This window comes from Actinoplanes sp. NBRC 103695 (assembly GCF_030269485.1).
In the GTDB taxonomy this organism is placed as follows: Bacteria; Actinomycetota; Actinomycetes; order Mycobacteriales; family Micromonosporaceae; genus Actinoplanes.
Map to the genome: position 1 here is coordinate 1 of NZ_BSTL01000018.1, position 57,671 is coordinate 57,671.

The 57,671-nt window shown below is 67.5% G+C and carries 51 protein-coding genes (1 of these 51 running past the window's edge); 22 read left to right on the forward strand and 29 right to left on the reverse strand.

Annotation, left to right across the window (positions count from 1 at the left end):
* Window positions 1–7 precede the first annotated feature (7 nt).
* From QSK31_RS29925 to QSK31_RS29935, 3 genes are read right to left on the reverse strand one after another with little or no spacing between them, the layout of a single operon-like run.
* Window positions 8–1,222, reverse strand: a complete 1,215-nt coding sequence (locus QSK31_RS29925; protein ID WP_285687839.1) for a pPIWI_RE_Z domain-containing protein — start codon at window positions 1,220–1,222, stop codon at window positions 8–10.
* Entirely contained in the window at window positions 1,215–2,417 is a 1,203-nt protein-coding gene (locus tag QSK31_RS29930; protein ID WP_285687840.1) for a pPIWI_RE_Y domain-containing protein, read from the reverse strand. The genes QSK31_RS29925 and QSK31_RS29930 overlap by 8 nt, the downstream gene beginning before the upstream one ends.
* Window positions 2,417–4,141: a PD-(D/E)XK nuclease family protein gene (locus QSK31_RS29935; protein WP_285687841.1), complete on the reverse strand. Its 1,725-nt coding sequence runs from the start codon at window positions 4,139–4,141 to the stop codon at window positions 2,417–2,419. Before QSK31_RS29935 ends, QSK31_RS29930 begins: the two co-directional genes overlap by 1 nt.
* 246 nt (window positions 4,142–4,387) lie before the next feature.
* Here QSK31_RS29935 and QSK31_RS29940 point away from each other — a divergent pair, with 246 nt between their 5' ends.
* Entirely contained in the window at window positions 4,388–5,857 is a 1,470-nt protein-coding gene (locus QSK31_RS29940) for a serine/threonine-protein kinase (protein ID WP_285687842.1), read from the forward strand.
* Between the two features lie 42 nt (window positions 5,858–5,899).
* Here QSK31_RS29940 and QSK31_RS29945 read toward each other — a convergent pair whose 3' ends face one another.
* The 3 genes from QSK31_RS29945 to QSK31_RS29955 all read right to left on the reverse strand — a co-directional run bounded on the left by QSK31_RS29945 (window position 5,900) and on the right by QSK31_RS29955 (window position 10,811).
* On the reverse strand, window positions 5,900–7,987 hold the full coding sequence (locus QSK31_RS29945; protein ID WP_285687843.1) for an N-6 DNA methylase: 2,088 nt from the start codon (window positions 7,985–7,987) through the stop codon (window positions 5,900–5,902).
* Window positions 7,988–8,895: 908 nt separating this feature from the next.
* The gene (locus tag QSK31_RS29950; protein ID WP_285687845.1) at window positions 8,896–9,453 is read right to left on the reverse strand and encodes a zinc finger domain-containing protein; all 558 of its coding nucleotides are present in this window, start codon (window positions 9,451–9,453) and stop codon (window positions 8,896–8,898) included.
* Window positions 9,454–9,494: 41 nt separating this feature from the next.
* Complete coding sequence (locus QSK31_RS29955; RefSeq protein ID WP_285687846.1) at window positions 9,495–10,811, reverse strand: hypothetical protein; 1,317 nt, start codon at window positions 10,809–10,811, stop codon at window positions 9,495–9,497.
* A gap of 488 nt (window positions 10,812–11,299) precedes the next feature.
* On the opposite strand from QSK31_RS29955, the gene QSK31_RS29960 reads away from it, so the two are divergent.
* The 4 genes from QSK31_RS29960 (at window position 11,300) to QSK31_RS29975 (ending at window position 17,866) form a co-directional block, all read left to right on the forward strand.
* Entirely contained in the window at window positions 11,300–13,909 is a 2,610-nt protein-coding gene (locus QSK31_RS29960; RefSeq protein WP_285687848.1) for a type I restriction endonuclease subunit R, read from the forward strand.
* Window positions 13,906–15,318: a restriction endonuclease subunit S gene (locus QSK31_RS29965; RefSeq protein ID WP_285687849.1), complete on the forward strand. Its 1,413-nt coding sequence runs from the start codon at window positions 13,906–13,908 to the stop codon at window positions 15,316–15,318. Before QSK31_RS29960 ends, QSK31_RS29965 begins: the two co-directional genes overlap by 4 nt.
* On the forward strand, window positions 15,311–16,804 hold the full coding sequence (locus QSK31_RS29970; protein ID WP_285687851.1) for a class I SAM-dependent DNA methyltransferase: 1,494 nt from the start codon (window positions 15,311–15,313) through the stop codon (window positions 16,802–16,804). The genes QSK31_RS29965 and QSK31_RS29970 overlap by 8 nt, the downstream gene beginning before the upstream one ends.
* 201 nt (window positions 16,805–17,005) lie before the next feature.
* Complete coding sequence (locus tag QSK31_RS29975; RefSeq protein ID WP_285687852.1) at window positions 17,006–17,866, forward strand: SAM-dependent methyltransferase; 861 nt, start codon at window positions 17,006–17,008, stop codon at window positions 17,864–17,866.
* Here QSK31_RS29975 and QSK31_RS29980 read toward each other — a convergent pair.
* From QSK31_RS29980 to QSK31_RS30070, 19 genes are all read right to left on the reverse strand, one after another.
* Entirely contained in the window at window positions 17,855–18,160 is a 306-nt protein-coding gene (locus tag QSK31_RS29980; protein WP_285687853.1) for a YciI family protein, read from the reverse strand. The two genes, QSK31_RS29975 and QSK31_RS29980, sit on opposite strands and share 12 nt — an antisense overlap.
* Before the next feature lie 65 nt (window positions 18,161–18,225).
* A complete protein-coding gene (locus QSK31_RS29985) occupies window positions 18,226–19,002 on the reverse strand; it encodes a pentapeptide repeat-containing protein (RefSeq protein ID WP_285687854.1) in 777 nt (258 codons plus the stop codon).
* Complete coding sequence (locus QSK31_RS29990; protein ID WP_285687855.1) at window positions 19,002–22,565, reverse strand: nSTAND1 domain-containing NTPase; 3,564 nt, start codon at window positions 22,563–22,565, stop codon at window positions 19,002–19,004. The genes QSK31_RS29985 and QSK31_RS29990 overlap by 1 nt, the downstream gene beginning before the upstream one ends.
* A gap of 135 nt (window positions 22,566–22,700) precedes the next feature.
* A complete protein-coding gene (locus QSK31_RS29995) occupies window positions 22,701–24,263 on the reverse strand; it encodes a carbamoyltransferase C-terminal domain-containing protein (RefSeq protein ID WP_285687856.1) in 1,563 nt (520 codons plus the stop codon).
* A 52-nt stretch (window positions 24,264–24,315) separates the two neighbouring features.
* A complete protein-coding gene (locus tag QSK31_RS30000; protein ID WP_285687857.1) occupies window positions 24,316–24,948 on the reverse strand; it encodes a GNAT family N-acetyltransferase in 633 nt (210 codons plus the stop codon).
* A 204-nt stretch (window positions 24,949–25,152) separates the two neighbouring features.
* Window positions 25,153–26,301 carry a hypothetical protein gene (locus QSK31_RS30005; protein WP_285687858.1) on the reverse strand — a complete coding sequence of 383 codons (1,149 nt, stop codon included), beginning with the start codon at window positions 26,299–26,301 and terminating at the stop codon, window positions 25,153–25,155.
* Between the two features lie 2 nt (window positions 26,302–26,303).
* Window positions 26,304–27,269: a thiopeptide-type bacteriocin biosynthesis protein gene (locus tag QSK31_RS30010; protein WP_285687859.1), complete on the reverse strand. Its 966-nt coding sequence runs from the start codon at window positions 27,267–27,269 to the stop codon at window positions 26,304–26,306.
* The gene (locus QSK31_RS30015; protein WP_285687860.1) at window positions 27,251–28,414 is read right to left on the reverse strand and encodes a lanthionine synthetase C family protein; all 1,164 of its coding nucleotides are present in this window, start codon (window positions 28,412–28,414) and stop codon (window positions 27,251–27,253) included. The genes QSK31_RS30010 and QSK31_RS30015 overlap by 19 nt, the downstream gene beginning before the upstream one ends.
* Entirely contained in the window at window positions 28,411–31,479 is a 3,069-nt protein-coding gene (locus QSK31_RS30020) for a lantibiotic dehydratase (RefSeq protein WP_285687861.1), read from the reverse strand. The genes QSK31_RS30015 and QSK31_RS30020 overlap by 4 nt, the downstream gene beginning before the upstream one ends.
* An 84-nt stretch (window positions 31,480–31,563) precedes the next feature.
* Entirely contained in the window at window positions 31,564–31,761 is a 198-nt protein-coding gene (locus QSK31_RS30025; RefSeq protein WP_285687862.1) for an FxLD family lanthipeptide, read from the reverse strand.
* Window positions 31,762–31,834: 73 nt separating this feature from the next.
* Window positions 31,835–33,121 (reverse strand): methyltransferase, FxLD system, encoded by a 1,287-nt coding sequence (fxlM, locus tag QSK31_RS30030; RefSeq protein WP_285687863.1) that lies wholly within the window; start codon window positions 33,119–33,121, stop codon window positions 31,835–31,837.
* Between the two features lie 114 nt (window positions 33,122–33,235).
* Window positions 33,236–33,571, reverse strand: coding sequence for a hypothetical protein (locus QSK31_RS30035; protein ID WP_285687864.1), 336 nt, complete (start codon window positions 33,569–33,571; stop codon window positions 33,236–33,238).
* Window positions 33,568–34,524, reverse strand: coding sequence for a hypothetical protein (locus QSK31_RS30040; RefSeq protein ID WP_285687865.1), 957 nt, complete (start codon window positions 34,522–34,524; stop codon window positions 33,568–33,570). The genes QSK31_RS30035 and QSK31_RS30040 overlap by 4 nt, the downstream gene beginning before the upstream one ends.
* Window positions 34,521–35,390: an SAM-dependent methyltransferase gene (locus QSK31_RS30045; protein WP_285687866.1), complete on the reverse strand. Its 870-nt coding sequence runs from the start codon at window positions 35,388–35,390 to the stop codon at window positions 34,521–34,523. The genes QSK31_RS30040 and QSK31_RS30045 overlap by 4 nt, the downstream gene beginning before the upstream one ends.
* Window positions 35,391–35,652: 262 nt before the next feature.
* Window positions 35,653–36,531 carry a hypothetical protein gene (locus QSK31_RS30050; protein WP_285687867.1) on the reverse strand — a complete coding sequence of 293 codons (879 nt, stop codon included), beginning with the start codon at window positions 36,529–36,531 and terminating at the stop codon, window positions 35,653–35,655.
* An 83-nt stretch (window positions 36,532–36,614) separates the two neighbouring features.
* On the reverse strand, window positions 36,615–37,361 hold the full coding sequence (locus QSK31_RS30055; RefSeq protein ID WP_285687868.1) for a GOLPH3/VPS74 family protein: 747 nt from the start codon (window positions 37,359–37,361) through the stop codon (window positions 36,615–36,617).
* 32 nt (window positions 37,362–37,393) lie between these two features.
* Window positions 37,394–38,407, reverse strand: a complete 1,014-nt coding sequence (locus tag QSK31_RS30060; protein ID WP_285687869.1) for an acetamidase/formamidase family protein — start codon at window positions 38,405–38,407, stop codon at window positions 37,394–37,396.
* 3 nt (window positions 38,408–38,410) lie between these two features.
* Window positions 38,411–39,841 (reverse strand): APC family permease, encoded by a 1,431-nt coding sequence (locus QSK31_RS30065; protein ID WP_285687870.1) that lies wholly within the window; start codon window positions 39,839–39,841, stop codon window positions 38,411–38,413.
* Window positions 39,842–40,009: 168 nt separating this feature from the next.
* Window positions 40,010–40,300: a hypothetical protein gene (locus QSK31_RS30070; RefSeq protein WP_285687871.1), complete on the reverse strand. Its 291-nt coding sequence runs from the start codon at window positions 40,298–40,300 to the stop codon at window positions 40,010–40,012.
* 824 nt (window positions 40,301–41,124) lie between these two features.
* On the opposite strand from QSK31_RS30070, the gene QSK31_RS30075 reads away from it, so the two are divergent.
* From QSK31_RS30075 to QSK31_RS30095, 5 genes are all read left to right on the forward strand, one after another.
* The gene (locus QSK31_RS30075; protein WP_285687872.1) at window positions 41,125–42,006 is read left to right on the forward strand and encodes a helix-turn-helix domain-containing protein; all 882 of its coding nucleotides are present in this window, start codon (window positions 41,125–41,127) and stop codon (window positions 42,004–42,006) included.
* On the forward strand, window positions 42,003–42,203 hold the full coding sequence (locus QSK31_RS30080; RefSeq protein ID WP_285687873.1) for a DUF397 domain-containing protein: 201 nt from the start codon (window positions 42,003–42,005) through the stop codon (window positions 42,201–42,203). Before QSK31_RS30075 ends, QSK31_RS30080 begins: the two co-directional genes overlap by 4 nt.
* Window positions 42,204–42,481: 278 nt before the next feature.
* Complete coding sequence (locus QSK31_RS30085) at window positions 42,482–43,669, forward strand: NsdA family TPR-like regulatory protein (protein WP_285687874.1); 1,188 nt, start codon at window positions 42,482–42,484, stop codon at window positions 43,667–43,669.
* Window positions 43,669–44,583 carry a bifunctional diaminohydroxyphosphoribosylaminopyrimidine deaminase/5-amino-6-(5-phosphoribosylamino)uracil reductase RibD gene (gene ribD, locus QSK31_RS30090; RefSeq protein WP_285687875.1) on the forward strand — a complete coding sequence of 305 codons (915 nt, stop codon included), beginning with the start codon at window positions 43,669–43,671 and terminating at the stop codon, window positions 44,581–44,583. Before QSK31_RS30085 ends, ribD begins: the two co-directional genes overlap by 1 nt.
* An 11-nt stretch (window positions 44,584–44,594) precedes the next feature.
* The gene (locus QSK31_RS30095) at window positions 44,595–45,926 is read left to right on the forward strand and encodes an NsdA family TPR-like regulatory protein (protein ID WP_285687876.1); all 1,332 of its coding nucleotides are present in this window, start codon (window positions 44,595–44,597) and stop codon (window positions 45,924–45,926) included.
* A 16-nt stretch (window positions 45,927–45,942) separates the two neighbouring features.
* Here QSK31_RS30095 and QSK31_RS30100 read toward each other — a convergent pair whose 3' ends face one another.
* The 4 genes from QSK31_RS30100 to QSK31_RS30115 form a co-directional block, all read right to left on the reverse strand.
* Window positions 45,943–46,659 (reverse strand): HAD family hydrolase, encoded by a 717-nt coding sequence (locus tag QSK31_RS30100; RefSeq protein ID WP_352244510.1) that lies wholly within the window; start codon window positions 46,657–46,659, stop codon window positions 45,943–45,945.
* Between the two features lie 78 nt (window positions 46,660–46,737).
* Window positions 46,738–47,400, reverse strand: a complete 663-nt coding sequence (locus QSK31_RS30105; protein ID WP_285687878.1) for a prepilin peptidase — start codon at window positions 47,398–47,400, stop codon at window positions 46,738–46,740.
* 12 nt (window positions 47,401–47,412) lie between these two features.
* Window positions 47,413–47,730 (reverse strand): winged helix-turn-helix transcriptional regulator, encoded by a 318-nt coding sequence (locus QSK31_RS30110; RefSeq protein WP_352244513.1) that lies wholly within the window; start codon window positions 47,728–47,730, stop codon window positions 47,413–47,415.
* 184 nt (window positions 47,731–47,914) lie between these two features.
* Window positions 47,915–48,253 (reverse strand): hypothetical protein, encoded by a 339-nt coding sequence (locus QSK31_RS30115; RefSeq protein ID WP_285687880.1) that lies wholly within the window; start codon window positions 48,251–48,253, stop codon window positions 47,915–47,917.
* A 345-nt stretch (window positions 48,254–48,598) separates the two neighbouring features.
* On the opposite strand from QSK31_RS30115, the gene QSK31_RS30120 reads away from it, so the two are divergent.
* The 12 genes from QSK31_RS30120 to QSK31_RS30175 form a co-directional block, all read left to right on the forward strand.
* Window positions 48,599–49,126: a hypothetical protein gene (locus tag QSK31_RS30120; RefSeq protein ID WP_285687882.1), complete on the forward strand. Its 528-nt coding sequence runs from the start codon at window positions 48,599–48,601 to the stop codon at window positions 49,124–49,126.
* Entirely contained in the window at window positions 49,120–50,031 is a 912-nt protein-coding gene (locus QSK31_RS30125; RefSeq protein WP_285687884.1) for a hypothetical protein, read from the forward strand. The genes QSK31_RS30120 and QSK31_RS30125 overlap by 7 nt, the downstream gene beginning before the upstream one ends.
* A gap of 155 nt (window positions 50,032–50,186) precedes the next feature.
* The gene (locus tag QSK31_RS30130; RefSeq protein WP_285687886.1) at window positions 50,187–50,795 is read left to right on the forward strand and encodes an SAF domain-containing protein; all 609 of its coding nucleotides are present in this window, start codon (window positions 50,187–50,189) and stop codon (window positions 50,793–50,795) included.
* Window position 50,796: 1 nt separating this feature from the next.
* Window positions 50,797–51,609 (forward strand): hypothetical protein, encoded by an 813-nt coding sequence (locus tag QSK31_RS30135; protein WP_285687888.1) that lies wholly within the window; start codon window positions 50,797–50,799, stop codon window positions 51,607–51,609.
* Window positions 51,606–52,994, forward strand: a complete 1,389-nt coding sequence (locus QSK31_RS30140) for a TadA family conjugal transfer-associated ATPase (RefSeq protein WP_285687889.1) — start codon at window positions 51,606–51,608, stop codon at window positions 52,992–52,994. The genes QSK31_RS30135 and QSK31_RS30140 overlap by 4 nt, the downstream gene beginning before the upstream one ends.
* Window positions 52,985–53,890, forward strand: a complete 906-nt coding sequence (locus tag QSK31_RS30145; protein WP_285687890.1) for a type II secretion system F family protein — start codon at window positions 52,985–52,987, stop codon at window positions 53,888–53,890. Before QSK31_RS30140 ends, QSK31_RS30145 begins: the two co-directional genes overlap by 10 nt.
* Window positions 53,887–54,786, forward strand: coding sequence for a type II secretion system F family protein (locus tag QSK31_RS30150; RefSeq protein WP_285687891.1), 900 nt, complete (start codon window positions 53,887–53,889; stop codon window positions 54,784–54,786). Before QSK31_RS30145 ends, QSK31_RS30150 begins: the two co-directional genes overlap by 4 nt.
* Before the next feature lie 75 nt (window positions 54,787–54,861).
* On the forward strand, window positions 54,862–55,053 hold the full coding sequence (locus tag QSK31_RS30155; RefSeq protein ID WP_285687893.1) for a hypothetical protein: 192 nt from the start codon (window positions 54,862–54,864) through the stop codon (window positions 55,051–55,053).
* A gap of 5 nt (window positions 55,054–55,058) precedes the next feature.
* Window positions 55,059–55,547, forward strand: a complete 489-nt coding sequence (locus QSK31_RS30160) for a TadE family protein (protein WP_502873029.1) — start codon at window positions 55,059–55,061, stop codon at window positions 55,545–55,547.
* On the forward strand, window positions 55,544–56,071 hold the full coding sequence (locus tag QSK31_RS30165; RefSeq protein ID WP_285687896.1) for a TadE/TadG family type IV pilus assembly protein: 528 nt from the start codon (window positions 55,544–55,546) through the stop codon (window positions 56,069–56,071). The genes QSK31_RS30160 and QSK31_RS30165 overlap by 4 nt, the downstream gene beginning before the upstream one ends.
* Window positions 56,072–56,254: 183 nt before the next feature.
* On the forward strand, window positions 56,255–56,644 hold the full coding sequence (locus QSK31_RS30170; RefSeq protein WP_285688059.1) for a pilus assembly protein TadG-related protein: 390 nt from the start codon (window positions 56,255–56,257) through the stop codon (window positions 56,642–56,644).
* Between the two features lie 28 nt (window positions 56,645–56,672).
* Window positions 56,673–57,671, forward strand: the 5' portion of a protein-coding gene (locus QSK31_RS30175; RefSeq protein ID WP_285687898.1) for a BTAD domain-containing putative transcriptional regulator. It continues 1,863 nt past the right edge of the window; 999 of the gene's 2,862 nt are visible here — the first part of the coding sequence; the start codon lies at window positions 56,673–56,675; its stop codon lies beyond the right edge, outside the window.

Here is a 57,671-nt window from a genome sequence, read left to right on the forward strand (position 1 = left end):
AACTCGGCTACCTGAGCCCGGACGAATACGAGACCGCCTGGCACACCCAGACCGAGCCAGATAACCTCACCCCTGCCCCGACCGGAAGCAGGTAACCACCGCTCCGTCGAAACGGGGGGAACTCATAGCGAAGCGGTTCGGTGGCCTCCATCCCACGCAACGCGTCGACGACGCAGACGGTGCTGAGGTCGTCGAAGCCCGAATCATTGTGAGCGAGCAGGGAATCATGGCCCCGGGCGGCCAGCCGCCGGTGCAGGCGTGCCGCGTGCCGTTCGCGAGTTGTTCCACCCAGGATCGGCACCGCGGTCAAGCCGAGGTAGCGGAAGAGGCTGGTCAGGGCGAGCTGCTCGGCAACATCGCCAACGATCAATGTGCTGCGCAGCCCTCTGCGCGCGCCCCATACGGCAATCAGGGTCATGATGGTGCTCTTGCCAGCACCGACCATGCCGACCATGTGTAGCAGCCGATCCAGGCGAAGGACAGTTGCGGCCTGGAATGACCGGCCGTCGGGCGACAGCGTGTCCAATCGCAGGTCGCCCAACCGCTTAGCCCAGGAACCCGGCCGGAGGTCGAGATCCCGCTCGACCTGATCCATCCATTGCGCGGTGTCAGCGAGTTCTTCCAGTGGTACGTCCAGTGGGATCCCGGCGGTACTGGGTACCGCCGTGAGGTCGTGGCCGAGTGCCGGCTCCAAGCAGAGCTCTTGGGGAATCGTGACCGCGGCCGGCCGGCGTCGCTCGACGAAGCGGCTCGGTCCCGCCCCAGCCAGGGGCAGCGCCCGCCGATCAAAGTCCGGCAGTGCCGACAGTGCCTGGTCAAAAAGCGCATACCGGTCACCCGCGATCGTGGGTTCCACTCTGCGAGCGGGTCCATCTTCAGCAGCGATTCGGTAGCCACGCAGCCGCTCAGGTAGCAGGTTGTACGTTTCCAGGCTTTGGAGCCAGGTCCGGCGGCGCCGCAATTTCCACAGCAGGTGACGCGCTGCGTTGAGCATCACCTGCTCGTCGGCGGTCGCGGCGATTCCCGCGGCGGCGGCGAAGGGATAGCCACCGAGCAGCGTGTAAACACCGCTGGCGCTGGCTGACGGGTCCAGGCGTTCGAGTAGCCGCAGGCCCAGCTCTACCTGGCAAAGTAGGGCCGGTTTCACGTCGGCGTATTCGATGGGCCATGCCTTCGCAAGGTTCTTGGCCAAGGGCTGGTACCAGTCACTGCTATTACGCATGAGGGCCTCCCTTCCCGCCGTGGGCCGCGACCAGGTGGACGTCGGTGTTGCCGCGCAGCCGTGTCCGGGCGAGGTCCACGAGGTGCCGGTCTGTCAGAAGCGGCAGATCCTGCGCTGCGGGGGCAAGGTTGCGGTAGTACGTGGCGAGGTAGTCGCCGTGGGCGTCCACCTGCTCTTGCGGGACGACCCAGCACGACTCGTCGTACGGCGGCTGCGCGGGTACAGCCTTCGCCGCCTTGGCGAGGAGCCCGGGGTGTTTCCAGTCTTTGACGTCGACAGCCCAAACGAGTCCATCAGGGAACGTGATTCGCACGTCGTATGCATCGAATCCAGGCCACATGGCAACGTCGAGCCGCTTTGCGCCCGCCCGCAATGCGGTCAGCCGCCCTTCTAGATCGACCTCGGCCCGACCAGGGCCGGTCACGAACTGACGTAAGGGCCTCACGAGCTGATAGACGACGTCCGCATCGGTCTCCTCCGTGAGCGCCCGACCCGTTGGCGCAGGTCCCCGTCGACGGCATGCGTCGCGCTCGCACCACCAGTCCCCGCCGGGAAGGGGAAGGAGCAGGGTCAGGCAGCGTCCGCATGTGGTGTAAATGCCGTCGCGTCGATGGCTGACTGGAGCGGGTTCGTAGCACCGTTCGAGCAGCTCAGTCACCGGGTCGAGGTAAAGGTCGGTGCTGATCTCGAACTTCTCCGCGCTGCTCAGCACCGGTTTGTCGACTAGCAGGCGGCGGAAGGCGGTGTAGGACTCCGGTGAGGAAGCTTGCTGGCAGAGACGCATCGCCGAACGGACGACGTCTCGGTCGAACTGTGCGGCGGCGCTGTCACGGGAATGAATCCACCACTCGTGGCACAGCTGTGTGGGTACGAGCGCCACGGGATCGACGAGTAGGTCGTCGGGTCCGAAGGCGTCGGGCGGCAGGTCCAGCGGCCAGTCCTCCAACGGCCGTGTATGGCACCAGGCGAGCAGGTCCGGCACGCTGCGAGGCATTTCGTCAATGCGGCGCAAGAGGCAGGACAGGACCAGCCGGTCCACGGCCCGTTGAGCCTCGGCCGGATACGGCAACGTGAAGGCGTCCAATCCCCTAATGTCGGCCAGCCGGATCACTGCGCTGGCGATGGTATGCAGCAGCAGAACATCGGAATAAACGGCCCAGTCGGAGAACCGGGTCGCAGTGGCGGTTGGAGGCATCAGCGATCCTCTGGCTTGGCAGCGGTAGCGGTCAGGTGCGCTTGGCCTGGGCTGCACCATGCAAGGACTTCACAGTCCGCACAGGGCCTTCCCGGGGTGGGTTCGAACGAACCGTCCTGCAACCATGGGCGCAGTAGATCTTCAAGGACGTCATGCGCCTCCCGGACGACGCGTGGCTGAGAAGGGTCCAACTCCTCCAGGGTCACGTCGTCGGCGTTCAGCAGTTCCAGTTCAACCCGTGACCGCGTCACGTCTCCGCCCAGCACGCCGGCGTGGAGTATCAACACGGCAAGAGCGAGCTGTGGATACTGCCGAAGCAACGGTTGGCCTTCGTACAGCCGCCCGGTGGAAGTCTTGGTCTCGCGCCAGGTCCAGCCACCAGCCCGGGTATGTAGCAGATCCGGGGTCGCGATCCACACCAGGTTCGCGACCGGCTCAAAGAAGCTGACCCGATGCTGGACAAGAACCTGTTCATGATCACCTAGCCCGGCGAGCGGGCATACCGCCTCGTGGTGCGCCAACATCTTCGCGCCCTGGTCAGCTTCGTCGTCAGACAATGAGAAGGTTCCGGTCATCCACGCAGACCGGTCGATAGTCTGCAACGCCGTTCGGCATCCGCCGGCTGGGCGGTCGCGGTGTCGGTCATTGAGCCATGCGTCCACGGCGCGGCCACGGCGGATTGCGCCGTTCTCCAGTCGAGGTGCTTTCAGCTTGAGTTGCCGGGCAAGGTGGTACTGGGCAGGGCATGCGTCGTAGGTACGAAGATCGGAGACCGAGACGCTTCGCCGCGCTCGGGGCTGCGTGCTTGATGCGACGGACAGTAGGTTCGGCGTGCGCGGTAGCGCATCGCAGCCTGAAAGCGCCTTGCACCGGACGCAACTTGAGCCCGGTCGGGCGTTGCGATCCCCGACCGCCCGCGAGAGTACGACCTTGGCGTCCGCGGCGAAGTGTTGATCGACCTCATGACGATCCCAATCCACGAGCGTCGTTGTGGTGCCGTCGCCACAGCCCACGTCGATGACACGCACCCGCGACGGAACCACCTGGTCGCGTTCCTCGGTTCTGAAGGTTGCGACCTGGTAGGGGTGGCGTCCGCCACCTATGCAGGGCTCGCCATACGCGGCCACGTATGCGGCCGTCGCTTTCTCCGACGCGGGGCGGTCAGGCTTCGCCGCGCCGAAAGACAGTAGCCACAGATCCCGGGCACTTCCATCGGGGGCGACGTAGCCCCGGCCCCACGCAGTTGTTTCGTAGGCGAGAACGCCGCGAAAGTCCGGCTTGCTCAGCGTCCGTCGCGCAACCCACGCGTACCTGACTGGATGTGTGGGTAGCAGACCTGCGACTTGACGCCGATATTGGTCGGCTGCCCTGGCAGCGAGGTACTGGGATATGGCGGCGGCCGTCCATTCCAGCAGGCCGGGGTGCGCGGGAGGGCGGTTCCATAGGCCGAAGGTGCCCCGTGTGCTGTGGAGCTGTTCGATTACCTTCGATGTCGCCCTGCCGTCGTGTTCGATCCGGTCGAGGGCATCCATGAGCGGCTTCAAGGTAAAGCCCTGCAGCGGCGCTGCGACATACGGCGGGTATGGATCTTCGTCCAGCAGTGGTCGTGCGTTGGTGCTGCGCGCCAGAGGGCAGTCTTCGGGGTTGTCACGTGCCGCAGCGAGATTGATACGAATCAGGCTGATATCGCCTGCGGTGCCGTTGGGTCTAGACCAGGTGGACATCACGTTCCGTCGGGGGCTCGCAAGGAGTGCGTCTAGGACAGCCGGGCGAGGTAACCGTACCGTCTTCACGTGACTACTCAAGCACACCAACCCTGAGTTGTAAACTGAGTCAACGCACCATCACCCACAGCGTGAGTTCACGTCGTCGCCTGCGGTATGCTGCCCCTGACGACCGACCGGGTTGGCCCGTACCAGCCGCAAAGGACGGACATGAGGGCAGGCGACTTACTAGCCAACCGGTATCGGTTGACGAAGATGCTCGGCAAGGGTGGCATGGCCGAGGTCTGGCAATCTCACGACCAACAATCGGATCGCCAGGTCGCGATAAAGTTCCTGCGCTCAGACCAGTTCGCAACCTCCGACACGGACGACAGTGAGCGTCATCAGGAACTTAGGATCCTGCGGCAGCGCTTCCGCAGGGAAGGCGCACTCATGGAGCGTCTTCAGCACCCTGGGATCCCGCAGTTGTTTGATCGTGGGACACACGGCGCCGACCCGTACATCGTGATGCGCCTGGTCGAGGGCGTCTCCCTACACGACTTTCTGGAACGGCACACCACAACGGTCGGCGTGACCGCCTCCATCGCCGTGCAGATCACCGATGCGCTCGCCTGCGCCCATGCCTTGCCGGTCGTCCACCGTGATCTAAAGCCCCACAACGTGCTCATCGCTCGGGACGGGACCGTTGTCCTCATCGATTTCGGAATCGCGAAGCCGCTGAATCCTGACGCCACTGGCTACACCCGCCAGGGTTCCACGGTGGGCAGCCGTGGCTACCAAGCGCCAGAACAGATCCTCGAACGCCAGGTGACGCCGGCGACCGACCTCTACGCACTTGGCTGCGTTCTGTATCGCATGCTCGCGGGTCGGCCCCCCTTCGTCGGCGACGGGCTGCCAGCCCAACACATCTCGGACACACCCCCGCCCCCATCTGCCTTCTCGCCTAACGTCCCGCCTGAACTCGACGAGCTCACCCAGCGGCTGCTGGCCAAAAATCCGGAAGATCGCCCAGCTACCGCGTCTGAAGTACATGCGGTCATTGGCCGGTACCTTCCGAAGCCTGGCCAGCCGGAGCCGTCCCCACGCTTCGAGCCGGATCCTACGGCCGTCTTCCGCATCCCGAGAGGTCACCAACAGACTGCTGTGCCGACTGCACCGAGCCGCGCTGCTGCAGGGTCAAACCGCAGACGCGAACCATGGTTGCGTCGACGTGAGGTCGAAGCCTTCCTCACAGAATTTCGGACCCAGCTTCGAGCCGGTGACGTCGAACCCGACCTGCCTCGGACGATCAGCATGCTCGACGCGGCTCGGCGGCAATGGGGTCCAACCGACTCACTAGCGCTATCCCTCCGCATGGCTGCCGCGGACGGCTACCGTATTGCTGGAGACTGCCAAGAAGCGGCGATTCTCTACCAGGAAATCTACGACATGGGCGCCGCTAGCGATGGTCAATCGCATGGTGCCGACATGCTGGAGGCACGACTGGGGCTTGCTGAATGCCGGATCCCCTTCGGAGATCTCGCGCCGGCAGTGCACGCATTGGCCGAGACGATCGACGTGCTTGCGCAACTAGTGCCGCATCGCGCACGGCCGCTGGCGGTGCGGTGCCGGGAGGTCGGGCTCGAACTGGAAGAACTCAAGTGCCACGAGGCCAGGGCGATGCTTGATCGTCTGGATGACTGGGAGGCCAGCGAGCGGCCTTCGACGCCTGTCTGAGCTGCCACTCGCCAAACGGCCGGATACCTAACGAACGCGGCGTCAGCTCGAGGAAAGTCCTCCTGCCGCGAGTCGATCACCCAGTGTGTGAAGCAGGCCCTCGCCGACGTTGCGAATCGCCGCTAGCGACGTCTCAAGTTGTACTACCGCCCGGAAAGCACGACCGTAATGTCGTTGCCGTGCCAGAGGCATCTGGAGCACTTGGAGCTTGCGTACGTCGATCTTGGCCGAGGTGGAAGTGTGGGTGCTCGCCAGTCGGAGGTTGTCCGGCGCCCGCAAGCAGCCCGCCAGGAACCAAGGGTCCAGGAGCGCAGGGTCGGCACGCAACGCATAGATCTGCGGGCCCAGCACCAGTGGCTCCCCCGCATGCACCCATGCGCGAAATGCGCGTTCGACGCCGACGACGATCACCATGCCGGGTTCGACCATCGTGAGCGTGCCGCCGTCGGCCTGGTAGGCGACGACATCCGCGGCACTAAGCCACGCTCGCGCACGGCCGCTGATCATTAGATCAGGCACTCTGAGGACCGATACCGCGTCGGCCGGCACGTGGTCTCCATCGCGCAGGTAGGCTGGCAACGCCTGGCCTGACCGCAGTGTCAAAGCTTCGGCACGGCCCAGGTCGCCGACGGTAATTCTCGCAACGTCGCGATCATCAGCGGACAAATCAAGCGCGGACAGCGTTCGCGAAAGCTCGCCCAGCTCCTTGACCAGCCCACCGAACCGACTCCACGATTCGTGCAGTTCAGCTGGCACATGACTCGCGTTAGTCACGTGACGAGCCGGCGTGAGGTCTACGTGGTCGTCGAGAAGCTTTACCACGGGTATCGCGGCAGACCCCTCTGGTAGATCCGGCATCTCGTCGCTACGGCCGTCATGCCCTGGCGGGGCGCCCCATGGATAGGCGTTAATCGCACCAAGGACGTGCCTGTGGAGGCGGGGCCAGTCGATCCCTGCCGCTCCTCTTCCGGGCACCGAGGCAGCTCCACTATCCAGGAGAAGCAGTCGGCGAGGACCATCGTCAATGCCGGGAGACTGCAAAATCCACAAATGCAAGGAGATGCTGTGTGGTTGGGCGCTGCCCGCTGGGAGCGCGATGATTCCTCGCAGCGCTCCGGACCGGAGCAGCGCGCCTCGGATTCGGCGGCCTGCTCGGCGGGACGCCACGGCTGGTGGTAGCAAAAGCACGGCCACCCCGCCCGGCCGCAGCCGCGCAAGCACGTGCTCGACCCAGGCGAGTTCCGATTCCGTCCGCGGCGGAAGGCCGTATGTCCAGCGTGGATCCGTCGCCAGCTCTTCGTGCCCCCAGTCACGCTCATTGAAGGGCGGATTGCATACGACTAGGTCGGCGCGTACGTCACTATGCGGGTCCTTCCGGAGCGAGTCACCGATACGGATATCGACCGCCATTCCGACTTCATTGGCGTCGCTGACGGTGCCATTTATAAATCCAAGACGGACGGCCGCCAGCGAAGCGGGAACAGGATCGCGTTCGACGCCGAGCAGTGTCGGGCCGGACGCGGATCGGTCATTCCTGGTCATGCTCTGAGCTGCAGCGAGAAGCAGGCTTCCGGTTCCGCATGCCGGGTCGAATATTATCGCGTCCTGCCCTTCAATTCCCCGATCCAGCGCCGCCTGCCCGATGTCTATCATGAGACTGGCAAGTTGTGGTGGGGTTACGCTGACTTGGCGCACATATGTGTCCATCCAGCGCGTAAACAGAAAATCGAACGTTTTCTGTCCACCTTCGTGGGCCGCGACATCCGCCGCACGATTAACGAGTGTTCCTGCGTCACCGGTCAGGTCACATGCAGCACCGAGTGCCCGAATCTGCTTTTCCTGGACACGCCCACCGACCGCAGCGATCACATACCCGCTCAGAGCCCGATCACCCATTGCCTCAATCTGAGGCCATAGCCGTTCCAGACGCCCGACATCTTGCAGTTTGCCGTGTTGCCGAAGCCATGCCTCAACGTCGGCAAGCGAGAACTGCGGGCTCGCGTCCGAGCCGCCGACTGGAGTCGGAAAAGTACCGTGTCGGCGCCGCCAATTGCTCACGGCGGCACGACCAACGCCCGCTATCCTCGCGATCTCCGCCAGGGTAATTGAACTATCGGCGGATCGCGGCATTGAGTCCTCCCCGAGAACGAGACCAGCGGGCTGGACTCCCAGAGCGCCGCAGGTGATCCACCGCGGCCACCAAGTACAGATCCAACTAGGATCCGATGTTGACTAAGTTTACACGAACACGGAACGGCGGAGACGATCACCACGCCTGGCCAGCACGCCCCTCGCCGCCATTCCACCAGTCGAACACACGTTCGATCACGACGCCAGTGTCAGGTAGCCCGCACGACGAGCTAGCACCGGCGATTTGGCGGGGCGAACGTCCCGCCGTTTCTCGCGGAGTAGCCGTTTGGCCTGCGGGGCAACGGGGCGACCGTCAGGCGATTGGCTGGCCCTGCGTAGTCACGCCAGACCCGAGCGCGGACACCCGGCGACGCCCACGGCTGGCTAAACTGGTCGGCACGTTCCGCCAGTGTCGTCGAGGTGACCATCTCGACGGTTGAGGCGTCTGAGTCACATCTGCCGGAGCTGCCGGCCGTGTTCACGGGGCGCCGCCGTCGTATGCGGGTTCGGCTACTCGAGAGTAGTCGCCGATCCGGACCGGGCTCGCGTCCACGGTCCTTGGGGGAATTCAGCGCGTCGCCGGGCACGCTGAGGGCGCCCGTGTCCGGGCGGCCGGGCTGGCCGCCGCCGAGATCGACCCCTCGCTCGATTCGCACGGCTGGTCGACAGCCTTGGTCGCCCTGGGCGCCGCGCGGCGGCCCGCCACGATCCGCCGGCTCCGACCGATCGCGGCAGCTTTGTCGCTGACCGCCGTCGTCACCGGCGGACTCATCGGATCGCCAACTAACCAGGACCCGCGGCGCCTGATCAGCGAGGCCGTTTTATGGCCAGAAGTCCGCGCTGCGGGCGACAACGGCATAACGACCAGCCGCGTTTGCTTCTCGACGCGGCGACAACGCCAGGCTGGGTTACCAGTATCGATCCGAATGATCTTGCCAGCGTGCGGTGTGAACGGCGGTGCTCAGCCGTCCCACGACGGTGCGGCATTTCTGCCCGACTGGTGCGTGGCAGCGAGGGCAGGGCTGATCTGACCACGTCCAGATCGGCAATGCTGCGGTGGGGTCGGCAAGCTGGTGATGGTGGGCCAGGTGGCGGGTCAGGGCGGCGCGTTGTTCGTCCAGGTCGTGGGACGATTCGGCGTGCTCCAGCCAGGTGGACGAGGCGCCTGGGTCGACGGCTTGACCTGGCGTCGCCGGGCAGTAGGTGCACACAGCGACGTAGAGCGACCCGGCCCAGCAGCCGATATGCGGCTCGGATGCGCCGGTTCGCGGCGGCTCGGTGCCGTCCTCGGCAAGGACGGGATAGCTTGGTAGAGGGTCAGCCTCGATGGGAATCACGGGGCCGGCGACCGCTTCGGCGATGCGTTCTATCGCTTCGGCGATCCGCTTGAGGTACTCCTCATCCCGGACGCGACTCCTCGGCCCTTGATCGGTTGGGTAGGCGCCGGACCGCGCTGCGTAGGTCACCGGACCAGGGTAGGCTGCTGCGCCGTCGGCGCAGCGTGCCGTTACGTTCTGGCTCTTACCGATGTCCCTTCGGCGATGGCGACCGTGATCAGTTCGTCTGCGTCGAACAGTGGCTCCAGCCAGCTTCGGATCTCATCGCTTGTGGTGCCGCACGAGCCGATCCAGCCGTCCCGAAAGAGCTGCGTGAAGTCGGTGTTGTTCAAATGCCGTTGAGTTGGCCACCGCTCGTCGTCCCACGTGATGCGCAGATTGTCGCCACCCATGGTCATATCGGCCGTGGATTCGTGCATGAGGCCGACGAGGTCCAGCGGAAGATAGAGGCCCTTCATCAGTTCCGTTGACTGGCCGTCGTAGTCACTGGGCCGGACGATCTTGAGGTAGTGCGGCTGGGTGCTGAGCCGGTATTGCCCGACGGTGCCGGGTTGTTTCCCTACTTCGAGCGCGCGCATGCTGCGAAGTTGCGCCGCCAGTTGGGGATCGCCGCGGTAGGTCCATCCGCCGTCAGGGTCCTGCTTCATGCGCTTGTACTGCACGAGGATCCCGCAGTGTCGGTCGGCGTGGTAGTAGATGAGGTCGCTGCCTCTCGTGGTTTCCAGGTCGCGCTTGTTCGTGTTCAGGACGGTGAGCCGGCCGCCGCCGTGAAGGGGGATCAGCATGCCCCGGGCGTTCCTGCGTGCGCGCTGCCCCAGAATGCCGTCGAAGCGTTCCATGTCGCGCTCGATGAGCGTGTCCTCATCGTTGTAGCCGAGCCGCACCGTCTCCATCAGGGTGCGTCGCGTGTCCAGCTCGTCCGGCGGAGTCATCAGCGCGCGGCCTGGCTGACCAAGGCGACGACCGAGACCGGATATCTCGGCGATAAGCCCGAGGGTGTCCTTCTCCTCGGCGAGCAAGGTTCGCCGCGCCTCGGTGATCTGCCTGGTCCCCGTAGGGTAGCCGCTCGCTTGTTCGATCAGGTCGGCTGCGTCGCTGGTCAGATCGCTCAATACCCGGACGACGGCGGTGGAGCTTCCCTCGGGCAGAGCGCTTTTCGCGGTGCGCGCCGAGGCCACGTGCGGCTTGATCTGTGGCGACACCCGATCCAGCACAGCTTCGAGCTGAACGGGACGCCTGAGCAAGGAGATGCCGGAGACCTCGTACCGTCGGGCGAAGCTGGTTACCCGTACGCTGCGGCGAAACGATCCGATCGCGATCGCTTCAACGGACGTGGCCTCCGATGAGGACCGCGCGCAGATGACCGCCACGGCGTACTTCGGCAGGTCATTGCCGATTGGGGCGCTGTCGGTGTAGCTGTCGCGTACGAGCTTGTCGTTGAAGGCGATGCGGTCTCTCGGCTGATGATCGATGAAGATCGCCGTCATTCGGCAACTCCGTTCCCCCGCCCAACCGGCCTACAAGAACCAGCGACGATGTAGACCGATCGAGAGTAATGCATCTGCGCCCTGCGCAGCCTTGAGACGCACTCGGTCTTGTGGTGCAGTGGCTCGTCGTCCTGGGCAGCCGCACTCGAACGGAGTGCTCGCCACGCGGACGACGGTCGAGGCTTCAACCTTGTCGAAGCCCACGAAGTTCATCTACGACATCCGCGTCGCCGACGGCGGCGAACGAGCGCCGTTCGGGCGTCGATCGGTTGTTGATCTCGTCAGAGTCACTCTGCGGATACCGTCGGTGGATCAACTGCACTACCTTAGTTTCCGTGGCGGGAACTGGGGATGAGATTCGGCTGCAAGCGGAGCAGCGGGCTCGGGTACGAATCGACAAGCAACTGCGGGATGCTGGTTGGGAGGTTCAGGACCGGGCCGAGCTGAATTTGTTCGCGGCATCCGGTATCGCGGTTCGCGAGTCGATCATGGCGAAGGGGCACGGCCGCGTCGACTACCTCCTGTACGTCGACCGGCGGGTAGTCGGGGTCATCGAGGCCAAGCCGGAGGGAACTCCGTTGTCGGGGGTCGAGTGGCAGTCGGCCATGTATGCCGACGGACTGCCGCCCGCCGTACGGCTGAAGGCATTGACCCGGGATGGGCGGCTGCCATTCGTGTTCGAGGCCAGCGGCTCGGAAACCCATTTCACCAACGGGTACGACCCGCAGCCAAGGGCTCGTCGGATCTTCGCGTTCCCGCAAGCCGCCACGCTGGCCCGGACCATCCGCGACGCCGCAGCCGACACCGAGCGGCCGACGTGGCGCGCGAAGGTGCGGCATCTGCCCCGGCTCGACACCACTTTGCTGCGGCCGGCGCAGATCACCGCGGTCCAAGGGGTGGAACGGTCGCTGGCTGAGCAGCGGTTCGACCGGTCACTGATCCAAATGGCAACGGGGGCGGGCAAGACCCACACCGCGGTCACCGAGTCGTTCCGGCTGCTCAAGTATGGCGGGTTCAACCGAGTGTTGTTCCTGGTCGACCGTAACAACCTGGCTGATCAGACGATCGCGGAGTTCCAGAACTATCGCACACCCGGCGACGGGCGCCGCTTCACCGAGCTGTACAACGTCGACAAGCTGACCAGCGCCGGGATGCTGGGCAGTTCCAGCGTCGTGATCTCGACGATCCAGCGGGTCTACAAGGTGTTGTCTGGCGACGCCGCCCCCGAGGGCGACGATCCAGGCTTGGACGATTACGTGCCTGATGCCCCGGTCAGCGTCACTTACAACTCGGGGATGCCGCCGGAGACCTTCGACTTGGTGATCGTCGACGAGGCGCATCGGTCGATCTACGGGGTGTGGCGAGGGGTGCTGGAGTATTTCGACGCGCACATCGTCGGGCTGACCGCCACGCCGGGAAAGCAGACTTTCGGGTTCTTCCGGCAGAACCTGGTGTCGGAGTACACCTACCCGCAGTCGGTGGCCGACAACGTCAACGTCGACTTCGACCTGTACCGGATCAAGACCCAAATCAGTGGCCTGGGCTCGACCATCGAGGCCGGCACGGTGGTGCCCAAGGTCGACCGCCGCACCCGGGTGCAACGCCTGGAGACCTTGGACGAGGACCTGGAATACACCGCCAAGCAGCTCGACCGGGCGGTCACCTCCACCTCGCAGATCCGGCTGGTGTTGGAGACCTTCCGCGAGAAGGTGTTCACCGAGATCTTCCCCGGCCGGTCCACGGTGCCCAAGACGCTGATCTTCTGCAAGGACGACGCCCACGCCGAGGAGGTCGTCACCACCGTCCGTGAGGTCTTCGGCAGGGGCAACGACTTCGCCGCGAAGATCACCTACAACGCCCGCGACCCGAAAGGCCAGCTTCAAGCCTTCCGTACGTCGGCCGCGCTGCGGATCGCGGTCACGGTCGACATGATCGCCACCGGGACTGACGTCAAGCCCCTCGAATGCGTGTTCTTTATGCGTGACGTGCGGTCGGCGTCGTACTTCGAACAGATGAAAGGACGCGGCGCCCGCACCATCGCCGCCACCGATTTCCAGGCGGTCACCCCCGACGCGACCGAGAAGACCCGGTTCGTCATCGTCGATGCAGTCGGTGTTACCGAGCACCAGTTCGTCGATCCACCCCTGAACCGCGAGAGGAGCGCCTCTCTTAAGCAGCTGCTCGACAAGGCCGCGGCACTGACCCTCACGGAGGCCGAGACCGCCACCCTTGCCTCCCGACTTGCCGCCCTGGAACTGCAACTAACCCCGGACGAGCGCACGGAGCTCGACCAGGTCGCCGGCGGCTCGCTGAAGAACATCGTGCGCACCATGGTCGACGCGGTCGACCCGGACACCCAGGCCCGCGCCATCCAGGATGTCGCCGACCCGGAAGCGGTTGTACAGGATCTCCTGGACCGGGCGGTGGAGCCGATCGCCGCCAACCCGCAGCTCCGCCAGCGCATCCTGGAACTGCGACGCGCCCACGACCGTGTCATCGACGAGGTCAGCGTGGATGTCCTCGAAGACGCCTACGGCGTGGTCGACACCTCCCGGGCACGCTCGATCGTCGAGTCCTGGCGCGACTACCTGGACGAGAACCGGGACGAGATCACCGCGATCCAGTTACTCACCGAAGCTCGCGACCGGCGGGTCGCCTTCGCCGACATCAAGGAACTCGCCGAGCGCATCCAACGCCCGCCCCGCAATTGGAGCGTTGCCCTAGTCTGGGCCGCCTACGAAGCCCTCGAGCAAGACCTGGTCCGGCACAGCGACCGGCACACCCTGACCGACCTGGTGTCGTTGATCCGCTACACGGTGGGGCAGGATGACGAACTCGTTCCCTACGGCGATAAGGTGCGGGAACGTTACGCTGGCTGGCTCCGCCAACAGGAACAGGCCGGGGCGAGGTTCACCGAGACGGAGAGGTGGTGGCTGGACCGCATGGTGGAAGTAATCGCCGTGTCGGCAGGCATTAGCCCAGACGACCTGGACAACGCTCCTTTCATCGACCGCGGCGGCATCGACGGTGCCGTCCGCGATCTCGGTCCCCGTGCCGCACACCTGATCGACCAACTCAACACGGAGTTGACCGCGTGATTCAGCCTTCCAATTGGAAGCCTTTAGTGTTGGGCGATGTCCTGGATCGCATCGAGGCTGGAAAGTCATTTGCGGCAGAGCCTCGTCCAGCCACGGATGAAGAGTGGGGAATAATCAAGGTCAGCGCAATGACCTACGGAGTTTTCCGTGAGGTCGAGAATAAAGCAGTTCCCCGAGGGATCGAATTCACATCGTCTGCAGAGATTCGGCCAGGCGACCTCCTGCTAAGCCGCGCCAATACCCACAATTATGTCGGCGCATCGGTTCTCGTTGGTAAATGCCGCCCGCGGCTCCTGCTGAGCGACAAGAGTCTGCGGCTTCATCCGGCGAGTAACGTGGATCGCCGCTGGTTGTGGTATGCCTTGAATACGCCAAAGTCCCGGCAATATCTTAGCAATGCATCTTCCGGCGTAAAGTCAGGAATGCGCAATATTTCGCAAAAGTCCCTCCAATCTTTGCCGCTCAATCTTCCCCCACTGGTCGAGCAGCGACGGATTGTCGACATCGTAGAAGGTCACCTTTCTCACCTCGACGAGGCAGCATCCCTCCTGGCTTCCACGAGAAAACGATCTGAATGCTTGATTCGGTCCATTATTGACGACACCTTTTGGAAGTTAGCTCCAAGGGTCGCCGATCGCAGCGGCCAGCACGCCGATTCGGACGTCATACTCCAAGAGCGCGAATCAATATGGCGATCATCTTCTGATAGGCCGTACAATCAGCCCGCCTCACCCGATATCGACCTGCTGCCAGAACGGCTTCCATGGCAGGTTGTCAGCATGGAAGCCGCAACCGATCCCTTCCGCCTGATTCGTTACGGAATCCTGAAGCCTAAGGTAAAGAACGGGGGTTCGGTCCGCTATATCGAGGTTAAGGACTTGGTGGGTAATTCGCTAGAAGGAAAGGCCCTCCATTTAACAAGCCACGAGTTGGATGACCAGTTCAAGGGTGCTCGACTTGAGTCAGGTGACCTAGTGATCGCAGTCCGCGGCTCTTACGAGCGCGTCGCCCTTGTTCCGGAATCACTGACAGGGGTAAATATTAGTCGCGATGTTGCCAGACTGGCTCCAGGGCCGTCATTCAGCCCAAAATTCATTATGCTCTGGCTGCAAACATCCATATCAAAATCCTACCTGAACAAGCATGCTCGGGGTGTTGCTGTGAAGGGCGTAAATATCGCAACTCTGCGAGCCATGCCAGTTCCTGTGCTTGGCCTGGAGCTTCAGGAAGAGATCGCGAGTGTCGTAGATTACCAACTTGCCGAGGTAAAGCGACTGGAGATCCAAACTGACCAAGCGGCATTGCGAGCCCGGTCGCTCCGCAAAGCTGTCCTGGCTGCGGCCTTCTCGGGGAGGCTGACCGGGAAAAGCAGCGACATGGATTTGGTTGAGGAGATGACTGTTGTCTGATACGCGGCGGTTGGTCGACAAGCTGTGGTCGTACTGCCACGTGCTGCGCGACGATGGTGTGGGGACGATCGAGTACACCGAGCAGCTCACGTACCTATTGTTTCTGAAGATGGCGCATGAGCGGGAGATTCGTCCACTCCGGCCGGAGCGGATCGTTCCGGAAAGCTGTTCCTGGCAGCGACTGCTGGATGCCGAGGGCGACGCCCTCGAAACCGCTTACCGGCATATCCTCGAGGAACTGGCCCGCCAGCCCGGCACGCTAGGCACGATCTACCGCAAGGCGCAGAACCGGATCCAGGATCCGTCGAAGCTGCGCAGGCTGATCGTCGATCTGATCGACAAGGAGAACTGGTCGGCGACCGGCACCGACATCAAGGGTGACGCCTACGAGGAACTACTGTCGCGGGGCGCGGAGGACATCAAGTCCGGTGCCGGGCAGTACTTCACCCCACGTTCGGTGATTCAGGCGATGGTCGACTGCGTGCGGCCGACCGTCGACGATACGGTGGTCGACCCGGCGGCCGGTACAGGCGGCTTCCTGCTCGCCGCGCACGAGTTCGCCGCCCGGGATGCCGAGACGCTGACCCCGACCGAACGCCTCCACCTGCGGGATACGTTCGTGCACGGCGTGGAACTGGTCGACGGTACGGCCCGGCTGGCGGCGATGAACCTGCTGCTGCATGGCATCGGTACGCCGAACGGCGAGAGCCTGATCGAGGTCAGGGACGCCTTGACCGCCGACCCAGGCAGGCGCTACTCAGTGGTGCTGTCGAATCCTCCGTTCGGGCGTAAGTCGTCGCTGACCATGGTTGGCGCCGACGGACGGGAGGCTCGCGAGGAGCGGGAGATCGAGCGGTCGGACTTCGTGGTCACCACTGCGAACAAGCAACTCAACTTCGTGCAGCACATCGCCACGATCCTCGGCATCAACGGCCGAGCCGCCGTCGTGCTACCCGACAACGTGCTATTCGAGGGCGGCGCCGGCGAGACGCTGCGCCGTCGGCTGCTGCGCGACTTTGATCTGCACACGATGCTGCGCCTGCCGACAGGCATCTTCTACGCCCAGGGTGTCAAGGCCAACGTACTGTTCTTCGACAAGAAGCCGGCCGCCGAGCAGCCGTGGACCGAAAAGTTGTGGATCTACGATCTGCGGACCAACCAACACTTCACTCTCAAGCAGAATCCGCTCCGCCGTCACCATCTCGACGACTTCGCCTCCTGCTTCGCGCCGGGAAAGCCCCGTTCGGAGCGGGTCGAAACCGACCGGTTCAAGCCGTTCCCGTACGAGGAACTGATCGCCCGCGACAAGGTCAACCTCGACATCACCTGGCTGCGTGACGAGTCGCTGGAGGACATGGACAACCTGCCCGCGCCCGAGATCATCGCCCGCGAAATCGTGGAGGACCTCACGGCGGCCCTGGCGGAATTCGAGGCTGTCGCCGCGGCGCTGGGCGCGAGTGATCTCAACTCAGGTTCCGATATCTGACTTCGGCAAGCCTCGAGACCACATTCGCGGGCAGAACTCAGAGCCTGTGAGCAACGGCCTCACCGACACGCGGAACAACGCGCGGCGTGAACCCAGCCCGGGTCGTCGTACTTGGAAGCTGGTCGCGGAGGCAGCCCGCACGCTGGGGTTGTTCCCTGCTGGTCGCGAAGATGTTCTTGTTTGTGCCGGTACATTTTGTAGATGGGTGGGGTGTTGGATCCGTTGGCGCGGACGGCGCTGTGGACGGCGTCGATGCGGGCGCGGGAGCATGCGCGGGCCGACCGGCTTTTCGAGGAGCCGCTTGCCGGGCTCCTGGCGACCGAGGAAGGCCCACTGATCATGAGTGGGTTCGAGGGCGACGTCCAGGGCGGGGTGCAGGACCCAGCGCTGGCGGTTCGGACCCGCTACTTCGACGATGCGATCCGACGGGCCGACACCATTCGCGGTCTTCGCCAGTTCGTGTTCGTCGCGGCGGGGATGGACACCCGGGCCTATCGCCTGGGGTGGTCTGAAGGGTCGTCGTTGTTCGAGTTGGACCGCCCAGCCCTGCTTGATCTCAAGAGCGGCCTGCTCGCACAGGTCGGTGCCCAATCAGGTTGTTCGGTGCAGCCGGTGGGTGTCGACCTCACCGGGGGCTGGACCACGGCGTTGGCGGCGGCCGGCTTCATTTCGTCGGCGCCGACGTTCTGGCTGGTCGAGGGGTTGCTGTACTTCTTGACCGTCGATGAACGCGACACTCTGATCAAGGAGATGACCGCGTTGTCGGCGCCGGGTAGCTGGTTGCTAGCCGACTATGTGACCCAGACGTCGCTTGACAGCGACGCGATGCGCGCCTGGCGGGTGAAGATGGCCGTCAGTGGTCACCCGTGGCAGTCGGGGTGCGACGATCCGGCCGCCATGCTGGGCGGGCACGGTTGGGCGACCACGGTCGCCGGGTACGGTTCGCCGGAGGCCGATTTCGGGCGGTGGGCGGCGGCGGAGTTGGCGCCGGGTGTGTCGGGGACGAGGGGGCGGTACCTGATCACGGCGACGCTGAGTGGCGGGTCGGCCTCAGCGGTGTAGGCCGGTGAACGACGGCCCGACCCGGAACGGTTGCACGTCGATGCGCCGCCAGACGTCGCCCAGCACGTACGGCTCGATTTTCAGCCATGCGTCCAGTTCCTGGCGGGTCGGGAAGTCGAGGACGAGCACCGAGCCGATCATCTTCTCCTGGTCGTCGAGCAGCGCTCCGCCGTAGAGCATGCTGCCGTTGGCGACCATCTCGTCACCGAGGGCGATGTGCTTCTCGCGTGCTTGCAGCCGGCGGTTCAGGGCGTCGTCGTCGTCACCGTCGTGGGCGATGAGCAGGAACTGCATGTGCGGGCTCCTTCACGAGTGGGAATGTTGTCCGTATTGTCGCGCCATCGGTCAAGAGTGGCGGGTCAAGGTAGGTGGTGTGGCAGGTCCGTGTCGGGTGGTGTCGGCGGGGTGAAGTCAGCCGGCCATCGGGTGGCCGGGTTCCACCGAACTGCCGTGAGGTGGCTGCTGGTGAGGCGGGCGCGGGTCAAGTTCGCAGCGCGTAGGTCGGCGCCGCTGAGGTCGGCGGAGGTGAGGTCCGCGTCGGTCAGGTCGGCGCCGTAGAGGTTGGCGTCGGTGAGAATTGCCAGGGCGGCGTCTACCTGGGGTAGCCGAGCGTGGATCAGGCTGGCGCGGGTGAGGTCGGCCATTTCGAGGTTGGCGCGTTCCAGTACGGCTTCGGCGAAGTTGGCCCCGGCCGCCGAGGCGTTGGACAGGTTCGCGTGGGTCAGATCGGCGCCGGCAAAGACCGCAGCGGGCATGGCGGCGCGTTCGAGGCGGGCGCCACCCAGTTGGGCTCCGCTGAGTTGCGCGCCGGCGAGGGTGCCGTCGTACAGCCATCCTTTGATCTCTAGTTCGAGGACGGCGCGGGCGGTCAGTCCGCGGTCGGTGCTGCCCAGTTCGCGGACGAGTTGCCGGCGTAGGTTGTCGTTTTCGCGGCGGGCGGCGAGCCGGTCGACGAGCAGGATCACGACCGCCATCCCGGCGAGTTCGGAGCCGACGTTGGCGTAGAGGTCGTCGATGAGGCCGGTCCAGTGCCAGCCGCGCTGGTGCACGTGTCCGAACACGATGACGGCCAGGCCACTGGCGAGGATCGCCGACCCGATGCGGGCCGTCGACCAGGGCTGCCTGGTGCGGGCCATCATCCCGTCCAGGGCAGCGGCTGGGGATCGCCCGGCGTCCAGCCGGGGTCGACGTCGGGGACGGTGACGGCGAGCCGGAACGTGATGTAGTAGTTGCGGTTGGACGGGATGTGGGCGTTACGGCACGCGGAGCGGGCGTAGCGGGCGCCCAGGTTCCAGCACCCGCCGCGCAGGACTTTGCGATCGAGGGGATCGTGGCCGCTCCGCGCTGCGACGGGCGTGGATTGCGGGCCGGTCGGGTCGGTGACGGGCGCGGCGCTATAGGGGGCGTACCAGTCGAGGCACCATTCCCAGCACTGTCCGTGGATGTTGAACAGTCCTGCCGGGTTCGGACGCAGGATGCCCGCCTCGTGGGTCTTGAGCCCGGAATTGTCGGCGTACCAGCCGTATTGGTCGAGCAGGGTGCGGTCGCTGCCGAAGCTGTATGCGGTGCTGGTGCCGGCACGGCAGGCGTATTCCCATTCCGCCTCGGTGGGCAGCCGCAAGCGGCGTGACGGGTGCGGGGTGTCGCCGAGGGTGGAGAGCCAGTCCGCGAAGGCGACGGCTTCGGTCCAGGTGGCGGCGACGACTGGTTCGCTGCCCAGCGGGCTCCATTCATCGATGTTGGGCAGCCCGTATGTCGACGTGGCGTGCATGAAGGTCTCGAACTCGGCCCGGGTTACCTCCCGGGTGCACAGCGCGTAGGAGCGGGTGATCGTCGTGTCTTGCTGGGGTGATTCGTAGTCGCTGCGTTCGGCCTCATCCGCTGGGGAACCCATGGTGAAGCGGCCGGGGCGAAGTACCACGAAGGTGAGGTGTCCGGTGCCGGTGTGCGCGGTGAACCAGCCACGCCGCCCGGTCGGGTCGTACGCTGCGTTGCCATCGTTGCCTGCCGTGGCGGTGTCGGCGGTGATGATGTCCCATCGTCGGATCAGCCAGGCGGCGGCAGCCCGGACACCGGGGTCGTCGTTGACCTGCAGGGCTTCGACGACCGAGATCGCGTCCGGTTCGACCGGATATTCCCCCAAGGCGAGTAGCAGTGTGTACTTGGCGCGGGGTTGCGTTGCCGCAGCGAGCCGATCGAGTAGGTCGGCAACGGGCACGTCGCGGTTACGGGCCTGGAAGCTAAACTGGGTCGACAGCTCCGGGTCCGGTGCCGCGGTCAGAATCGAATCGAGGTCGGGAACCTCGCCAAGGCGCAGCAGGGTGCTCAGGGCGGCTGCACGACGCCGGCCGATCACGACCCGCAGTGCCTCGCTGCCTCCGCCGCCGGGGCCGGGGCCGGGGCCGGGGCCGGCACCACTCTCGATGCTCGTACCGACCTCGGATGAGGTGGACACGATTGTCTGCAGGGTAGTGATCGCATCGGCGGTCAGCACCCGTTCCAGCGCGGCGTAGATCTCGTCGTAGTTCTGCGGCAGCGCGTCGGCGGCCATCCGCGCGAGAATGCGCGGCTGGTCCGCGGCAAGGTCGAGCAGGATGGTCGCCGTCGTCTCGCGAGTGGCGGCGCGCCTATCGGTCGTGTCGGCGAAGATCTGCAACAGCGGTCCGAACAGGTACTCGCGCACCGGTCGCAGGGCGTCGACGAAGGTCCGCAAATGAAGCTGGTTCTGCTCGACGAGCTGGGCGGCCACGACCGGGGCGACGCCGGGCCAGCGCGGATCATCCGGCCGGGTTCCGGCCAGAAGTAATGCACCGTACATCAGGGTGGGAGTTCCTATCGGCTTGCCCGCGACCAGATCCCACAGCTTCTCCTCGATCGTCGCGTCCAGCGGGTGGGTCGCGTCTTTGACGGCGATGAGTTCGTCCGGGCTGAGGCGATCCATTTCGTCGACAAGCCGCTCGGCCTGTGTCGCGTCCGTGCTCAACAGCGCCACCCGCAGCCGCCACCGTTCCGCTGCACGGCCCTGCGCCAGCCGCTGTTGCATCGCCGCCTGTAACTCCGGGCCATGTGTCGCGTCGGTGGCTGCGAGCGGAACCACGTCGCGCGGACGGACCGTGAGCAGATGCTCGACGTAGGCGTCGGCGAGGCGTCGGCGTTCGGCGGCGGCCTCGCGCTGGCTGGCCTCCAGGTAGTCGAGCAGGTCCTGGGCGATCGACTCTTGTCCTTTGATGGCAAGCCACCGGCTGGCCTCGTCGAGCACGCTGCCGCGCAGTAGCGCGCCGTCGCGGTCCGTGGCGTGCCGCCATTCCTGCAACCATTGCCGGATTCGTTGCTGCCAGAGCAGGAACTGCCGGTCCTCCACCAACCAACCACGCAGCCGGTCCCACGACTGGATGATGGCCTCGTGCGCCAGTTCAACGGTCGGGTCACCAACGCTCTCGCCGTCGGTGACCACCAGCCGCGCATCGGCGAGCGCGGCGATCACGGCGTCCACCCGGGGCAGGGCACGCAGTTCGGCGAGAGGGGTCCGGCGACGGGCGTCGTTGCCGTCCTCCTCGGGACGGGCGACCTGGACCAGCCGGACCAGCAGTTGCCGGGCTGCGTACTGCTCCTCCGGTGACAGGGCACGGTAGACGTCTTCGGCGCGGGCGGTGATCGCTCCTGGGAGCCGGCCGATTTGTTCGTACGCCTCGTGCGTCAGCGAGCGGCCCCGGCGCTGTTCCCATAGCCGGCTGAGCGCGAACTCGAGTAGCGGCAGGTTCCCCGGCTGGGTGCCGGCGTCGTCGAGAATGCGATCGGCGAGCGCGTCATCGAGGGTCAACCCGGCGATCCGGGCCGGTTCGGTGATGGCTTGGCGAAGCTCGGTCCTGCTCATCGGCGGTAGGTGCACCACGCTGTCCTGCAGCACGTCGGAGAACTCGCGGTGGGCGATCACCCGGCCGTAGAAGTCGCCGCGGAATGTCAACAAGACCTTCACCGGCACCGCCCCGGGCGTTCGAAGCAACGTGACGAGCCCGTCTAGGAAATTACCCACGATGGCGGCGCCGGCCTGATGGGTGAACAACTCCTCGAACTGGTCGATGACGACGAGGATCGGCCGATCCCGGCGCCGCGCCAGGTCCTCCACCACTGCCGACACCCCGGCGGCGACGGCTCCGCCGGCCAGTCGACTGCCGCACGCGCGGGCCAGGGCTTCGAACGGGTCGCGGCCGGGGCGCATCGCCACCACATCCCACGCCGAGGCACGGCGCATCCTCGGGATGACCCCAGCGAACACCGCCGACGACTTGCCACTGCCCGACGCGCCGACGACGGCGGCCAGCGGACCACCTTCGAGCTTGCGCACGATGCGCCGCACCGCGGCCTCCCGGCCGTGGAACAGCGGAGTGTCCTCCTCGCGGAAGGCGAGCAACCCACGATAGGGGCATGGCCCTACCGTCTCCCCCTGCTGGTCGAGCCCCGCCGGTCCGGCAGGCGGCGGCCGACGGTACAACTGCCAGATCCGCTCAGCTGCGGTCACCTCCAGGCGCAGCGCCGCTACGAACCCAGTCAGGTACGGGGCGCTCGGGGCGCGTTCGCCGCGCTCGATACCGGAGACCGCTGCTTCATGGAATCCGATCCGGACTGCCAGGTCATGCTGCGACAGGCGGGCGTCGAGCCGCAACTGCCGCAGCACCGTGCCGAGATCAGGATCGGTCATCGGCGGTATCCTGCCATCCGGTGACGTCGCACCGGTCAGCTCCGCCACGGCCACGGCCACGACCGCGGACCATCGGCCCTGGCACCGGGCAGTGTCTCGATGTGATCACCACACGGATCAGGACTGTCCACATCGTCATGCCCGCCCGCTGGAGTTCAGGAACAACTGGTCGTCCAGGACGAATCCGTCGATGTCCCGGTCGAGTACGTACTCGACCAAGTCACTGGTGCGATTGATGAACCCGCGCCCGGGGAAGTTCAACGACGTATTGCACAACACCCCGGCGCCGGTGCGATCCGCGAATGCCCCCAGCAGGGCATACAGTCGCGGGTCCTGCGCCGATCGCAGCGTCTGGACGCGGGCAGTGCCGTCAGCATGGGTGACAGCCCGCAACCGAGGATCGCGCACCTTCTGGAAGTACAGCATGTGCGGGCTCGGCCCGGTCCAGTCGAAGAATCTGTCGACATCCTCCTCCCGGCACACCGGCGCGACGGGCCGGTACCCTTCCCGTTCCTTGATCTTGTTGAGTCGCGCCCGGATGACGTCGTCGAACGGGGCTGCCAACAACGAACGATGACCCAACGCTCGGGGGCCGATCTCCGCACGCCCCCGCACCCATGCGATCACCGCGTCCGCGGCGAGCAGCGCGGCTACCTGCACGACGTCCAGGGCGTACGCGGTAAAAGTGTCCGGGACCGCCACGTCATGGACGAAGTCGGGACCGTCGTAGACGCTCCAGGAGATCTTGGCGTTGCCCTCGAAATGTAGTTGGGCATCAACGGCGGTCCCGATCGCGGAGCCCGTGTCGTTCGGGCACGGCGGCACGAACACGTCCGCGAACAGGCCGCTGTCGCGCCACCGTGTGTTCCAGTCACAGTTCAACCCGCAGCCGCCGGCGATCAGCAACGGGTAGCCCTTCGTCAGCCTCGCCTCCGCGACGGTGTGGAACCTGGCGAACAGGGCTGCGGAGTGGTGCGCCGCGAGGTTCTTGAACACCTGCGACTCGACGCCGACGTCGTGGAACGGCGAGTCCACCAGTGCACTCTTCGGGCTGGTCAACAGGATCGAGCGCCGCGACAGCACCCAGTCGATCAACTCTTGCTCCTCGGGATCGACCGACGAATTCTCGGCGTACCCGGCAAGAGCCATCAGCTTGCCCGCGTTGGAGAACCGGAACCCGCCGTGCTCGCTGGTGCTCGTGGGATCCGCCAACGCGAAGATGGCTTGGTACTTGTTGCCGGGATCCTCCATCACCTCCGCCACCCGGAGCACACGCACCTCGGGCGTGATCTCGTAGAAGGACCCGATGTTGCCCTCCCACACCAGGGCGTAACAGGGCTCACCCTGCGGATACGGCGACATGCCGTACGCCGACAGCAGGTGCGAGCGCTCGTGGGTGGACGAGAACGACCACACCTGCCTGCCGAACACCCGTCGCCGGCTGACCTGGGTGTCCGCACCGTCCCACCCGAAGTACCCCGCCCCGAGCGGGCGGTCCGCCGAGTGAAACCCCTTAACCCAGCCGCTGAGGCACAGCACGTCAGGAACCTCGTCGACACCGGCCAATGCATCCAGGACCGTCATCGCCGTCAGGTCCGCGTAACGCGGGAACGAGTCCTTCTCGGCCTCGATCGAGAACTCAAGGGCACCGTCTCGCAGCAGGGCAACCGTGCCGTCGTGCCCAGGCTTGAACGACATGATCCGCACGCCACGCCCCCGCAAAGATCACCGTCGATGACTTCTAAACTACTCAGAGAGACGGGCGAGGGTCAATGGGATTGTCGTCGCGCCACATGGGATAGACCGGCGGCGCATCGCGCCCGGTGAACAACGGATCACCGAACGCGCGGTAACCGTGGTGGAGAAAGAAGCGGCGGCTACCTCGGTCCCCCGCCATGACGTGCGCACCGAGGCGGAGCCTGTCGAGGTAGGCGTGCTGGTGGCGCATCAGCAAAGATCCGACCCCTCGCCCCTGGCGATCCGGGGCGACGGCGAGCAGCGCCAAGAACCGATGCGGCCCACGGGGACGACCGTCACGAATCCCCGCCAGAAATGCCTCGAGCCGGTCTGGGTGGTCCCCGATGGCCGCGGCCGACTCCCATTGCGGAACCGCCGCGGACGGTAGCTCACCGTCGTGGCGGAACCAGACCGCGACCGCCGACAGGTCTCTAGTGGTGTGCACCTCACCGTGGTCGATGCCGTGCCGAATCGTCGAGTCAAGGAAACCAGCACGTCCCGCGCCGCCACCGACGCCAGCGGCGACGAGCCAGCGATAGATCGGCAGGCTCGCGAAAGCCAAGTTGGCCATGGCCGCGAGCGGCAAGGATTGATCAGCCCTAACAGAGATGATCTCTACAGGCGACGCCCGCGCCTCATCAGCCATGTACCTCCCGTCCAAAATTGCCCCGCCGTCCGCACTTGACCTGTCGTGGTGCGCTGGTTTCGTTGGTGGCCGGTGCGTTGATCGTTGAGGTACCCGCTTCGCGTCCGGCCCGATCTTCGCCCGCTCGGTGCTGATGGCCGCGGATCTGCACGTAAGCTGCCGAAGTCGACATGTGGCCCGCACCGAGGCTGGTCATGACGTCGCTCATTGCTGCACACGACTGACCTGTCGTGAGCCTTTCGAACACAGCGTCGTATCGAGCACGGCGACTGCCTCGTCGGCGGTGGCGGTCAAACATCGCAGGATCCGCTCCGGCAACGCGCCGATGCCCAGACCTGATTCCGCCGCCAGATGGTTGAGGTCGGTACGTCGACGCTCGGTGATGCCGTCGATAGGCTCGCGGAAACCGAGCACGTCTCGTGCCGCGTACCCGTCTTTGGAGTCGACCGCTTCCGTTGCTATCCGACCCAGCAGCACCTTCGCGAGATCGGGACGGGTGGGGCTTGCCAAGGTGGCGAGGGTTAGCCCGAGTCGGGCGCGATAGGACGCGTAGCCGGCGGCCGGCGTTCGCGCGGTGAAGCGCGCCATGGCCGTCGTCAGGTGGCGGGCCATTAGGGAGTCACTGGGGTCCGTACACATCAGATGCAGGCAGCCCGCGATCTCCTGCTCCCATGGTTCGGTTGTGACGCTCTGCGCGAGCAGCGCCCGACCCTCGGCCGGCGCGTCAGTCATACAGCGGGCGATGATGGCGGCCTGGCGGCCCTCCATGAGGTGAACGCCGATGCCGCTATAGGAGCGTGCGTGTTCGGCCGCGTCTACCCAACGGCCGGCCAGTGCGAGTGCGCGTACGCCCTCGCCGATGAGTTGGAGCCAGACCCATTCGCGTAGCTGCCGGCGCTCTTGTTGGCCGCCGACGAGGTCGGCCATGGGCAGCGTTTGGTTTTCGACGGTGAGATCGGATCGTCGGGTGACTGTCTGGTACATGGATTCCAGCAGGTGCAGCGCTGCGGTGCCCTGGTCGGTGCGGATCTGCAGGCGGGCGAGGTTGAGGACGGGTTCGAGTAGGTAGCGGGCTTCGAGGATAGTCAGGGGTCGCTCGGCGCGGCGGTAAGTGTCGATGTGCTGCCAGCACAGGTGGCGGGCAAGGTCGGTCATGCCGCTGTCGCTGGCGATGAGGGCGGCTTTGTTGAGGGCGTGGGCCGCGCCGGCCATCCCGTTGTCTGGCTTCTGCCGGGCGCCGTCGACCGCGTCGACGACCTCCTGAACGCGCAACGGCAGCGCCGGGCAGTCGGGCCGGGGACGGCCGAGCAGCGGAAACCGGCGGACGGCGGCGGCGAGCGGCGATAGTGGCATGGTCAGCTCCGGGGCAGGGTGGCGGCTTTCACCGCGTGCGCGAGGATGCCTTGGGCGTGGGCGGACAGGCCGAGCCGGTTCCAGTGGAAGATCACGATTTGGGCGATCGTGGCGCGCAGGCCGCGATCGAGGCGGTTTGCGGTGGCGGCGTCGCCGAGTTCCTGTCCGGCCTGGATGAACGCGGCGAGCCATGGTGCGGCGTGAGCGGCGGGTCCTGCTGGCGTGAACAGTGGGTGGTCGGCGTTGACGGCGGCGGTCAGCAGTGGGCGGAGCTTGAGGGCGAGTGCGGCGATCCGCTCAGCGTCGCCGTCGGCGGGTGCCGGGCGCAGGTGGGCGACCTGGTCGAAGACGTCGCCGGTCTCGAACCAATCCAGGCCGGCGTGCTGCTGCAAGGCTTGGATGAGCAGCAGGGAAAGCTCGCGGCGGCCCAGCCCTGGCAATGGGCGGCGGGAGTAGGTGAGCACGCCTCGGCTGTCGGCGCAGAACAGGTCGTGGACGATGGCCATCCCGGCGTTGCCGCCGAAGGCGGCGGTCTCCGGTTCGTAGATGCTCGGCCGCCAACGGTCGATGGCACCGGCAGCAACGAGGTCATCGAGCAGCGCCTCAACCGCAGGGCGATCGTCGGTGCGGACGCGGAGCCGCCAGTCGGGATATTTGCGTAGGAACCACCAGGCGTCGCGTCCCCGGCCGAGCTGGTCGAGGCGGGGTGCGACCTGCTCGGCGAACGTCGCTTCCGCGCCGGTCCACTGTGTGGGGGTGACCCGTGCCTGGAACCAGGCCCGCTCGAGCTGGCGGTGCAGGGCGGCCCGACCGGCGGCCCGGTAGGTCTCGACCGCCTCGGCGAGGTCGACGTCATCGACGGCCGACCGTTCGAGCGCGACGCCGGCGATAACCGCCTCCACCTGCTCGGCGAGCTGATCGGCGGTCAGAGCTTGATCAGCGGGGATGGTTAGGCGATCAGCAAGCATGCGTCCCACCTTGTGTGTGGCGGCTGGCCGGTGCGGATGGTCTCGGTGGTGAGGGCGACGCCGGTGTTGCCGCTCAGGAATCCGATGTCATTGCCGTGCTCCGCGTTGGTAATGAGCGCGGCGAGGGCGGGAAGCTGGTCGGCTATCACGGGATTGGTGGTGTCGGCGGCGGCCCGGTAGGCGGTCTGGTAGAGCCCGGCGTATCCGTGGCAGAGTCCCGGGTCGGTGAGCCGGTCGCGTTGCGGGCTGGTCAGGCACGCGGCGAGGGCGAGTTCGGCGCTGGTTTTGCGGGTGCGGTCGCCGGTGGCGATGGCGGCGAGTTGTTGGGCGCGGGCGATGCCGGCGGCGCCGTAGCACCACGACGGCCGCCCCGGGCCGTCGTGGGCAGGGCGGCCGGTGCGGACCTGCTCACCAGTGATCCATTGGGGCCACCACGCGCCGTGCGCGGAGTCTTGCCGCCATTGATCGAACCAGGCGCAGAGCCAGCGGATCGCCTCGGCCTGTCCCTCGACGTGGCGGCCGTGGCGGGAGGCGTGGGCCAGCAGGGCAAGCAGCCCGGCCGCGCCGTGCGCCATGCCGAGGTTGGCGTGCCCACCCGGCGTCGGGTACAGCGGGTCGGGATCGTGCTCCACCCACCACCCGGGGATGTGCATGCCGTCGTGGTAGCGGGGTCCAGCCAGCCGGACGGCGTAGCGCAGCACATCACCCATCTCGCTGCTGCCGGGCGCGTGGTGCAGCAGCAGTCCGCCGATGCCGATCAGGCCGGTGAACAGGTCGTACTCGGCGAAGGTGGCCGGGCGGCCGTCGCGCAGCCGGTCGGTGGCGTTCGTGAGGCGGGCGCGGGTGAGCCGGCGAACATGCCGGTCGAGGGCCTGCCGGGCGGCCGGGTAGCGGTCGCGGCCGTCCACGGTCGCGGCGTGTAGGAGGAACGCGATGGCCGGTGCGCCGTAGTAGAGCGCGCAGTGGGGCGCAGCGTCGACCGGCCCCGCCGTGGCCTGCTTGATCAGGCGTTGGGCCGTGGCCCAGTCACCTGCGCCGTTGGTTGCTCGTTCGATCGCGAGCAGCGCATGCCCGACGGTGCCGGAGGCCAGAGACTGCGCGCCGGCCTGGGCCACGGTGAGGGTGACCGGCGTGGCGGCAGTCATTGGACACTCACTGTGGCGAGACAGCGCATGGCAGCGGCTCGGGCCAGGCGGCTGGTTTTGCGCTCGAACTCCGGGTCAACGCCGACCGCGCGGACGTGATGCTCGTGTAGCAGGGTCCGCAGCACACCGGCCGGGTCACGCTCGGCGTTCAGGGCGCTGTAGTACGCGTGCAGCGCTGGTTGGCGGGCCTGCCATGCGGCGAGGACAGCGGCGCCCCCGGGCAGGGCACGGAGCCGGGGAAATTCGGCGGTCGGGTCGGCGAGGTCACGGGCCAGTTGGCCCAGCGCCCGGTCTGCCGGCTCGGTGTGTTGTTTCAGGTGGGCAAGCAGCGTCCGGTAGCCGGTCATGGGGTCGGGCGCGAACCCGGCCGCGAGCTGGACCATGGACGCGGCGGCGAGCGCCTGACCGGAGACGCCGGCCTGCTCGGCCACGCGGAGCTGCGCTATCGCCGCGGTGGTGTCGGCGGCGAAGACCCATTCGGCGATCTGGTCGGTTGGTGGGTTTCTGTAGCGGCCAGGCTGTTCGTGGTAGGAGGCGAAGACAAGTTCGGCGGGTAGGCCCAGGGCATGTAGATCGTCGGTGAATTGCCCGAGCCGGGCGGCGACCGGCCCGTACGCGGTCGGCGACTCCAGGCGGAAGAACAGCGACAGATGTTGGTCGGCGTCGAGGCGGATCATGTCCCGGTGGCGGCTGGCCCACCAGCGCAGCACACCGAGGTCGGTCAGGCTGTCGGCGAATGCTGGCACGTGGCTGGTGAGCAGGTCATCGAACCGGGCGGGATTGCCGATCAGCCGCGCGTGGACGACGACGGACCCGCCGGGCCGGTGGGTCCGTCCCACCCCGGCGGTCACCGGCAGCCGACGTGTCACCGGCTTGGTGAGCGTCATCGGGATGACGAACTCGGCCGGTCGGCCGAGCCACCCGTCACCGTCGGCGGGCGCGTCCTCGCACAATTCGAGCCGGTCCACCCGGCCCAGCCGGGTCTTCAACAGCGCGCGATCCAGAGGGTCGTCGAGGTGGAGGGGTAGGCGTAGCTCGTCGTGGCAGACGATCACGCGGGCGGGAACGCGCCACCGCTGCCGCCACCGGCCCAGCGCCGTCTCCCACGCCTCGTCGTCGCCGTCCGTGGGCTGCGCGGTGAGATCAGCGGCGGCTAGCCACCAGCGAGCCGGGGCCAGCACCGTGTGCCGATAGCGGACACGCGGCGTATAAGGCAGGGTGCGGGCGGCGGCGCCGACATCGAGCGGGCCGAACACGGCGCTGCGGGCGTCGCCGACCTCGGCGAGGAAGCGGGCCAGCGGCGGCATCTGCACAGCAGCGAGGGCGTGCGGATTGTGCACGACAACCCGCCGGCCGGTCGGCCGGTGCACAAGATAGAGCTGGTCCGCGTCGGCAGTGACCGCGAGATAGTCGATGCTGATCACGTCACCGTCAGGGTGTTCGGCCACCGCGACCACCTGGGCGCCGAGCCGACCGACCCGCACGACGTTCTCGTTGTGCACCCGCCGAGGTGGAAACGACAGCTGCACCACCATCGCGTCCACATCGTTGGCTGCGTAGGTCTGTGCGAGATGGTCGCGTTCGTCGGGGTCGAGCAGGTACGCGAACCGGCCGGCCATGCTCGTGTGGGCGCGGGGCGCACCGGTGATCCGCAGCTCGAACTCGCCGCGGTTCATCGCCTCCGGCGAGGCCGCGTGGATGGAGACGCCCAGCTCGATCCGGGGCGGCGGCACGACGGCGGTGGGATCGCCCACCGTCAGCGCGCCGATGTCCGCGTCCGAGAGCCGGATCTCGTCGGCGCCATCGAGCATGGTCCGTTGGATGAGCGCCATCAGGTAGGCGTCTCGTTCGGTGAGGATCCGCCACGCGGGCCGGGCGCGCGGCGCGCCCAGATAGCCGGGCGGGTAGCCCAGACCGGAGTCGGCCACGAGGTCCCTCACCGGGACCAGCGCACCCGGGCCGTACCGGGCTCGGAACCTGGCGTGGTAGTCCAGCCAGGCGTGCGTCCCGAACGGCTGGGTCGTGACGCGCAGCAGAACCCCGGCCGCGTACGCGGCTTCGTCCAGCACCCGTTGCGGCACGCCGACGGTAGCGTCGAGGCGGACGTCCACGGCCAGCGGCGGCTCGCCGGCCGGCACGATCGCGGCCATCGCCTCGGCGGCCGTGGATCGGATGGTGGCCTGCCGGCGACGATCATCTGTCGCGTTGTGTCGGGTGAGGTGTTCGTGGATGTCGCCGAGGTTGTCGATGAGTGCCACGACCTCGGGCAGGTGCTCGGTGTCGGCGGCGCGCAGCGTGGCGAGCACGTAGGCGAGCGGGTCCTCGGCGGTCATCGGTGGGCGCAGGTTCGTGATCAGCATCTGGCCGTCGATCAGCCCGTGCAGCATCGTCTCGATGGTGCCCGGGCCGACCTGCGGGAGCTGGGCCGCAAGCTGCGAGATCAGATGATCGAAGCGCACTGCGGCGGCGGCATGGGCGAGGGCCATCCGCACCGGACCGGTGTACCGGGTCGAGGTCTCCCGCATCGGGCCGGGCCTGCGCTGGCCGGGCGTGGGACGGGCGGCGACGATGAACCGGCCGTCGCGGACGAACCCGTCGTTGTTGGCGACCACCATCACCGTGCGACGCAGGCCGTGGTCCTGTTCCAGCCGGTCAACCACCTGGGTGAGCCAGTCCGCGTCGACCCGGGCTATCGCCTGGTGCTGATCACCGACTTTGGCCATGGCGGGTCCGACGGTGGCGGTGGTGACTCCGGCGAACAGCCCGAACGGAGTGGCACGCCGCTGCCAGCGCCGCAGGTACGAGGCGGTCGCCGTCACGGCGCGGTGGACCGCCCTGGCATCAGGCTTCTCAACGGTGAGCAGTTGGTCCACCCGGGCGGCCAGATCGGGGCTGGCCACGGTGATCGCGTCGCGCAGCTCCGGTTGCGCCCATTGGGCGCCCAGCCAGGCAAGGCCGTCCAGTGCGGCCTCGGAATCGGGCAGCGTCGGGCTGTCGAGGTCGTAGGTGCTGGTGCGAACCAGCACAGGGCCGACCGGCTGATAGGGGTGGGGGACGGTCGGCATGCCGCACCTCCGCGCGCGGGGTAGGGGGCCGTCGGAGCCCGCCAGGCGGCGCGGGCTCCGACGACGTCAGGGGTGGAAACGGCGTTAGCGCGGGTCGTACGAGGACGTGGAGCACGCGCTGGTGCTACACGTCGATCCGCAGCCGTCGTTGGTGTTGCACATGAAGATCGTCAGCGGCGTCGTGGCCTCGACCACGCGCATATCCAACTCGAAGTCGTCATCGGTGACGACCTCGGCGTCGGGTGCGGTGGGGGCGTCGAGGACCGCAGTCTGCGGGGCCATCGACATCACTCTCCTTACGGGGTGCGAAGGGTTTGTTGGCCACCTGGCCTGGTGCGGTTGAGCCGCGCGCCGCTCACCCGCGTGCGGGCCAGGAGATCGTGACGACGCCGTGCGTCTTGTCCATGACGGCGGCGTCGGCGGGAATCTGGGAGTGGTCGCTGCCGGCGGGCCAGTACCCGAACATCGGCTCGGTGTGCCGGCCGTGGCGGTCCCACGCCCGGATCTGCTCCACGACGGCCGTCGCGGCGAGTTCGCCGTCGCGGCCGTAGGCGCAGGCGCCGAACTCCACGCCGGCCCCGTCGAGCGCGGGCCGGATCGCCAGGTAGGCGAAGCCGGCGCCGCGCACGGCGCCGAACGGGAACCAGGTGCCACGCTCGGCGGCCAGCTCGGTACCGTCGTCAACAGTCAGCAGGCAGAACCCGGGCAGGTGCCAGGCGAACCACAGGTACAGGTCAGCGAACGAGGTCCGGTGTTTGATCGTCGCCCCGGACCACACCTCGGTCCGGTCGGTCGCGAGCACACCGTCCAGCGGGCTCATGTCATCGGGTACGCCGGAGTCGAACCGCAGCTTCACCTGCTTGCCGTTCGGATCCGTCAGCATGAACACCCGCTCTGGGTGCCGGCCGGCGCCCTGCATCGGCACGAACCCGGCCACCTCGATCGACGCACTCTCCAGGTGGTCACCGGTACGGCGGAACCCGATGGTGCGGGTGACCCCGTTCATGATCAGCGGCAGGACGAGGACACCCTTGTCGGCAAGGAGGTCCAGCCAGACCGGTGGGATGTCCCAGGCCCCGACCGTCACGATGATCGCGTCGAACTGGCCTTCGCCGGGTACGCCGTGCTCGGCGTCCGCGACCAGGACCCGAACCCGGCTGCCGTAGCCCGTCTCGTCCACCAGCTTCGCCGCGCGGTCGGTGACCTCGGGGTCGATGTCCACGCTGACCACGCGGCCTTTTTCCCCGATGATCTCTGCGATCAGGGCCGCGTTCAGCCCGCCGGAGCCGACTTCGAGGACCCTCATGCCCGGCTGGAGCTCGGCCTGTTCCAGCATCCGTGCCTGGATGTAGGCCGCGGACACCGACGAGAGCGCCACACCATGCTCGTCGAGCTTGGTCACCACCGCGTCATCCACGGCGTACGCCTTCTCAAGGGGCACGTCGGCTGGGAGGAACCGCTCTCGGGCTACAGTCCGGAAGGCGGCCTCGACCGCTGGGCTGGTGATCTTCCCATCGGCGCGGAGGTTCTCGACGAGCGCGGCGCGCAGCTCTGCCGCACGGTCTGCGTTCGGTGCGGCGTCGTCGGTGGATCGTCCGGTCGGTGCGGCGGCCTGCTGGGACTCGGCGCTTGGGTCAGTCACGGTGCTTCCCTTCATCACTGGCATGTTCTGGACAACGGAAGTCACTGGCATCACGGCACCGCGCGCCGGCACCTACACGGCCTCGGCCTGCGGTTCGTGCGAGAGTCGGCTGGCTCACCTGGCACCGCCGTTCGCGGTCAGCGCGCTCAACGCGTCCAGTAGTCGACGGCCGGAGCCGTGGTACCACAGTGCCGACACGCCGAGGCTGACGGTGAGCCGGTACTGGTCGTGTGGGGACGGGTACACCGCAGCCAGCTTGCGGCTCAGACTCTCGCTGAGCGGCGTGACGTCGCAGTCGAGGCAGACTGTCTCAATGGTGCGGATTATCAGATCGCCACCGCCGGCGAGCCAGAACGCTTCGGCGTAGTGCTCGACCAGCCGGTTGTACCACCAGGCCGGGTCGACGATCAGCTCTAGGCAGGGGCGCAACAGCGTCAGGTTGATCGTCATCGCGGCTCGCCCCCCAGTGGTGGGCAGGTCTCGGCCAGGTCGAACGCGGCGGTGACGAGCCGGTGATCGGATGGCCAGTTGGCCGGGTCGCCGGACGGGATGTGGACTCGGTAGCTATGCGGGTCGACGTACGGGACCATCGCGGGGTTGGCGACCAGCCAGTCCTTGATGATGGCGCCACCGGAGTCGATGTTGTTGTTGACCGTGGGCAGTAACGCGGTTGCTGAGCCTGTCTGCCAGGCGAGTTCTGCGATGGCGTGGTAGCCGCATCCGGCAACCCGCCTGTCGCCGTCCCAGTAGCCGAGGAGGTGGTCCACCGCCTCGGTGTCCGCGACCCATGTTCCGTCGGGCAAGCGACGGGCCTCGGCGCTGCGTCGCTGGGAGCTGGCGACGGTCCAGTCTCGCTGCGGCAGGTGCGGTCCCGACGCGTTGGCGTTGAGGTCGCCGCCACCGATGACCGGGAGGCGGGTGTCGCGGCCGTATCGGGACAGCCGCGCCGCTTCCTGCCGGCGGATCGTTCCGGAGTCCGGATGCCAATGGTCGACCCAGGTGAGGAACTCGGCGCGGCTATCGCCGTCCGGCGCGCTGTCGCGGACCGCGAACCGGGCCACGTTAAGCTTGTCCGCGTACCCGTAAGGATCGTCCGGGTTCCACCATGTCCGCAGCACGAGCACGGTCGGGTCGTACACGATCGCTGGCGGGATCGGGCCGCGAGGACACGTGCCGAGGACCCCAACGTAGGGCACGCCGAGTTCGTCGGACAGGGCCTCCGCCGCGCCATGCAGCCCGACGTTGGCGTTTGCCCGCCACAACTTCGCTTCATTGATCAACCACAACGCAGGAGCCGCGTCGAGGTCGGCGGCGGCCCGCTGAAGCCGGCGGAAGTCGTACCCGCCATCAGAGCGCAAGCAACCGCCCATGCAGTTGAACAGCGCCGTACCGACCCGGGTCATGATCCGGTCCTCTGCCCGGTGTCGATCCGGGCGACTGCGCCGTAGGCGGCGACGGCCTCTGCGCCGGCTTGTGGGCTTGGGATGAGGTCGGGACGCCAGTCCACGAGCGAACACACACCTGGGTCCACCAGGCTCAACCCGTTGAAGAACTTCTCGAACTCGTTGCGGGTTCGGGGGCGGAATGGCCCGTCCTTACCGCGTTCGGCGAGGACACGCAGCCGCTCGAGCGTCTCCTCCGGTAGCGGGTCGTAGGTGGCTTGCGAGATGGCCACGTAGCTGCCGGGCGGTAGCCGGTCGACCAGCTCCGACATGATGCTGTACGCCTGCTGATCGTCGTCGAGGAAGTGGAGCACGGCGATGAGCAGGACAGCGATCGGCTTGCCAAAATCGAAGGTGTCGTGCACGGTGCTGTTGGCCAGGATCCTCCCGGGGTCGCGCAGGTCGCCCTCGACGTACCCGGTGACGCCTTCCGGCGTGCCGATCATCAGCGCTCGGTTATGAACCATCACGAGCGGGTCGTTGTCGACATAGACCACCCGGGCGGCTGGCGTGATGCCCTGCGCGATCTGGTGCACATTCGGCTCGGTCGGGATGCCAGTGCCAACGTCGAGGAATTGGGTGATGCCCGCCTCGGCGGCCAAATACCTGACGACCCGATGCATGTATCGGCGGTTTTCCCGTACGGAGGTGACGATGTCGGGGTACGCCTCCGCGATCCGGTCACCGGATTCCCGATCGGCTGCGAAGTTGTCCTTGCCGCCGAGCCAGTAGTCATAGCGTCGCGCTGGATGCGGAACGGTGACGTCAATCTTGTCGGCTGGCGCGGTGGCGTCATCGGCGGGAATGCCGGGCGGTGTCGTCGTCATCAGGGAGTCCGGTCCAAGGGTCGGGTTGCTGGCGCGCCCCGGTGAGCGCGTGGGCGATCGGGGAAAGCAGGCGCTAATCGGGGGTGTGCCGCCGCAGTACGGGGGGCTGAGACAGCGGCACACCCCCTTGTCCGCCGCCCCGACCGCAGGCGTATTGAGCCTGTCGCGGAGATCGGGCGGCGTCGGCCGCTCGCCGGCCGAGCCGATACGGCGAGCAGCGAGGTGTGGCGGGGGCGGGTTCGGCGGGCTGCCACGACGGTCCTCAGTCCAGTCCCGGACGCCGGGCTTGTTCGATGAACAGGGTGTAGTAGCGGACCAGGCCATGAGGCACAGGCAGGTACTCGTGGGCGCCGGTCGAGCGTTGTTCGGAGGCCAGCAGCCGGCCATCGGTGGGATCGAACAGGAGTGTGTATTGCACGCCGCGGCTGGCGAGGCTCACCGCGACACCGGCTCGGCCGAGCCGGTCGGTTGCCCCGATGCGGTAGGTGAGGCCGCCCAGGTCGGCCAGGACTCGCAGGACGGCTTGCCGCGCGGGCAGGTTCACGTAGTGCGACCTGTAGAGCTCGTCAACCGCTCGGACGGTCGCCTGCGGTCCGTCTGGCATCGGATCGGCGACGGCGAGCTGCCGGGCCAACGCGGCTGGCTCGGTGGAGATCGGGCCAGAGATGGGGCTGCGGGCGTTGCCTGCGGAGTAGTTGGTGCGCTTGACGTGTCCGTGTGCGAACTCGTCGTCCGTAGTCCGGTAGTTGGGGTTCGCGCCCTTGAGCCTGTAGTCCGGCGGGTTCTCGACATCGATCCCCAGGCCGGAGCCATCTGCGGCTTCCCAGCGACGGATATCGAGGGCGAACACCGCCGGGGTGTTCTCCCGCATCCCGGTTGGCGCGGGCGTGCCCGTGGTGTCGAGGATCCAGCGCCGCTGACGGTGGTAGGCGTACCCGGTGGCCGAGTCGGCGGGAGCGGCGATGATCGTGTCGGCCAGCCGGATCAGGGCGTCGTACGTGGATTCCGGCACTGAGACGGGCGTCGTGCCCGCCACCACAGCCTGAGACGGCGTGGCCCGGTTTCCGTGGTCAGCTCTGCCGCCGACGGTGGCCAGTGCCGGAGCTGCCGCAGCGAAGACGACGGCGGACACGATCAGCACCTGCCAGAGGCGATGTCGTCGTGGCCGCGCGGCGTCGTCATGAGCCGGCGGCGATGGCTGCCCGGAGCCGTGGGAGTGGGTCATCACATCGCCGCCACGGCGAGGTCACCGCGACCGGCGTCGACCGCCGTGACCACGGCACGGATCGTCGCCTCGTCGTGCTCGTCGACAACGTAACGCAGCCACTCGCTCAGCTCGCGGGTGGACCTGCTGCCGTCGTAGATGAACTCGGCCAACTCCAGCGCGGCCGTCAGGCCGCACAACGCCACGGTTTGATTGTCGGGTGCAGCTTGGTGCCGGCCCTGTCGTTCGTAGTAGGCGACAGCGTCTCGCACGTGGGCGCGAGCGCGTACGGCGTAGCCTTCGTGCACCGGGAGATGCGTCTCGGTCTTGACCAATCCGCCGTACCGACGAACCTGCGTCCGGCGCAGCAGACCAACCGTGATCATGTTGGCCTGGACCCGCTCGCAGAGGTCACTCGCCGCAAATCCGCGCAGCCAGGCCCGGACCTGGTCTCCGCTGGTCTGGATGCGCACGGTGCGCTCCACAGCGGCGAGGGCGGAGTCCCTCAGTGGGCTACCGGTCGGGCCGGGCCGGGCCACTGCCAGCCGGCCAGACTCCGGCCGCCACTGCCGCTGCTTGTAGTCGAAGGCCGAGCCGATGTAGACGTGGCCGGCGAACCACAGCTCCAGCAGCAACGCCCCGGCCAACCCGATCGCGAGCGACTGTTCGTTGATCAGTGGTTTGCCGCTGTCGTCGTCGTGGGCCAGCAGGTACAACTCGGCGTGCAGCGGCAGCACCGCTGCCGGGTTGAGTCGGGTCTGATGCACGGGGCGAGCCTCGCCAGCGGTCGCGTAGGTGGTCATCGGACGCCGACCTCGGACACCGGCCGGGGTGTAGCGCGCAGCCGCTCGTGGGCGCCCTCGTACGCGGCGGCCCCGCGAAGGAGGGCTTTGGGCATGCGGGCGAGCATCGTGTAGTTCGGGTCGCACACGTTGCCCACCGGCGCCGTCCCGGCCTGCGCCACGAGCTGGTACGCATCGAGGGTGGCCAGGCCGGTCAGCTCGCTGACCCATTGGACCAGGTCGTGTTGGCTGATCCGGAACGCGTCTTCGAGGGGCCGGGCACAGCCGATCGACAACAGCCCGTCGCTGGTCTCCAGGCGCGGCGTCGGCGTGGACGCCCCTTTGATGACTTCGACGGTGATGGTGGTGTGCATCGCCGTCTCGACCGCGACGCCGGAGACCTCGCCCTGGCCCTGGCGGGCGTGTCCGTCGCCGAGCGCCAGCATGGCTCCGTGCACGAACACCGGCAGATACAGCGTGGTGCCGGCCCGCAGCTCCGGGGTGTCGAGGTTCCCGCCGTGCACATCGCAGGTGATCGTGGAGATGGCCTGCCATCCGGCGGGGGCGACGCCGACGGTGCCGTGCATCGGCTCCAATGGCAGGTCCACCGTGTGATCGCTCTCGCGGGCCTGGAATCGGACTGTGCCAGCGGCGGCATCGATCGGGTACATCCACACCTGCTCGTCCAGCGGCGGCTGCAACGTCGCAGTGGTGTGGGTCGAGGTGAGCGCCCCGAAGTGCGGGAAGGTGCTCGACACGCCCCAGTCTCGGGCCGGGGTGATGTCGAGGAAGTGCACGGCGAGGGTGTCGCCGGGCTCGGCGCCGTCGATGTAGAACGGGCCAGTGACCGGGTTGAGGTACGGCATCTGGCACACCCGCGTGGGCAGGTCGTCGATCGTCTTGACGGCACCGCCGAAGCAGTCCTCCGTGTAAACGGTGCGCACCTCACCCGGGCCGAGGTCCCGGACCGGTTCCCGGCCGCCGAACGTGTAGCCCAGCTCGGCCGGCTTCGGCACATAGATGTCGCTCATCGGTCAGACCGCCTCGTGGACCGGGGTCAGGTGCGGCTGCGCCGGTTCCATGCCGGACAGCCTCGGTCGTCGGCCGGCGGCGTACATGATGATGAGCACCAGGATGCCGAGGCCGATCCAGACGAAGCCGAGTTTCTGCGCGGCGACGTTGGCGTTCCAGATGACGAAGCCGAGGATGGTCGCGCCGATGGCCGGCATCACCAGGTGCGCGAACAGGTTCCGGCTCCGGCGGCGGAACATGTAGTAGACGATCACGGACAGGTGCAGCAGCAGGAACGCGGTCAGCGCCCCGAAGTTGATCAGGCTGGAGAGCAGGCTGATTCCATCGGCGCGGCTGTTCATGTACAGGCCCAGCGCCAGGCTCACGGCGGCGACGAGCATGATTGCGTTGCGGGGAACGTTGTGTTTGCGGGACACCTTCGCCAGGAAGCTCGGGAGCTGCTTGTCGCGTGCCATCGCGTACAGCAGCCGGGAGATCGCGACCTGGGCGACCATCGAGTCCGGCAGGCCCCACGCGATGGCGGTGGCGACCGCGCAGAGTGTGGCCAGCCAGTGGCCGCCAGCGACCTGGGCTGCGTCGTAAAAGGCGGTACCGCCCGGGTCGCCGTTGGCGATCAGGGCTTGCGGGTCTGGGGTCAGGATGGCCGCCAACCAGGTCTGCGCGATGAACAGCACACCGGCCAGCAGCAGCGCTCCGGCCATGGCTCGGCCGACGAGCTTGCCGCCGCCGCGGCTTTCCTCGGCGAGCATGGAGATGCCGTCGAAGCCCAAGAAGCTGAGCACCGCGACGGCGGTCGCCGCGAGCACGATCGACAGCGTGAAGGTATGCGGGTTGTAGAGCGGCTCCCACGTCCAGTGGCCCTTGCCCGACAGCACGGCCCAGACCCCGACGCCGATGAAGATCCCCAGCACTGCCAGCTCGCCGAGCAGCATGAACCAGGTGAACCGGGCGGTCATCTTGATGCCCAAGGTGTTGATGATCGTGTTGGCCAGCACGAACGCGACCAGCCACGCCCACACCGGGACCGCCGACAGGATCGGCACGGTGGCGACGCTGGCGTGTATCGCGACCGAGGCCACCAGGTACAGCAGCGACGGGACGAGGATGTAGTCGAGCATGATCGCCCACCCGGCCACGAACCCGAACGGGGCGCCGATGCCTCGGCCGACGTAGTTGTAGACCGACCCGGACAGCGGGAACGCGTTGACCATCCGCGAGTACGAGAACGCCGTGAAGACCAGCGCGACCATGCCGATGGCGTACGCCATCACGACCATGCCGCCGGAGGCGGAGAAGACGGCGCCGTAGATGGCCATTGGTGCAATCGGCACCATGAAGATCAGCCCGTACGCGAGCAGGTCGCGGAACCGCAGCACCCGTCGTAGCTCTTGCTGATAGCCGAACTGTTGCAACTCGTTGACCGGATACGACACCGGAGGTCCTTCCGCCGTTGGCTTCATTGAGGGGGTGGTGAAGTCCATGTGGCCGACATGGGCGAAGGTCGGTCGCGTCTCCGCTAGGTGCCTCGTAGCCGAACGCTGCGGCAGGAGCGGACCACGCGACCCGCCGCCGCGCCTTTGGCAACGACGGCGGGCGCAGCTTCAGGTGCGGGGCATGATCCGGATGTCGTCGAGCGTTCCGCCGACCTCAATCCGACCGTCGAAACGGCTGAGAACCGCCGCCATGCTCAGGGTCAGCCGCCGTGACCCGGACGGCGGAGCGCCGCAGGTTGCGTGCGCATACACCCGCTGCTCGATGGCCGCCGCATCGATCGGCCAAAGCCGACAACCGCACACGCTCACGTACTCGCGGCCGGACAAGGCGGAGCAGCCCGGAATGAAGCGCTGCCCGCATCGGCAGAACAGCCGACCGCACAGCGGGTGCTGGTCCATCGAGCCATCCCGCCGAGTGCGACGTGCCTGTACGAGTGCGACGGTCTCGGCTGACCTACGTAGACCACGGGTCACCATCGCGGGCCGGCAGTGTGGTCCGCAGAGGCGTCGGGACAGTCGTGACTGGACTCGGGCGATCTTCACTCGCTGGGGTGAACCTCCCCGAACGGGGAAGGCCCGCTGATGGCGTCGCAACCGAATGGCACAACGTGCCGTGTCAACGTCGGCGAGATTCACGCCGGCCGCCGCGATGATAGTGGCGGCATAACGCCGTGATCGGCAGGTCTTGCTTCCACAAGACCGGCATCGGCCGGCACTGTCCCGTTGGTGCGCCTGGTAGACGCCTACGGCTAGCGCGAACCTCGGCGACGTCCGCAGACCAGCGACAACATCGCTGGCCCGAGGTGCCACCGGATTGACAGGTCCGACTGAAACGGGCTGCTCACCGGGCATCGCGTGCTGGGCGGGGCGTACGGTCGGTGTCGGTGTCCCGTAGGCCGTCATCACGCCCTCCTTGGCACGGTCGGATCATGTTCGCCAGTGGTCCGACTGTCATGTGATTGGTGAACCGCGAGATTGATGCGTCGCGTGTCGTGTGCCTACGATCACCGACAGTCCACATGGGCGGAAGACCGACTTACTAGGAGACTTAGCAGGGGAGTTAGCCGGAGACGTGCCTCTGACCTGCGCTTTCGTCGCGTCAATCGAGGACCGGTATGCGCTTGCCGCCGAAAATCGGGGTTACGCTCTGGCCGCACCGGACAGTCCAGGACGGTCGGACAGTCGCGATGCATCGCCAATCTCTCCGTGCCGGAGGTTCCTTGATGATCAGCCCGCACGTGCGCCGCCACCGCCTCGCGAGTGAACTGATCAAGCTCCGGGAGGAGCACGGCTATTCCACCCAGCGCCTAGCGACCACGGTCGGCATACCTCGGCAGCGCATTAGTCAGCTCCAGAACGGGCACCTCAGCCCAGACCTAGACGACATCATCCGGATCCTCGACGTGTTCAAGGTCGGCGAGCGCCGATGGGAACTGATCATGACCATCGCCCGCGACGCGCAGGGACGTGGCTGGTGGGAGAAGTACCGCGAGGAAATGGGTCCACGGCAGGCGTTGATCGCCGACCTCGAAGCCGGTGCCCGCTCCATCGTCGAGTATCAAATGACCCTGCTGCCCGGCCTGCTGCAAACCCCTGCGTTTACCGAAGTCCGAGCACGGGCTGACCGCGGCGCGTACCCCGAGCACTTCGACCCCAGCCGCGCCCTGGAGGCTCGCGCGATGCGCCAGCGCGTCCTCGAACGAGCCGGCGGACCCAGCTACGAGGTCATCATCGACGAGCTGGCCGTGCGTCGCCATGCGGCCCCGCCCGAGGTCGTCCGAGCCCAACTCGACCACCTTGTACAGCTCGGACGCCAGCGCAAGAAGATCACGATCCGAATCCTGCCGCTGTCCTCGTCGGTCCCCGGGCACATCGTGCCCCGGTCATCGTTCTTCACGTATCGATACCCGGACCCTGGCGACCCGGTCGTCGTCGCCGTGGACACTCTCCTCTCAGACGACGTCCTAACGGAACCGGTCCATGTCAACCCCTACATCGACCTGTTCCGGCGCATTCAGCAAGCCGCACTTACCCCCGCCGACAGCCTCAACTTCCTCGCCACCGTGGCCGAGGAACTGCCCCAATACACAGGGAGTCATCGATGAACCCCGACAAGTTCACCAACTGGCGCAAGTCCCGTCGCAGCGGCGGTGGGGACAACTGCGTCGAAGTGGCGTTCGCCGACGACGGAACCGTCGGTGTCCGTCACTCGAAGAAGCGCAACGGCGCGGTTCTCGAGTTCACGCCGGGTGAGTGGGCTGCGTTCACCGGTGGCGTCCGAGATGGCGAGTTCGACGCCTAGCCGAAGCTCCCAACATCGTGGCGGACGCCGTCGCGTTGCCCGGCGCGCCGTCGTCCGCCACGGGGACAGTCGCTTGAGAGCCGGTGACCCCGCTGCCATGCTGGGGCGTACCGGCGCATCCGACGGCGCGGTGATCTTGGCAACCGTCGGGCATGTACCCGCAACAGCGCCGGGAAAGGGGGAAGCACATGGCGCATGACGGTCACTCGGTGGCGCGCAATACGAGGCTGACCAGGGCGCGCAGCCGTGTGCCCTCGCCGTCCGGTTCAGGAGACCCGATGTCGCGCCAGGAGTTGGCGGAGGCCGTCAACGCCTACCTGTGGACTACCTTCCACCGGCGGACCAGCCTGGACGCGAGCTATGTCGGCAAGCTTGAGAACGGTAAACATCGCTGGCCGAATAAGGACTACCGGCAGGGGTTCCGTGCGGTCCTCGAAGTCGAGACCGACGCCGAACTCGGGTTCTATCCCACCCGCCGACAGCGGGCATCAACGACCCCAGACCCTGACGAGCGGAGTGTCGTCGGCTCCGGTGGGTCGGAAGGCGGACCGCGAATGCTCGTGGTCGCGCCGGACGAGGCCGCCGAAATGCTGGCGCACCTTCAGCAGCAGTGGCACATCCTCGTCCGAGCTGACAACCTCTTCGGCCCGCGCCACGCCCTGACCGGTGTCGAGGCCCAGCTCGCCGTGCTTCAAGAGCTGATGAACGCCGACGTCGACGAGTTCCGCGTCCCCACCGTCCGCCTCGCAGCCCAGTACGCCGAGTCTGCGGCGTGGCTCCACGAAGACGCCGATGAGCTGGAGCAGGCACAGCTCTGGACCAGCCAGGCCATGGAGTGGGCTTATGCTGCCGGCGACCACACGATGGTGTCGTGGACGGCTTACCGGCGCAGCCAACAATTGTCGGCGAGCGGGCGTGCAGCCCAGGCCATCGGACTGGCGCAAGCCGCACGACGCGACGAAGACCAACTGCCCGGTTCCATGCGTGCGGCTATCAGGGTTCAAGAGGCTATCGGCTTCGCCATGCGCCGAAACGAGGATGCCGCCCAGCGGCTTCTCGATGAGGCGCTGGGATTGGCCGCCGACGACAGCGATGGCGACGCGCGGGGCGGGCACGGCTCGTTCTGTACGAGTGGCTACATCGAAGCTCACCGCGCTCAATGCCTGGTGCTCCTACGCTCTCCTCAGCGCGCCATCAGGCACTACGAGCAGGCGTTGCCGGCCCTCGCACCGGTCTATCGCCGCGACAGGGCCGCAGCCCTGGCAGGCAAGGCAACTGCCCACGCCGCCGCCGACCAGCCCGAAGAGGCCGCTGCCACCGCTCGCACGGCGTTACCGATGGCCCGACGAGCCGGCTCCCAGCGGATCGTCCGCCGTCTCGCTGCGGTCGGGGCTGCGCTCTACCCACACCGCAATCTGGAAGCGGTTGCCGGGCTATTGCACGAGCTGGACGAGGTCGCGAGCTGATGCCTACGGCGAACGAGATCCGGGCGATGCGGCAGGCGATAGCCCTGTCCGCGCTCGGCCTCGGTACCACGAGCCCCAACCCGCCTGTTGGCTGCGTGATCCTCGATCACCATGGTGACCAGGTCGGCGCCGGCTTCCACAGACGCAAAGGTGAACCCCACGCCGAGGCGAACGCCCTGGCATCCGCCGGTTCACGGGCCGATGGAGGGACAGCGGTCGTCACACTGGAACCCTGCAACCACCTCGGCGTCACCCCGGCCTGCCGGCAACTTCTCCTCGATGCCAACGTGTCACGTGTCCTCGTTGCGATCATCGACCCAACCTCGCGTGGCGAGGGAGGCGCCGCAGTTTTGAAGGCCGCCGGCGTGGACGTCGAAGTCGGCGTTCTCGCCAACGAAGCGGAAGCAGTGCTCGGCCCCTGGCTCACCGCCACCAGACGACGACGACCATGGGTGGTTTGGTTCGCCTCCGCACTCGCGCGCACCGCCGACACGGCTAACCTGCCAGCCGTACGAGACCTACGGCAACAGGCCGACATCGTGATCTATCCAGACGGGCAGATCCTTGAAGGCATTCCCGGCGGACACGGAAAGGGCAGATTGCACCACCCAACCAGGATTGAGTTCACAGACCCGATCGCTTCCCTAAACCAACTCTTCGACGGCGGCACGCGAACGGCGCTCATCGTCGGCGATACAGAGTTCGCACGGGAACTTGTCGCACGGGAAGCGATCGATCAAGCCTTGATCGACGTCCCGCGCACCAACTCGGATATCGTCGCAGCCGACCAAATCAAAAAGCTTCCAATATTCGGTTTCCGTGCCGAGACAGTCACCACCACATCGGATGCCATTCGCATCATCGCTCGACCCGACGCGCCCCATAGTCCGTCCGATTCCGGCGACGGTATTTGAGGGAAATGATCATGCCTCGTCATCCGGATACAGCCGTCACGCCGAACCTTCTGCTTCAGGACGCTCGGCGCCGCCTGCCCTCGCCGCTGCGGCCTGGCAAATGCATGTCACGGTCCGAGTTCGTCACGGCCGTCAATGCCCGCCTACATGCCGACGGAGTTCTCGACGCCGATATCGACTACGACTACGTCGTAAAGCTGGAGGCCGGTAAGCATCGCTGGCCTCGCGACGACCGCCGCCGGTCAGCCATCCGAGCCGTCCTACGTGTCCGCGACGATGCCGAAATTGGCTTCCACCGGGAACGGCGAAGCAGGGCCGACGAAGAAGTCCCGGTCTCGGGCAGCATGAACTTGAGTCCAGTCGGCGAGGCGCGCAGGGGCGATCCGCGGATTCCCGAGGTGCTCACCGGTGAGATCACTCGTCTTGATGGCGGGGAGTACGACGACTGGAACAGCTTCTCCGTAGTCACGAGCATGCTTGCCCAGCAGCGGCAAGCGGTTGCCCCCGCAGCGCTGTTGAGTCTCGTCGAGGCGCACCGTGACTGCCTACTGACCTTGTTCCGAAAAGCGGAAGGGGATCCGGCGGGCGCCGACATCGGCGCGATGCTCGGTGAAGCGTCCATCGTCGCGAGCCGGCTGTGGAGCGCGCAAGGAAACCGATCCATGGCTCTCGCCCATTGCGCCTACGCACGCACCCTCGTCGAGCGGCTAGGCAACATCCGGCTCGGCGCAACCGCACGGATCTTCGAGAGCAACCTCCACTCCGGAGCCTCCACAATGATTCACGCCGACGGCAACATCATGACCGGGCTGCGGCTACTGGACGAGGCCGCCGCAGCAGCCGACCACCTGAGCTGGCCCGCACAAGCCAGGATCGCTGCGGAGCAGGCCCAGACCTACGCGGCGCTGAACATGCGGGCCGAAACCGACGCGGCCCTGGACCGAGCACGACAGGCCGCAGCCGGTATCACGTCGTCCAACCGCACCGGCCTCTTCAGTGACTGGAACCCCTCGCGCCTGGACGTGTACGAAGGCACCTGCCGCATCCTGCTTAAAGAGCCAACAGACGCCATCGTGCACCTTGAGCGAGCATCGACGGTCCTGGACCAAGACCCGGAGAACAAGAACGTGGCGCTTGCCGCCCACGTCGACCTCGCCAGCGCCTACGCACTTACCGGTCACCTCGACATGGCCTGCACTACTCTCGGCAACGCATACGAACAGCTCAAGCGGATCGGCAACCTCCGCGGCATCTCCCGCGCTTGGCGTGCCCGGGAAGGAATGAGCCCATGGAACGCCGAACGCGCCGTCCAGGAGCTGGACGAGAGGATGGCTGCGGCCTGAGGAAGAGGGCGAAAGGTCACTCCTGCTGGACGAGGGAAGTGATGGTTGCGACGACCAGGCCGGGCTCGAGCGAGTCCAAGACAGCGTCCGGACCAAAGCTCGATAGCTCTTCCCGGCTTGCCCGATGCGCGACCACCACAGCCCGGAAACCTGCGCTTCTCGCGCACGCGATGTCGTTTGGGGCATCTCCGACCACCACGGTCCGGCGTGGGATCAGGTCCGCTCCGTATTTGCTTTGGTAACGGCGGGCGACGACCCCGGGAAGACGGAACCGGTCGCGTTCGTCGGAACCGTATCCCCCGATCTCCAGGTCGAGCTCGCCCCCAAGATCTAGCGATTGGATCTTGATCTCGGCCGCCACTCGCAAGTTCCCGGTGAGAACCGTCTGCACGAAGCCTTGCCGGTGCAACTCGGCGATACTATCTGCGACGCCGGGATACGGCGGCTGGACGTGAGCAAGCTCGTCGCGGCCGGCCTCCATGACCTCGGCCAAGACCTGGTGGAAGCGTGCGACGCCGGCTTCGGCATCGGACGCAGCGATGCCAGAGGTGATCGCGGTGTCGATCACGATGGACTCATCGGTATAGCCGTGCACCTTCTTCTCCGGGAAGGTCACGGCCGCCTCATCGATCCCGTATGTTCGGGCGATAGAACGGCGTAACCAGCGAAGATCCGCCGGCATCAGTGTCCCGTCCACGTCCCAAACCACAAGGCCAGCATCTCGATGCTCCACCGGCCCATCGTCGCACAGGATTCATGATGATCTCGGGCGGCCTTCGCCGGGTCAGGGCGGTCATAAGCGGTGGTCGCACTACGCGGTGAGCGCGATGGCGAGCAGCCAACCAGTGAGCAGGGCCGGCCCCATTGGCGACGCGGCTTGGTCTCGCCCGAAGACCTTGACCGCTAGGACGACGACGCCTTGCGTGAGCAGCCCGGCAAGGATGCCGATGACCGCCGCTTGCCAGCTCAGCCAACCGAGAGTGAAGGTGACCGCGCCAGCAAACATGACATCGCCGAGGCCGAGCTGGCCCGGCAATGCCAATGCGACAAGGAGGAGAACCGCAGCGGTCGCGAATCCCGCGCCAGCAGCCCGTATGACCGGCTGCGCACCGCCGCCGGTTGCTGCCACGACCACAAAGCACAGGCCCGATGAGGCCCACAATGCGCCGGTGAGCCGATGCGGCAGCCGCCGGCATCGAGCGTCAATGATTGCCAACCCGACCCCGAGAACCGCGAAGACCCAGAAGGCCGGGAGGGCGAATGTCGGCGGCACCGCCGCCCCGATGATCGCGCCTGCGGCGCCGGTAGCACCGGCCGTCGCCATCACCCGCGCGGGCCGAGCTGGGCCGCCGGCCCACCATCGCTGAGGCATCCTGACCGGACCAGCGCCGGACGCGCTATATGCCAGGGCGGCAACCGGAACACCAGCAAGCGCACCGGCGAGGCCGAGGCCGATCGCGGTGAGGCCGTTCACGGTGGCGCCGGTTTACGGGCTGCCGCTGGTGCGGTATTGCCGGCTCCACCGCTCGATCTCGGCGAGGAGGTCGACCAACTTTGCGCCACCGGCGGTGAGTCGGTAGTCAGCACTGTCTTCGTCCTGGTGATGCTGGACAAGGTCCTGTTCGCGGAGGTAAGTCAGCGTGTCGGTCAGGGTTTTGTTGTGGACGACACCCGTGCTGTTGTGCGACACCGCATGGTGGAGCTGGGTGTACCGCAAGGGACCATCCTTGAGGACTGTCAGGATGGCAACGTTTAGCTTTCGGTAGGTCAGGAGGTCCAGGAGGTGTTGCAGATCGTTCGTCAGCGCAGCTCACCTCCCCCGAATCGAGTGCGCAGCGTCCGCGATCACAGTCTATGAGCTAGCACAACTGTTCGGCCAGCCGAATTTGATCGAAGTAGCAATACTCCACGATGGACTTCGGCGCCGGAGGCGGTGACTTTCCTGATCTTTATCGCGCAACTGTCCTAAGTCGCGCCTTTCAATCTATTCAGGTGCTCAACGGGTCGATCGGCCTCGTAGCCGACGTAGCGCGCGAGGCAATCCACTCCCGCAGTCGTCGGAGGTGGCAGAAGATCGCCTCTCCCTTGGCAGTGAGGCGGAAGCATGTCTCGTCGTGCGGGTCGGCGTCGAGGGTGCCCCCGCTGGGACTGATCAGGAAGCCCTCGGCCGCCATCGCACGCAGCAGCGCGGTGGGTCGCGGCGATTCGGCTGAGATTTGGGCGAAGCTTGCGGAGCCGCCGTAGTGGTGCATGGCTGACAGCACCTCGTACGCACCATGTCGAGCCAGCAAGATCAGCGTTTCGTCCGTGCGATCGTGGTCGCCCATCGCGGTTCCACCCTTCTCGCGACCACAATTTTCCGGGAAGCGTAACTGTCATCGACAGCGCCTGATCTGTCGGGTAGGCGACACTATGACCAGGCGTTTTGACAACATTTGAAGATCACCGTTACCCCGAGGTGCGCACCCCTACACGCGTCAGTTCCCTCCCCCTTCAGGCACGTATCCGCAGGTACGCACGTAGACACCACTGCGGGGTGAGGGTGTAGACACAGATGGTGACCTTGATGCGGATGGCGTTCGGAGTCAGCGTCAAGGCATGCAGACGCGGCTCGCGGTAGGAGCCGTTCGCCGACTTCGGGGAGGTACTGGCCGGTGTTTACTCGTCGGCTCGTGGTGGGACTGGTCGCCCTGTCCGTGGCGCTCATTGCCGGCTGTGGCCCAGCGAAGCCGGATGGTAAACCGACGCCTTCGCCGTCGCCGTCAGCCAGTCCGAGCCCGAGCCCTCGCGCGGCGGCCGAGCGCGACGCGTTGGCCGCCTACGGCGCGATGTGGCAGGCGATGGCGAAGGCCGGCGAGGTTCCCGACCCTGATGCGCCAGAGCTGCGTCAGTACGCGACCGATCAGGCGCTGGCCCGGATCGTCAGCGCACTCTTCACCTACCAGCAGACCGGCGTAGTCACGCATGGCGCCCCAACCACGAACGCACGGGTGACCGGCGCGAGTCCCGCCGACGCGCCCACCGAGGTCAACGTCGTCGACTGCGGCGACTCAACGAACTGGACGAAGCACAAGAAGGCAACTGGAGAGTTGATCAAGGACGATCCGCGAGGACGTCGCAACATCACCGCCGTCGTCAAGTCTGTCGATGGCTCATGGAGGGTGACCTCGTTCGATGTGGGGGACATCGGATCATGCTGAACTTCATACGCGTGGCGGCGGCCATCGTCATCACGGGAACGGCCCTGCTCGTTGCTCCTGCGCCTGCACATGCCGACCCGTTCGGCGACACCCGGTGCGACAAGAATCAGAGCGCTCCAGGATGTGACGTCACCGCGGGCAACACCTCAGGCAACGGCACTTCCAACACTGGTAACAAAGGCGGCCGAGGTGGAGACGGCAAGTGCCGCAATCCATCTGGCGTGGTAATTCCGTGCGAGCGCGATGGGGCATGGGCCGGTGCCGATGGCTGCTACTACGCGCCAGCCGATCCGTCGCCGTCCACGATCGAGGCTTTGGGCGGCCAGCCGGCCGGCGAAGGCGGCTGGTACCAGAAGACGTGCTATGGGCAGGACGGCACGGCAACGACCGGCTTCGGCGGACCGGTGTGGATGGCTGGTGCTCCGCCGGTCGTTTCGCCGGAGGTGCTGGCACGGCAGGCGCGGGCTCGGCTGAATTTGCCGACGGTGGTAATCAAGATGAACCCGCCGGGCGACCAGCTCGTCAACCTGCCGGTCTGGTTGACGCTCGAGCCCGCGTCGTGGAAGCCCCAGTCGGCGACCGCCTCGGTTCCTGGCGTGAGCGTCACGGCAACGGCCCGACCGGTGAAGGCGGCCTGGTCGATGGGCGACGGCACGACGGTGACTTGCGCGGGACCGGGCACGGCGTGGACCTCGGTTACCGATCCGGCGAAGGCGTCCCCGGACTGCGGACACGTCTACCGGCGGTCCTCGGCGAACGCGCCGGGCGCCACGTACAGCGTGACGGTCACGGTGACGTGGGAGGTGACCTGGGCCGGAGCCGGACAGACCGGCACGGTGCCGGGCCTGACAACGACGGGACAGGCACAGACCCGAGTCCAGGAGTCGCAGGCGGTCGTCAGCTAACGCAGTCACGTTTTCGTTCGAGCGCCGATTCGGGAAGGACAACGGTCATGGCGCTAGGTTCCGCACGCCCAAATGTAGGGCTTGAAGATCGTCCGACAGCGTCCGCGCCGCGTGCGGGGCGGGGACCGTGGCGGGCGGCCCGGCGGCGTCGACGGTTGCCGTTCGTCGCGTTGGGCGGGTTGCTGGTCATCGTGTGCGTGCTGGCGTACGCCTACGGCGCGGTCCGGCTCGGCGACCGCATCCAGGTGCTGGCGGTGGCCCGGACCGTCGCGGCCGGTCAGGCGCTAACAACGGTGGACCTCAAACAGGTCTCCGCCGCCCGGGACTCTGGGGTCCAGCTGATCCCGGCCGACCAGGCTACGCAGGTGGTCGGCCGCACGGCCGTGGTGCCGCTGGTGGCCGGCACGCTGCTGACCCCGGAGCTGCTCGGCGATGCGGCGTTCCCGCCGTCCGGGAAGGTGACCGCCTCGGTGGCGCTCAAGCCCGGTCAGTACCCGCAAGGGCTGGCGCCCGGCGCACGGGTGCTGGTGTACGTCTCGGCGAACGCGCAGGGCGGCGCCCAGCCGGCTCCGGCGGCCAGCTCCACCGGCAACGGATCGACTCCGGCACGGCTGCCGGCGGTGGTCCTCGATGTGGACCTGGCGGGCGATGGTCAGGGCGCGACCGTCGTGACATTGCTGCTGGATGCCTCCGATGGTCCTCGGTTGGCGGCGGCCCCGGCCGGTGGCGTGGTGCTGATGCAGACCGCGCCGGGAGGGAACTGACATGCCGTTGCTGGCAGTGACGTACGTGAAGGGACGTCCCGGCGCGACCACGACGGCGCTTGGCCTGGCTGTGACCGCACCTGCCGAGGCACGGGCGGTGCTGGTGGAGTGCGATCCGGCGGGCGGGGACCTGATGCGCCGGCACGAGTTGGCCGCCGTACCGAGCCTGGTGGACCTGGCCGCCGCCGCGCGGGGCTCGTCGAGCCCGGCCAATGTGTTCGCCACGGCGGCGCAGGCGGTGACGCTGCGGGAGGCGACGGCGAGTGTCGTGGTCGCCCCGGCTGGCGGGGCGCAGACCCGCGCCGCGCTACCGGAGCTGACCGGAGTCGGGCGGGCGGTGCTGGCCGCCGCCGACCGGACGGTGGTGGCTGACTGCGGTCGGTTGGCCCCGGGCTCGCCGGTGTGGCCGCTGCTGCGGCTGGCCGATGTGGTCGTCGTGGTCGCCCGTGCCCGCACCGACGAGTTGGCCCACCTGCGCGAGCACCTGGGCGAGTTGGTCGATGCAGGCGCGGGCCGGCTGGTGGTGCTGCTCGGCGCGGGAGGGGTTTACCCGGCGACGGACGTCGCGGACGTGTTGCAGGCGCACGTCGCCGAGGAACTGGCCGGCGACCCGGCGGCGGTCAACGTGCTCGGGCCGCTGCCGCACGATCGCCGCGCGGCGGCGGTGCTCGGCGGGGAGCTGGTAGCCGGCCGCCGGTGGCGGCGCCTGCCGCTGATGGCTGCCTACGCGCGCCTGTGGATCGACCTTGCCCCGATCCTGCCCACCGAACCGACCGAGCAGGCCGCTGACATCAGCACGGAGGCGACGCCATGACCCGTCCGTTTCTGCCGGACCCGGGCGCCGGGGACGCCAGCGAGATCAACGTTGTGCGGCGTATCCGCCGGGAGGTAGCCGAGCGGCTCACCCGCGCCACCCGGACGCGCGAGAGCGGCACCGGCGCGCCGATGCTCGCCGACGAACAGGCCGCAACGACCCGCCGCCTGATCACCGAGGCCCTCGACGCATACGCCACGGCCGAGATGAACGCCGGCCGGCCGCCGCTGCGCCCAGATGCGGAGTCACGGGTGGCCCGTGCGGTTGCCGACATGCTGCTCGGCGCCGGAGGGCTGCAACCGCTGCTCAGCGACGAACAGATCGAGGAGGTCAACGCCAACGGCTGTGACCAGGTGTTCGTTCGCTACGCCGACGGCACCCGCGCCCAGGTCGCACCGATCGCTGACTCCGATGCAGAGATGGTGGAACTGATCCGCCGGTTGGCCGCCGAGGCTGGCCGGGCCGAGACTGGCGGCGAGGGCGCCGAAGAACGCCGCTGGGACCGAGCGGCGCCCATCCTCAATCTCCAGCTCGCCGACGGTTCCCGTCTGCACGCGATCATGTCGGTGACCAAACGGCCGGCGTTGTCGATCCGCCGCCACGGCTACGTCAAGGTCACCCTGACCGACCTGGAGCAACTCGGCACCGTCAACCTCGTGCTGCGCGAGCTGCTGACCGCGGCGGTGCTGGCTCGGTTGAACGTGCTCATCGCCGGGCGAACCGGGGCGGGCAAGACCACGCTGTTGCGGGCGCTCGCCTCGGCGATTGACCCGCAGGAGCGGATCGTGACCATCGAGGACACCTACGAGCTGGCGTTGGACGCGGACAAAGCGGTGCACCCAGACGTGGTGCCATTGCAGTCGCGGGAGGCCAACGTCGAGGGTGAAGGTGCCATCGACATGAGCCTGCTGTTCCGCTCTGGTCTGCGGATGTCGCCGGACCGGGTGATCGTCGGGGAGATCCGTGGCCACGAGGTCATCCCGATGCTCAACGCGATGAGCCAGGGCAACGACGGGTCGTTGGGCACCATCCACGCCTCGTCGTCGGTCGGGGCGTTCAACAAGCTCGTGCTCTACGCCGCACAAGCCCCGGAACGTCTCGCTCCGGCAACGACGAACCTGCTGGTCGCAGAGGCGGTGCATCTGGTGGTGCACCTGGGCTTCACCGGGCGCGGCGGTGGCCGGGCGCTCACCTCGGTCCGGGAAGTGGTCGGCGCTGACGGGCTGACCGTCGCCTCCAACGAGGTGTTCCGGCCCGGCGCGGACGGTCGGGCCGTCCCGGGGTCGCCGCCGTCGACCGCGCTGTTGTCGGCGCTGGCCGCGTCCGGCTTCGATCCGGGCCTGCTCGACGACGCCCGCACCGCCCCGGGCGGGGGGTGGACGTGATGGCGTTGACGGTGCCGCTGGCGGCGCTGCTCGGCGCCGGAACCGCGTTCGGGCTGTTGCTGATCGTGTTGGGCCTGGCGGGACGGGACGATGGGCCCGGCGACCTCGACACGGCGTCGTGGTTGTCGAGGTTCACCTCGGCCCGTGGGCCGATCGACCGGCGCCGGGTAGCCCTGTGCCTGGTCGTCGGTGTCCTCGTCGGTGTGGTGACCCGGTGGCCGGTCGCGGCCATGCTGTCGGCGGCGGGGGCGTGGGTGCTGCCGCAGATCATCGGACCGGACCGCGACCACGCCCGGCGGGTGGACCGTATCGAGGCCATCGCCACCTGGGCCGAGTCGCTGCGGGATAACCTGTCCGGCGCGGCCGGGCTGGAGCAGGCGATCACCGCCAGCGCCATCGAATCGCCGGAGCCCATCCGGGACGAGGTAACTCGGCTCGCCACGCGCCTGCAGCGTAGTTGGCGGCTGCGCGACGCGCTGCGCGCGTTCGCCGCCGAGCTGGCCGACCCGACCGCTGATCTCGTGGTCGCCGGGCTGGTGATGGCCGCGCGGGGCAGTGCCGGGCAGCTCGGTGACGTGCTGGGCGAGCTGGCTGCGTCCGCACGGGCGAAGGTGGCCTCCCGCCAGCGCATCGCCGCCGGGCGGAAACGCAACCGGACCTCCGCACGGGTCATCGTCGCCACCACCCTGGCGATGGCCGGGTTGTTGACGCTGCTCAACAAGGGCTTTCTGGCGCCGTTCGACTCGGCGTCCGGGCAGCTCGTGTTGTTGCTTGGCGTAGGCGGTTGCTTCGCGGTTGCGTTCGGCTGGCTCGCCCGGTTGATGCGGGACCGCGACACCTCCCGAATCCTGGCGGGCGTCGCTACCCCGGCCGAGTCCGAGGCGGTGCCGACATGACCGGGATGGTGTTGCTGGCCGGGCTCGGCACCGGTCTCGGGTTGTGGCTGATCGTGGTGGGCTGGTTCCCCCGTCCGCCTCGGCTGGACAAGGCCCTCGACGCCCCGTACGGGCTGAGCCGGACCGCCGACGCTGAGGTGGATGCGCAGTCGTCGGGGTGGACCGGGCGGTGGGGTCGCCCGGCGGTGCGGTGGCTGCGCCGTGCCGGCCTGCCACTGGCCTCGACCCGCCGTGACCTCGCCACCCTCGACAAGCCGGTCGACGTGCACCTGGCTGAGCAGGCCACCGCGACGGTGTTCGGGCTGCTCCTGCCGCCGTGCGCCGCCGCGTTGCTCGCCTTCGCCGGCCTCAACATCGGCGCGGCCACGCCCGCTGCCGCCTCGCTCGTCTTGGGTCTGGCCGGGTTCCTCGCCCCGGAGCTGTCGGTGCGGTCGGAGGCGGCTAAGCATCGGGCGGCGTTCCGCGACGCGCTGTCGTCCTTCCTGGATCTGGTCGTGATCAGCCTGGCCTCCGGCGCCGGCGTGGACCAGGCCCTCGACGACGCGGCCAAGGTCGGGTCCGGTCCCGCGTACACCGAACTGCGCTATGCGTTGACCGAGGCGCGGCTGGCCCGGGTACCGCCCTGGGACATCCTCGCCGCACTGGGCCGGCGGGTCGCGGTGGCCGAGTTGCAGCAACTCGCCGCCACCGTGGGACTGGCCGGCACTGAAGGGGCAAAGGTCCGCGCCTCGCTGCGGTCCCGCGCCATCGCCCTGCGAGCCCGGCAGCTCACCGACGCCGAAGGCGAGGCCAACGCCGCGACCGAACGCATGGCCCTGCCCATCGTCGCCCTGTTCGCCGGATTCTTGATCTTCCTCGGCTACCCGGCGATGGCCGCCGTGCTCGGCGGGCTGTAGCGATGATCCCGGCCAGCCCTCCGAACCCGAGCAATCCGCAACCTGCCCCGGCAGCAACCGCATTGGAGGAACACCATGCCCGCTCTCGTCTCGTACCTGGCCGCCGAGCTGCGGCGCCGCTGGCGCGCGGTCCGCGACACCAAGGACGGTGGCTACTCCACCGAGGCCGTCCTCGTCACCGCCCTGCTGGTGACGCTGGCCATCGTGGTTATCGCCATCATCGCGCTCAAGGTCACCAGCAAGGCCAACAGCATCAACCTCGGCTGACAACGATGCCAGCGGTGATCAGGTCCCCCGATCGCCACGCCGAGCGCCACTCCTCCCCGATGCTCGGCGTGGCCGGGCGGCTGCGCGCCCGATGGCGGCGCGTGGCCGCCCGCCCGGACGCGGGCGCGGCCAGCGCCGAGCTGGTCATCGCCATGCCGCTGCTGCTGCTCATGGTCATGTTCGTGATCCAGGCCGGGGTGTGGATGCACGCCACCCACGTCGCGCAGGCCGCCGCGACCCGCGCGGCGAACGCTGCCGCCGCCTACCAGGCCAGCGCCGCCGCCGGACAGGACGCGGGCAGTCAAACGCTCGCCGCCATCGGCAGCGGAGTGCTCAAGAACCCGTCAGTGTCGGTGACCCGCACCGCCACCGAAGTCCGCGTCGAGATCAGCGGGACCGCCGCGACCGTCGTCCCCGGCATCAAGTGGACTGTCCGGGCCGTCGTCGTGCGCCCGGTCGAGCGCTTCGTGCCCGACACCGGAGCAGCACCATGAGCCCCGCACGGGTGCGCACCGCGCTGGCCGCCCAGCTGCGCAGGTTGACCGCCACCGGAGACGCCGGGTCCAGCACCGCCGAGGCGGCGCTGGTCGCCCCGCTGCTCGTCGCGGTGCTGCTGTTCGTGGTGTTGTGCGGACGGCTGGTGTCGGCGCAGATGGACCTCGACGCCGCCGCCAGCGCCGCGGCCCGCGCAGCCTCGCTCGCGCGCAGCGACAGCGCCGCCCGCGCCGAGGCCGACCGGACCGCCCGGGACACCCTCGCCGCCCGGGGCGTCACCTGCCAGCAGGTCACCGTCAGCGTCTCCACCGGCGGGCTTCAACCCGGCGGCGCGGTCACCGTCACCGTCTCGTGCACGGTGCCGCTGGCCGATCTCGCGCTGCTGTCCGTGCCCGGTTCCCGCACCGTGCAGGCCACCGCGACCTCACCCATCGACGTGTGGCGCGGCACAGCTCTCGGGTTCGGTAATCCTGCCGATCGTCTTCTCGTCCTGAATGGAGCAGACAGTGGCCTCCCCGGTTGACAAGACCGCCGACTCGCCGGACGCCCACGCCGATGCCCGGTTCGCCGCGTACCTCGCCGCCCTCGCCGGGTGCGTGTCATGACGCGCCGCGAGCATCATCGTCGGCCGAAGGCTCGCCCGAGGCGGCGGATTGCTGCGGTGCGGCGGTGGCTGCGCGAGCGTACCGGCGGTGACGCCGGCCAGGTGACCCCATTCGCGGTCCTCCTGATCGTGGCTCTCCTCGCGGTGGCGGGACTGGTGCTTGACGCCGGACTGGCGTTGTCGCAGAAGGTCCGCGCGTTGGACATCGCGCAGGCGGCGGCGCGGGCCGGGGCGCAGGAGCTCGACCTGTACAAGTACCGCACCAGCAACGTCGCCGAACTCGACCCGGCCCGTGCCGCGTCCGCCGCGCGAACGTGGCTCGCCTCGGCCGGTGCGGACGGCGAGGCCACCGCGACCACGACCACCGTCACGGTCACGGTCCGGCGCACGAGCAACACCCAGCTCCTGCAAATCGTCGGCGTGCGGCAGCTCAGCGTGTCCGCCACCGCGACCGCCACCGCCGTACAGGGCGTCACCGGCCCCAACACCTGACCCTCGAATCCTGAGAGGACACCCGCGCATGCCCCGCACCGTCGCCTTCGCCGCCCGGCTGGTGCGCGCCCTGTTCGCGTTCGCCGTGCTGGGCGGCTTCACCGCCGGGGTGCCGTGGCTGCTGGTCGCCTCGGCCGGCTGGCCCCTCGATTGGATCGGCTGGCCGCAACTCAGCGCGGTGCCCAGCCTCACCGACCTGTACACCACGATCACAAGCCCGTGGTCGGATCAGATGATCTTCGCGCTGCTCGCCTCGATCGGATGGGTGCTGTGGGCGCAGTTCGTCCGTGATACCGCCATCGAGATCATCGAGGCGTCCGCCGCCGCCTCGGCCACGCGGCGGGGCCAGCCGCGCCCACCGGCCGGGCAGCGCGGCCCGATCCGGTGGGTGGCCGCCGTCCTCGTTGGCGCGATCGTCGGCGCAGTGCTGTTCGACGCCGCCCGCGCCGTCACGGGTACCGCCACCGGGGCGGCGACTGCCGCCGACGCCGCCGCGCGCCGGCCCGCCGTCACCGTCGCTACGGCACAGCCGCCCGCCGCGCCGATCACACACGACGGACCTCGCCCGGCGCTGACGGTCCGCCTCTCTGCCACGACTGGGCCGGCCGCCACGGTGACCGCTGTCCCGCTCGCGGTCCACCACGGCGACTCGGACATCCCCGCGTGGGCGCGTGACGCGCCCGGCGGCACCCATCGCGTCGTCGCCGGGGACAACCTGTGGGACCTCGCGGCGAAGCATCTCGGCGACCCGCACCGGTGGCGCGAGATTTACAAACTCAACCGGGGACACATGCAGGCCAACGGCTACGCGCTCACCGACCCGGACGAGATCCACGTCGGATGGGTGCTCGCCCTACCGGCCCGCGACGCCATACCGGCATCGGCCAACCCCGCCCCTGCCGACCCTGCCCCGGGTAACCTCGCTCCCAGTGGATCCGGCGCCGCCCAACCGGCACCGAACGAGAGCCAGACCGCCGCCCCGTCAACCCCGCCGGCCAGCGCCACGCCGACCCCGAGTGTGTCCGCG

Coding starts and splice junctions, on each gene's coding strand:
- QSK31_RS29925 (WP_285687839.1), bottom strand. CDS start 1,222: ATGCGTAATAGCAGTGACTGGTACCAGCCCTTGGCCAAGAACCTTGCG.
- QSK31_RS29930 (WP_285687840.1), bottom strand. CDS start 2,417: ATGCCTCCAACCGCCACTGCGACCCGGTTCTCCGACTGGGCCGTTTAT.
- QSK31_RS29935 (WP_285687841.1), bottom strand. CDS start 4,141: ATGTCCACCTGGTCTAGACCCAACGGCACCGCAGGCGATATCAGCCTG.
- QSK31_RS29945 (WP_285687843.1), bottom strand. CDS start 7,987: ATGCCGCGATCCGCCGATAGTTCAATTACCCTGGCGGAGATCGCGAGG.
- QSK31_RS29955 (WP_285687846.1), bottom strand. CDS start 10,811: ATGACGGCGATCTTCATCGATCATCAGCCGAGAGACCGCATCGCCTTC.
- QSK31_RS29960 (WP_285687848.1), top strand. CDS start 11,300: ATGGCGAAGGGGCACGGCCGCGTCGACTACCTCCTGTACGTCGACCGG.
- QSK31_RS29975 (WP_285687852.1), top strand. CDS start 17,006: ATGGGTGGGGTGTTGGATCCGTTGGCGCGGACGGCGCTGTGGACGGCG.
- QSK31_RS29980 (WP_285687853.1), bottom strand. CDS start 18,160: ATGCAGTTCCTGCTCATCGCCCACGACGGTGACGACGACGACGCCCTG.
- QSK31_RS29985 (WP_285687854.1), bottom strand. CDS start 19,002: ATGGCCCGCACCAGGCAGCCCTGGTCGACGGCCCGCATCGGGTCGGCG.
- QSK31_RS29990 (WP_285687855.1), bottom strand. CDS start 22,565: ATGACCGATCCTGATCTCGGCACGGTGCTGCGGCAGTTGCGGCTCGAC.
- QSK31_RS29995 (WP_285687856.1), bottom strand. CDS start 24,263: ATGTCGTTCAAGCCTGGGCACGACGGCACGGTTGCCCTGCTGCGAGAC.
- QSK31_RS30000 (WP_285687857.1), bottom strand. CDS start 24,948: ATGGCTGATGAGGCGCGGGCGTCGCCTGTAGAGATCATCTCTGTTAGG.
- QSK31_RS30005 (WP_285687858.1), bottom strand. CDS start 26,301: ATGCCACTATCGCCGCTCGCCGCCGCCGTCCGCCGGTTTCCGCTGCTC.
- QSK31_RS30010 (WP_285687859.1), bottom strand. CDS start 27,269: ATGCTTGCTGATCGCCTAACCATCCCCGCTGATCAAGCTCTGACCGCC.
- QSK31_RS30015 (WP_285687860.1), bottom strand. CDS start 28,414: ATGACTGCCGCCACGCCGGTCACCCTCACCGTGGCCCAGGCCGGCGCG.
- QSK31_RS30020 (WP_285687861.1), bottom strand. CDS start 31,479: ATGCCGACCGTCCCCCACCCCTATCAGCCGGTCGGCCCTGTGCTGGTT.
- QSK31_RS30025 (WP_285687862.1), bottom strand. CDS start 31,761: ATGGCCCCGCAGACTGCGGTCCTCGACGCCCCCACCGCACCCGACGCC.
- QSK31_RS30035 (WP_285687864.1), bottom strand. CDS start 33,571: ATGACGATCAACCTGACGCTGTTGCGCCCCTGCCTAGAGCTGATCGTC.
- QSK31_RS30040 (WP_285687865.1), bottom strand. CDS start 34,524: ATGACCCGGGTCGGTACGGCGCTGTTCAACTGCATGGGCGGTTGCTTG.
- QSK31_RS30045 (WP_285687866.1), bottom strand. CDS start 35,390: ATGACGACGACACCGCCCGGCATTCCCGCCGATGACGCCACCGCGCCA.
- QSK31_RS30060 (WP_285687869.1), bottom strand. CDS start 38,407: ATGAGCGACATCTATGTGCCGAAGCCGGCCGAGCTGGGCTACACGTTC.
- QSK31_RS30070 (WP_285687871.1), bottom strand. CDS start 40,300: ATGGACCAGCACCCGCTGTGCGGTCGGCTGTTCTGCCGATGCGGGCAG.
- QSK31_RS30075 (WP_285687872.1), top strand. CDS start 41,125: ATGATCAGCCCGCACGTGCGCCGCCACCGCCTCGCGAGTGAACTGATC.
- QSK31_RS30080 (WP_285687873.1), top strand. CDS start 42,003: ATGAACCCCGACAAGTTCACCAACTGGCGCAAGTCCCGTCGCAGCGGC.
- QSK31_RS30085 (WP_285687874.1), top strand. CDS start 42,482: ATGTCGCGCCAGGAGTTGGCGGAGGCCGTCAACGCCTACCTGTGGACT.
- ribD (WP_285687875.1), top strand. CDS start 43,669: ATGCCTACGGCGAACGAGATCCGGGCGATGCGGCAGGCGATAGCCCTG.
- QSK31_RS30095 (WP_285687876.1), top strand. CDS start 44,595: ATGCCTCGTCATCCGGATACAGCCGTCACGCCGAACCTTCTGCTTCAG.
- QSK31_RS30115 (WP_285687880.1), bottom strand. CDS start 48,253: ATGGGCGACCACGATCGCACGGACGAAACGCTGATCTTGCTGGCTCGA.
- QSK31_RS30125 (WP_285687884.1), top strand. CDS start 49,120: ATGCTGAACTTCATACGCGTGGCGGCGGCCATCGTCATCACGGGAACG.
- QSK31_RS30135 (WP_285687888.1), top strand. CDS start 50,797: ATGCCGTTGCTGGCAGTGACGTACGTGAAGGGACGTCCCGGCGCGACC.
- QSK31_RS30140 (WP_285687889.1), top strand. CDS start 51,606: ATGACCCGTCCGTTTCTGCCGGACCCGGGCGCCGGGGACGCCAGCGAG.
- QSK31_RS30150 (WP_285687891.1), top strand. CDS start 53,887: ATGACCGGGATGGTGTTGCTGGCCGGGCTCGGCACCGGTCTCGGGTTG.
- QSK31_RS30155 (WP_285687893.1), top strand. CDS start 54,862: ATGCCCGCTCTCGTCTCGTACCTGGCCGCCGAGCTGCGGCGCCGCTGG.
- QSK31_RS30160 (WP_502873029.1), top strand. CDS start 55,059: ATGCCAGCGGTGATCAGGTCCCCCGATCGCCACGCCGAGCGCCACTCC.
- QSK31_RS30165 (WP_285687896.1), top strand. CDS start 55,544: ATGAGCCCCGCACGGGTGCGCACCGCGCTGGCCGCCCAGCTGCGCAGG.